Source organism: Rhizobium sp. AN73 (genome assembly GCF_030757975.1).
Classification (GTDB): domain Bacteria; phylum Pseudomonadota; class Alphaproteobacteria; order Rhizobiales; family Rhizobiaceae; genus Agrobacterium; species Agrobacterium arsenijevicii.
The window spans coordinates 2,532,501-2,590,171 of record NZ_JARWME010000002.1 but is presented as its reverse complement, the minus strand read 5'-3'; the positions used below and the strand labels follow the sequence as shown (position 1 = coordinate 2,590,171).

Genomic DNA, 57,671 nt, shown 5'->3' with positions numbered 1-57,671 from the left:
TTACCGGTACGCGGCGGAGCGACGATCAATCCACGCTGGCCCTTGCCGAGCGGCGCGACCAGATCGATTACCCGCGAAGACAGATCCTTCGTTGTCGGAAGTTCCAGCTCCATCTTGAACCGCTCATTCGGATAAAGCGGCGTCAGATTATCGAAGTGGACCTTGTGACGGATTTTTTCTGGATCATCGAAGTTGATCGTGTTGACCTTGAGAAGAGCGAAGTAACGTTCGCCTTCCTTGGGTCCACGGATCGGGCCTTCGACAGTATCGCCGGTCTTCAACGAGAAGCGGCGGATCTGCGACGGCGAAATATAGATATCGTCCGGACCGGGCAGATAATTTGCGTTTGCAGACCGCAGGAAACCGAAACCGTCCTGCAGGACTTCAACGACGCCTTCGCCGATAATTTCGATGTCCTGGCTCGCGAGAACCTTGAGGATTGCGAACATAAGCTCCTGCTTGCGCATGGTGCTCGCATTTTCAACTTCCAGGGATTCGGCAAAAGTCAGCAAGTCGGTAGGCGATTTGCTCTTAAGTTCCTGAAGCTTCATTTCAGCCATGAAGGAAAGACCGTTTGATAATGTAATGTCGGGGGAGGGCGTGTTCGCGAATCAGATGCTGTGGGAGAAGCCGCAGATGACTGAATAATTTACATGCCACGAGATGAGTGAGCCGAAAATAGCGATTGAATAGGGCTACTGCAAGAGGAAAGCACGAATTCCGCGAAATTTATCGTTACGCCCTCTTAACCGAAGGGTTTCACAACCACAAGTATGACTATGAGGATCATCAAGACCGTCGGAACCTCGTTCATCAACCGCCAGTGACGGGCAGGCCTGATATTTTCATCCCGCGCGAAACGTTTGGCACTGCGGGTGAAATAAACATGGGTGATGGTCAGAAGCACCACCAGCGCCATTTTCGCGTGCAACCAGCCACCGGAAAAACCGTAGACCGACCAGGCGAGATAGAGCCCCAATGCCCAGGTGATCATCATCGCCGGGTTCATGATGACCTTGATCAGCCGCTGTTCCATCACCTTGAAGGTTTCGGATTGCGGCGAACCGGCGGGCGCATCGGTGTGGTAGATAAACAGCCGCGGCAGATAAAAAATCGCGGCCATCCAGGAAATCACCGCGATGATATGAAGCGCCTTGATCCAGAGGTAAAGATCGCCCGGATCGGCATAAAACAGTAGGGCGATAAAGGCAGCAAAGACGCTGAGCACGATGCCTGCACGAAGCGCGGCCCTGTTTCCGGAACGGGCGGAGGTCTGTTTCTCCCCGCTCATACCCCAGCCCCGCGGCTACGCACCCGCTGCACCAGTCTCGTCACGTTTTCCGGATCGGCCTGCGGCGTGATGCCATGGCCGAGATTGAAGATCAGCGGTCCTTGCCCAAGAGCCTCCAGCACGGCGTCAATGCCATCCTGCAAAGCCTTGCCACCCGCCACCATCAGCATCGGGTCCAGATTGCCCTGCACCGGGCCTTCCTTCTGCAGATCTCTGGCGAAACCGAGCGGCACCGCCCAGTCGAGCCCGATGGCGTCTGCACCCGTCTTGCGGCGATAATCCTTGAGAAGATAACCGGCCCCCTTGGCGAAGGCGATGATCTTCGCAGCGGGGCGACGGGCGCGCACCGAGGCGATGATGCGGGCAACGGGTTTTACCGCATACTCCTCGAATTCCTTTTCGCCGAGCACACCGGCCCAGGAATCGAAAATCTGCACCGCATCAGCCCCGGCATCGATCTGCGCCACCAGGTAATCGGCGGAAATCTCAGCCAGCAAGGCAAGAAGCTTTTCCATGGCGGCCGGCTCACGGTAACCGAACAGCCGCGCTGGCGCCTGATCCGGCGTTCCGTGGCCTGCAATCATGTAGGTGGCAACAGTCCATGGCGCGCCGCAGAAACCGAGAAGCGTCGTCTCATCCGGCAACGTCCTGCGCAAACGGGACACGGTTTCGAAAACGGGTGAAAGATGCGCGATGACATTCGCCATATCCAGCCTTTCGATGCCATCCACATCGATCGGATCCATCGCCGGACCCTTTCCCTCGCTGAAGGAGACGTTGCGATCCAGCGCGTCGGGTATCACCAGAATATCGGAAAAGAGGATAGCTGCATCCAGACCAAACCGGCGAATAGGCTGAAGCGTCACTTCGGTTGCCAGTTCGGGATTATAACAGAGATCGAGGAAGCTGCCGGCGTTCTTTCGCGTTTCCCTGTACTCGGGAAGGTAACGCCCTGCCTGCCGCATCAGCCATATGGGCGGAGGTGTGACCGTTTGTCCGTTCAACACCTTTAAAACCTTACGTTCGCTCATGCTACCCAACTCGTAAAAAATAAAATCTAAGAGATTTAAAAGATTTTCTATTTCTTAGAGTCGGTGAGTAGCAAGGATTAAAATCTTTCCAGTCGATATGCCGCAGCCGGGTATAAGTATCACGGCTTGGGTATAACGAATCCCAGCCTGTCGCTGATAAACTGGAAAACGGAAATTTATATAATATTTTCAATATTTTATGGTTCTTCCATGAAAGCTTTTATCTGTGTACAGCTTGTGGATGGATTTGAACAAGTTCAAAGTTTCCAGACAATTCACAGGCATGCCGAACGGCAATGACGCCACTTGCAGATTGTGGAAAAAACCCACTTTATCCACGTCGCGGTTCGGCCTGCGGGACAATTCGAAAGTTTGTCCCGGTTTATCAACAGCGAGAGAAAAACAGCGTGGAGAACAAAAAAAGCTTCTTCCATTTGCACCTGATTTCGGACTCAACCGGAGAGACTCTCATGTCGGCCGGTCGTGCCGTCTCGGCCCAGTTCCACGCTTCAATGCCCGTGGAACATGTTTATCCGATGATCAGGAACCAGAAACAGCTCGCCCAGGTGGTGGACCTGATCGACAAGGAACCGGGCATCGTCCTTTATACCATCGTGGATCAACAACTGGCCGAGTTCCTGGACTTGCGCTGCCACGCGATCGGGGTACCCTGCGTTAACGTCCTCGAACCGATCATCGGCATTTTCCAGACCTATCTCGGTGCTCCCTCGAGACGCCGGGTCGGGGCGCAGCATGCGCTGAACGCGGATTATTTCGCGCGGATTGAAGCGCTCAATTTCGCGATGGACCATGATGACGGCCAAATGCCGGAAACCTATGATGAAGCAGATATCGTCATCATCGGGATCAGCCGAACGTCGAAAACACCGACCAGCATCTATCTCGCCAACAGGGGAATAAAGACCGCCAATATACCGGTCGTTCCCAACGTGCCTTTGCCGGAAAGCCTCTATGCGGCGACCCGGCCTTTGATCGTCGGTCTCGTCGCGACATCGGACCGCATATCGCAGGTGCGCGAAAACCGGGAACTCGGCACGACAGGCGGATTTGACAGCGGGCGCTACACGGATCGCGCCACCATCATGGAAGAGCTGAAATATGCGCGCGCGCTCTGTGCCCGCAATAATTGGCCGCTGATCGATGTCACACGCCGTTCCATCGAGGAAACGGCCGCCGCCATCCTTGCCCTTCGCCCGAGGACACGATAATCCGGATCGCACCATTCGGAGCAGACAGTCGATGAAACAAGAGTTGATCCTCGCCTCGTCCAGCGCATCCCGCCAGATGTTGATGCGCAATGCCGGGCTGATATTTTCGGCGATCCCGGCGGATATTGACGAGCGCGCGCTCGATGAGCAGCTGGAACAAAACGGCGCTGGCCCCGAAGAGGTCGCGCTTGAACTCGCCAAGGCCAAGGCCCTTGCAGTAAGCGCGCTCCATCCGGAGGCGCTGGTTCTTGGATGCGACCAGACCATGGCGCTCGGGGCGCGTGTTTACCACAAGCCGAAAACCATGGTCGAAGCTGAGGCACATCTGCTCTCATTATCCGGGAAGGTTCACCGCCTGAACAGCGCAGCCGTTCTTGCCTGCGGCGGTGAGGTGATATGGCAGACGGTTTCCAGCGCCGAACTTTCCGTGCGGAGTTTGAGCGCCGAATTCGTCTCCCGCCACCTGCAACGCGTGGGGGAGAAGGCCTTGAGCAGCGTTGGCGCCTATCAGCTTGAGGGAGAAGGAATCCAGCTATTTACCTCGATAGAGGGGGATTACTTCACCATTCTCGGCCTGCCGCTTCTGCCTCTTTTAACGAAACTACGCGACATGGATGTCATCGATGGCTGATTCACGTGAAACATTAACTATAAATGCCTTCGTTGTCGGTTACCCGATCAAGCATTCCCGGTCGCCGATCATTCATTCCTACTGGCTGAAGAAATTCGGCATCGCCGGTTCCTACAAGGCTGTTGAAGTTTCTCCTGATGACTTCCCCAATTTCATTGCGGCATTGAAGGAGCAGGGACCGGGTGTTGCGGTCGGTGGCAATGTCACCATTCCGCACAAGGAAGTGGCCTACAAGCTGGCGGATAGCCCCGACGAGCTGGCGGAGGAACTGGGTGCGGCCAACACCGTATGGATGGAAGAGGGCAAACTGCGGGCCACCAATACGGATGGTTATGGTTTTGTCTCCAATCTCGACGAGCGCCATCCCGGCTGGGATAAAACAGACCGGGCCGTGGTTTTCGGAGCGGGCGGTGCAAGCCGGGCGGTGGTTCAGTCCCTGCGCGACCGCGGCGTTGCTGAAATCCATGTCCTGAACCGCACGGTCGAACGTGCCCGCGAAATGGCCGACCGTTTTGGCGCGCGGGTTTTTTCCCATCCCCAGGGTGCGCTTCATGAAGTCATGCAGGGCGCCGGGCTGTTTGTGAACACGACATCGCTCGGTATGGACGGGAGTGAAGCGCCCGAGATCGATTTTTCGCCGCTGGCCGCAAATGCCATCGTGACCGATATCGTCTATGTGCCATTGAGAACCCCCATCCTGCAAATGGCGGAGACGCAGGGTATAGCCACTGTCGATGGGCTCGGCATGCTCCTTCATCAGGCCAAACCCGGCTTTAAAAAATGGTTCGGTGAAATGCCGGAAGTCGACGAAAACCTCCGTTCCCTCATCATTGAGGACATGGAGAAACATTGATGATCGTCATCGGTCTTACCGGCTCGATCGGAATGGGAAAAACGACGACGGCGAAACTGTTTGCCGAGGAAGGTGTTCCGGTTCTCGATTCAGATGCAGTCGTGCACGACCTTTATCGGGCGGAAGCCGTGCCGCTAATCGAAGCCACCTTTCCGGGCACCACCGTTTCCGACGCGGTGGATCGCCAGAAACTTGCCGATATGCTGCGGGAGAATCCGGCTAATTTCAGCGAGCTGGAAGCGATTGTCCATCCGCTGGTTCGCGAAAGGCAGGAAGCCTTTCTTGAAAAGGCAAAGAAGGAAGATCGAAAGTTCGCCCTTCTCGATATTCCCCTGCTGTTTGAAACCGGGGCGGAAGCACGGGTCGGTAAAATAGTCGTTGTCAGTTGCGCACCGGAAATACAGCGCCAGCGGGTTTTATCGCGGCCCGGCATGACGGAAGAGAAATTTGAAATGATCCTTACCCGGCAGATGCCCGATGCTGAAAAGCGCCGGCGCGCCGATTTTATCATTGACACCGGAAATGGTGTCGAAGCGGCGCGGGATCAGGTAAGAGAGATTTTGCAGAGATTGGGTGCCGGTTCGGGCCACGGAGAGAAAAATGCGTGAGATCATTTTCGATACGGAAACCACAGGCCTTGAATCGAAACTCGACCGCGTGATCGAAATCGGCGGGATTGAGCTGAACAACCATTTCCCCACCGGCCGCACGCTGCATATTTATATCAACCCCGAAGATCGCAAGGTTCACCCGGATGCGCTCGCGGTCCATGGCATTACCGACGACTTCCTGAAAGACAAGCCGAAATTCGCTGATGTCGTTGATCAGATCCGCGACTTTTTCGAGGGAGCCCGCTGGGTGGCGCATAATGCGACATTCGACATGGGCTTCATCAATGCGGAATTTGCCCGTCTCGGCATTGAACCGGTCTCCGCCGATCTGGTGACGGACACGCTTTCGCTTGCCCGCCGCAAGCACCCCATGGGTCCGAATTCTCTGGATGCGCTTTGCCGGCGTTACGGGATCGACAACTCCCACCGTGCCAAGCACGGCGCGCTTCTCGACTCCGAACTGCTCGCCGAAGTCTATATAGAAATGATCGGCGGGCGTCAGACAGCGCTCGGTTTCGGTTCTGCCACCAAACAGGAAACGGTCGTCATCGAAGACGATGTGCCGCTCGAGCCGCTGCAAAGGTTGCAGGCGTTGCCATCAAGACTGGATGCGGACACGGTCGCTGCCCATGGCAAGCTCGTACTCGGCATGGGCGACAAGGCGATCTGGAATCGTTACCAGAATTGAGTACGCCAAGGCGCCCAGGATGCGACGCAGAAAAATGACGAATGCTGTCAAATAAAAAACCCGGGCGATGAACCCGGGTTTTGTTTTGTCGAAACTCTCAAAGAGTGGCGTTTGGCGCCATTCAGTTCGGTACGGCCTGAACCTTGGCTCGCGCCTGTTCCTCGGCAACGCGCTGCGAAAACATCTGCGCGAAATCGATCGGGTCGATCATCAGCGGCGGGAAGCCGCCATTGCGGGTGACGTCGGCGATGATCTGGCGTGCGAAGGGGAACAGCAGGCGCGGGCATTCGATGAACAGCACCGGCAGCATATGTTCCTGCGGGAAACCGGCAATGCGGAACACGCCGCCATAAACCAGCTCGGCCGCGAACAGAACCTTGTCGCCATCCTTGGCTTCGGCGTTCAGCGTCAGCACAACGTCGAAATCCGAACCGGAGATCGGGTTTGCGTTGACATTGACATTGATGTTGATCGACGGCGCATTGTCACGAGCCTGGAGCGAACGAGGAGCACCCGGATTTTCAAACGAAAGATCCTTGATGTACTGGGTAAGAATGTTGAGGGAAGGACTTACTGCGCCCTGTGCACCATTTTCAGCGGTCATTACGTTTCCTCGCGGCGTGAATTCGTGGAAGGCGGTCTATCATTTCGACCGGAGCCTTACAACCCTTCGTGCTATGGCCTTCGTGAACCCTTCCGCCGGGCCGTCAGGGCTTGGGCAGGTCGCGATCACCCGGCTTGCTGGACCAGGGAGAATCCTTCGGCCCTTCGCGATGAAACTCTTCCTCGTCGAGGTCCACGACCTTGGAATTACCCGTCTTTCCCTGATCATTGCGGAACCCGGTAAAGTCACCGGGCTGGGGACCGGTCTGGCTGCTGGACTGGTGGCCAGGCTGGCGAAAAGAACCCGCCACGACGACACGTGGTCCTAAGACCTTCCAGAAAAAGCGCCTTACCGTTTTCGACAACAGCAAAAGGCCGAGGATATCGGTGATGAAGCCGGGAACGAAAAGCAGGATCCCGGCGACCACCCGCATGGCGCCGTTGACCAGCTCATCCGCCGGCTGGGCGCCGGTGCGCCCGGCGGCCTGAAGATTTCTGACCATGCCGATGCCGCCGAGCCGCAGGATCAGTAACCCCAGAAACGACGTGAACAGGACGAGCGCCAATGTCAGCCACAGACCAATCGTTTTGCCGACGATGATGAAACCGGCAATTTCCAGGATTGGCATCATCAGGATGACGATAGGGAGAAAGGAAAAACGCATCTTCTAGCCTTGCGTGTGTATCTCTGGCAGATTGCCGGTTCCCGAGAACACCGATGATTGAATCTGCACATTTGAATGATGATAAGATGCAGACTATATGATGTTCAGGTTTTTGAATTTAAATGGCGGTTTTGGTAAAAGATGGGCTTTAGCGACTTTATCACATTGTTTTTTCTCGTTGCGGCGGTGCTGATCTTTCTTCAGCTGCGCAGTGTTCTCGGCCGCCGAACCGGCAATGAGAAGCCGCCATTCGATCCCTACAGCCCGCGCGATGTCGCGAAAGGCCCCGTCACGGACGATAACAAGGTCGTGACCCTGCCGAAACGCGCCGAGGTGGAGGATGAAAACCGCTTTGCCGAGGCGGATGCTCTGGCACCCGTCGAAACCGCCTTGAATACATCCCTGCGCGAGCTGATGACCAAGGACCCGACGTTCCGCCCCAAGGAATTCCTGAACGGCGCCCGCATGGCCTATGAGATGATCGTCATGGGTTTTGCCGATGGCGACCGCAAGACACTCAAGAACCTTCTGTCGAAAGAGGTTTTCGACGGGTTCGACGCGGCGATTTCCGAGCGGGAAGGTCGCGGCGAGGTCGTGAAGTCCACTTTCATCGGAATTGAAAAAGCGGATATCACCCAGGCGGGCATTCGCGATTCCGAAGAGCAGATCACGATCAGAATTGTCAGCCAGCTGATTTCGGCCACCTATGACAAGGATGGCAAGCTGGTGGACGGCGATCCGGATACGGTTGCGGAAGTGGACGACATCTGGACCTTCTCGCGTGACGTCCGCTCGCGTGATCCGAACTGGAAGCTGATTGCCACCGAATCCGAGCAATGAATACGCCCTTTTCGTTCGAAGAAGTTTCTTTCAGTGATCTGCCGGGATGGCAGGACGACGATCCGCGCAAGCTGTTTCCGGCGATGCGGACGATCCTGTCGTATCTTCGGAACGCAAAACCCTACAGAACCGGCGCGCTGGGCCTTACCGCCGCCGAACTGGTTTGTCTTCTTGAGACGGTTGACGAGGGACAAGCGGATAGTCCGGAACAGGCCCGCCGGTTTTTCGAGACGAATTGTGTCCCTTTCAAAATTTCTCCACCCGGTGGGAAAAGCGGTTTTGTAACGGCTTTTTATGAACCGGAACTGGAGGTATCGTCCGTTCGCGACGATGTCTGGCGGTATCCGATCTACCGCCGCCCGCCGGAGCTGGTTGATATCAATGACGATAATCGCCCGGTCGGTTTTGATCCGTCCTATGCTTTTGGCAGAGAGGGCGAGGACGGCATTTCCTTTTTCCCCGATCGTCGTGCGATCGATGAAGGATATCTGGCGGGCAGGGGGCTTGAGATCGCCTGGGCGAAATCGAAGGTCGATCTGTTTTTCGTCCATGTTCAGGGCGCTGCCCGTCTTCTGTTTCCTGATGGAGAGGTGAAACGCATCACCTATGCCGCCAAGGCCGGGCATCCGTTTTCGCCAATCGGACGGCTGCTTCTGGATCGTGGGGAACTGGACCCGAAAACGGTCTCGATGCAGACGATCCGCAAATGGCTTGCCGACCATCCGGATGAGGTGGACGGGGTGTTGTGGCACAACCGCTCCTATATTTTTTTCCGGGAGGCGGATGTCGCTGATCTGGATATGGGACCGATTGCCGCCGCCAAGGTGCCCTTGGTCGCCGGGCGGTCGCTTGCGGTAGATCGGCTTATCCATACCTTCGGTTTTCCCTTTTTCATCCATGCGCCGTCATTGATCCATCTCGATGACGGAAAACCTTTCGCACGGCTGATGCTGGCGCTGGATACAGGGTCGGCCATCGTCGGCCCGGCACGCGGCGACATTTTCACCGGCTCCGGTTTCGAAGCGGGAGAACTTGCGGGCACGGTGCGCAATGATGCCGATTTTTATATACTGCTGCCGCACGCTGTTGCGGAAAGGTATCGGCGATGAAGGGCAGTCGAAAGCTTGGCAAGGAAGAACGCATTCTGTGGGGTAAAGTCGCAAGAACGGCGCGGCCAATCTCCGGCAGGCTGGAGGATTTGCTGGCTTTCGACGATATAGAGGAAACCCCGGCGGAACCTGTCGTTTCGCAAACGGGCAACGGTGGTGTTTTTCCGCGCATGCTCGTGGAGCCGGCGGAGGTGCCGCCCGTCACGCCGGACAAGAAGCCCAAAATTCACCAACCGATGGAAAAACCGGTCAAGCGCAAGTTGACGCGCGGCCGGCTGCCGCTGGAAGGTCGGATCGATCTGCACGGCATGTTCCAGAGCGAAGCCCATGCGGTCCTGCTCGATTTTCTGTTGCGGGCGCATGAACGGGGCCTTCGGCATGTGCTCGTCATCACCGGCAAGGGGCGATCCATCGGCAGCGATGGCGCGCTGAAAAGGGCGGTGCCCATGTGGTTCTCCAAACCGGAATACCGCCACCTGATTTCGTCCTATGAGGATGCATCGGCCAATCACGGCGGCGATGGTGCGCTCTATGTCCGGCTGGCACGCCGCAAGGGTGAAAAATTATGACGCCCTTTGCAGAGGCCGTGCGGCTGCTTCGCGAGCGCAAGGGCGTGACGCAGAGGCAGATGGCGGCGGCAATCGGCGTTTCCCCTGCGTATCTCTCGGCGCTTGAGCATGGGAAACGTGGCAAGCCGAGCTTCGATCTCCTCCAGCGCATCGCCGGATATTTTAACATCATCTGGGACGAAGCGGAGGAATTGTTCTTTCTTGCCGGTTCGTCTGACCCGAAAGTGGCGATCGACACGGTGGGTCTGCCGCCACAATATACCGCTTTCGCCAATAGGCTGGCGCGGGATATTCGCAAGCTGCCGCCGAGTGTGATAGAGGAACTGTCAGCGGTGCTGCAAAAAAGCCGTTCTTGCGATTGAAACCCCTCTATCCCCTGCTTTATGCAGCGTCCTGAGGCATGCGGCCTTTGGGATTGGGTGTAGAATTTCTATAGTCGTATGTCGGATTTGAGTGATTCGCGGGCTTCAGGCCTTCTCACTGAAAACTTGGCCAGGAAATTTTGGAAAGAGTACTTATGACCGAAACATCGTCAAGCGAAGTCGGCGCGAACACTGAATACGGAGCCGATTCGATCAAGGTCCTCAAGGGTCTTGATGCTGTGCGCAAACGGCCCGGCATGTATATCGGCGATACCGATGACGGCTCCGGCCTGCATCACATGGTCTACGAAGTGGTCGACAACGCCATCGACGAGGCGCTCGCGGGCCACGCCGATCTGGTGACGGTGACGCTGAACGCCGATGGATCTGTGACGGTGACAGATAACGGACGCGGTATTCCGACCGACATCCATTCTTCCGAAGGTGTGTCCGCCGCTGAAGTCATCATGACCCAGCTGCATGCGGGCGGTAAATTCGACCAGAACTCCTACAAGGTTTCCGGCGGTCTGCATGGTGTGGGCGTTTCGGTGGTGAATGCGCTCTCGGTCTGGCTGAAGCTCAGAATCCGCCGCAATGGCAAGCTGCACGAAATCGGCTTCACCCACGGCGTCGCCGATGCACCGCTTTCCGTCATTGGCGAATATGAAGGCCGCTCCGGCACGGAAGTCACCTTCCTGGCAAGCCCGGAAACCTTCACCATGACTGATTACGATTACGGCACGCTGGAGCACCGCCTGCGCGAACTGGCGTTTTTGAACTCCGGTGTCCGCATCCTGCTCACCGACAAGCGTCATTCGGACGTCAAGCAGCAGGAATTGCTGTATGATGGCGGACTTGAAGCCTTCGTCCGGTATCTGGATCGCGCCAAGAAGCCGCTGGTGGACAAGCCCGTCACCATTCACGGCGAAAAGGACGGCATGACGGTGGAAGTCGCCCTTTGGTGGAACGACAGCTACCATGAAAACATGCTGTGCTTCACCAACAACATTCCCCAGCGCGACGGCGGCACGCATATGGCCGGTTTCCGCGCAGCACTCACCCGTCAGGTCACTTCCTATGCCGAGTCATCCGGCATCATGAAAAGGGAAAAGGTGAGCTTGCAGGGCGAGGACTGCCGTGAAGGTCTGACAGCTATTCTTTCCGTCAAGGTTCCCGATCCCAAGTTCTCCTCGCAGACGAAGGACAAGCTCGTTTCGTCCGAAGTGCGCCCGGTCGTTGAAAGTCTCGTCAATGAGGCGTTGTCCACATGGCTCGAAGAACATCCGTCGGACGCGAAGATCCTTGTCGGCAAGGTGGTGGAAGCGGCTATCGCCCGCGAAGCCGCCCGCAAGGCGCGTGAACTGACGCGTCGTAAGGGCGCGCTCGATATTGCTTCTCTGCCCGGCAAGCTCGCCGACTGCTCCGAGCGCGATCCGGCTAAATCCGAACTCTTCCTCGTCGAGGGTGACTCCGCTGGCGGTTCGGCCAAGCAGGGCCGCTCGCGCGAAACGCAGGCCATCCTGCCGCTGCGCGGCAAGATCCTGAACGTTGAGCGCGCCCGGTTCGACAAGATGTTGTCCAGCCAGGAAATCGGTACGCTGATCACCGCGCTCGGCACGTCGATCGGCAAGGACGAGTTCAACGCCGATAAGCTGCGTTACCATAAGATCATCATCATGACGGATGCTGACGTCGACGGCGCCCACATCCGTACCCTGCTGTTGACCTTCTTCTTCCGCCAGATGCCGGAACTGATCGAGCGTGGCCATCTCTATATCGCCCAGCCGCCGCTTTATAAGGTGACGCGCGGCAAGTCCGTGCAATACCTCAAGGATGAGAAGGCGCTGGAGGAATATCTGATCTCCATGGGCATCGAGGACACGTCGCTGACGCTCGGCTCCGGGGAAGTGCGTGTCGGCGCCGATCTCCGCGAGGCCATTCTCGATGCGGTGCGCATGCGCACGCTGATCGACGGCCTGCATTCGCGCTACAGCCGCTCGATCGTGGAGCAGGCAGCCATTGCCGGCGCCCTTAACCCCGAGCTTTCAGCCAATGCCGCCCGTGCCCAGGAAACCGTTGCCGAAGTGGCAAGGCGTCTGGACATGATTGCGGAAGAAACCGAACGCGGCTGGTCCGGCACGGTGCTGGAAGATGGCGGCTTGCGCTTCGAGCGCATGGTGCGCGGCGTCAAGGAAATCTCGACGCTTGATATGGGTCTGCTCGGTTCGGCCGATGCCCGTCATATCGACCAGCTTGCAGCCCGCACGCGCGACATCTACGCGACGCCACCGGTTCTGCAACGCAAGGACGGTACTTTGGAACTGGCCGGTCCGCGTGCCCTTTTGGATGCGATTTTCGCCGCAGGCCGCAAGGGTCTTTCCATGCAGCGTTACAAGGGTCTTGGTGAAATGAATGCCGAGCAGCTGTGGGAAACGACGCTCGACGCCAACGTCCGTTCGCTGCTGCAGGTCAAGGTCAACGATGCGACGGATGCCGACGGTCTGTTCTCCCGCCTGATGGGCGATGAGGTGGAACCACGCCGCGACTTCATTCAGGAAAATGCCCTGAGCGTTGCGAACCTCGACATTTAATCCTGTGGAGCGTCTCGCGTAACGATTCACGTGAAACGAAACTTTAACAAAAGGCCCGGCGGTTGATTTCCGCCGGGCCTTTTTTCATCTGGGTGGTCGGATCAATCGGCCTTGCCGGTGAACCGCCCCTTGAAAGCCACGTCCGAAAGCGGCAGGCGCTTGCTCGGCACTTCCCGTTCCGCCAGATCGTCGGGAAGAGCAGTCCTGTCGGTCATTGTGCCGATGGCAACCGCCGCCTCCACCTTGTAACCTTCCGGAACGTCGAGCTTTTCGATGATCTGGTCTTTCAATATGCCGGCCATGCCGTGGGCGTGATAACCGAGCAGATGCGCCTGCATGGCAAGTGAAAACCACGCCGCGCCGGCATCGAAGGAATGGGTTGCGGAAGGTTTTTTCTCGCCTTCGCGCGAGATATTATAACTGCGGGAAATGACGAAGAGCAGGACGGAGGCATTTCTCGCCCAGCGCTGGTTTCCTTCGACCAGAAGTTCCACGAAAAGCGGCCAGTCTTCGCTATCCTTGTGCGCATAGACAAACCGCCATGGCTGCTGATTGGAAGCCGAGGGCGCCCAGTGTGCCGCATCGAGAATGGTCAGCAGATGGTCGTGTGGCATTGCGCGCCCGTCGAATGCGCGCGGAGACCAGCGATCGAGGAAGAGGGGATCGACTGGATATTCGGATTGCCGGGAATTGCTGTTCGTCACGGGCCATGTCCTTTTGATTGCCGGGAAGGAAAAGGTATTTTTCGAAAGTCGGAGCAGTCAAGGGGTGACAAGTATGAATGCATCGTTCATATATGCATCACCTTGTCAGACAACCGGGAGAGAGTTCCATGAAATTGATGCGCGTTGGCCAGCCCGGCCAGGAAAAGCCTGCGATCCTCGACGCGGAAGGAAAAGTCCGCGATTTGTCCGCCCATGTCAAAGACATCGGCGGTGAAGCTATTTCTCCGGAAGGCCTGAAGAAGATTGCTGCCATCGATCTCGGCACTCTTCCCGTGCTCAGCGATGAGCGCATTGGCGCCTGCGTTGCGGGAACCGGAAAATTCATCTGCATCGGCCTCAACTTCTCCGACCACGCTGCTGAAACCGGTGCGACTGTACCGCCGGAACCGGTCATTTTCATGAAGGCGACGTCTGCGATCGTCGGCCCGAACGACGACGTCGTCATTCCGCGTGGTTCTGAAAAGACCGATTGGGAAGTCGAGCTTGGCGTGGTTATCGGCAAGACGGCGAAATATGTTTCGGAAGCCGATGCTCTCGACTACGTTGCCGGTTATTGCGTTTCGCATGATGTTTCCGAACGCGCCTTCCAGACGGAGCGTGCCGGGCAGTGGACCAAGGGCAAGTCTTGCGACACATTCGGCCCGATCGGCCCCTGGCTGGTGACGAAGGAAGAAATCACTGAACCGCAGAACCTCGGCATGTGGCTGAAGGTCAACGGCCAGACGATGCAGGACGGCTCCAGCAAGACTATGGTTTACGGCGTAGCACATGTCGTTTCCTATCTCAGCCAGTTCATGTCGCTGCATCCCGGCGATGTCATTTCCACCGGCACCCCTCCCGGCGTCGGCATGGGCCAGAAGCCGCCGCGTTACCTGAAGACCGGTGATATCGTTGAACTCGGCATCGAGGGCCTCGGTTCCCAGAAGCAGACCTTCGTCGCTGACATCTGATTGCCAACAAGCGTTCAACTGAAATTGAGGCGCCGGCGGGAAACCGCCGGCGTCTTCGATTTTGTGCAGTTGCGAAAAGCTGCTATGGTCAAAAAAAGAGCTTGATCCGCGAGGGAGGCGTAATCAGTGTTCTACCACCTTTATGAAATGAACCATGCGGCAATGGCGCCGTTGCGCGCCGGTGCCGATATGATGCGCCAGGCCTGCAGCAATCCCCTGAACCCGCTTTCCAGCACCGCCTTCGGGCGTAGTCTCGATGCCGGCTTTGAGGTATTCGAACGCTTGACGCGCCGTTACGTCAAGCCGGAATTCGGCCTCGGCACCACGGTTGTCGATGGCGAGACTGTTGCCAACACCGAAGAAATCGTCTGGTCACGCCCGTTCTGCAATCTCGTTCATTTCAAAAAAGAGCTCGATGCGGCCCGCAAGCCCGATCCGAAGGTGCTGCTGGTAGCGCCCATGTCCGGCCACTATGCCACATTGCTGCGGGGGACCGTGGAGGCGCTGCTGCCATCGGCGGATATCTACATCACCGACTGGATCGATGCCCGCATGGTGCCGGTAAGCGAAGGGACCTTTGATCTCGACGACTACATCAGCTACGTCATCGATATGCTGCGCGAAATCGGGCCGGGCGCGCATGTGGTCGCCGTTTGTCAGCCATCGGTGCCGGTGCTGGCCGCCGTTTCCCTGATGGAAGCCGATGGAGACGGTTGTGCGCCAGCAACCATGACGCTGATGGGTGGTCCGATCGATACGCGCATCAATCCCACCGCCGTCAATGGTCTTGCCACGGCGAAGCCCATCGAATGGTTCCGCGACAATGTCGTCATGCAGGTGCCGTGGCCGCAGCCCGCTTTTGGCCGGAATGTCTATCCCGGCTTCCTGCAGTTATCCGGCTTCATGTCCATGAACCTCGACAAGCACATGACGGCGCATAAAGATTTCTACCTCAACCTCGTCAAGAACGATGGCGATTCCGCCGAAAAGCATCGCGATTTTTACGATGAATATCTGGCCGTGATGGATCTGACGGCGGAGTTCTATTTGCAGACGGTGGAAACCGTCTTCATCGAACACGCGCTTCCGAAGGGAAACATGCTGCACAGGGGCAGGGCGGTCGATCCTGCCGCCATTCGCAAGGTCGCGCTGTTCACCGTGGAAGGCGAGAATGACGATATTTCCGGCGTCGGCCAGACAAAGGCGGCCCACGATCTTTGCCGGAACATTCCGGAAGAAAAACGCGCTCACTACATGCAGCCGGATGTCGGCCATTACGGTGTCTTCAACGGGTCGCGTTTCCGTAAGGAAATCGTGCCGCGCATGGTGGAATTCATCCGCAAGCATGAGACCGTTTAGCACTGGAAGCCAGGCGATGCCACGTATTTGCGTGGCCAAGCCGGTGTCGAATCGGCTATGAACTGCTCATGTTTTCGTTCCTCAGAAAATCCGTGAAGTCACCGGCGCAAAAAAAGACCGCACCGAGCCAGCGTACCGTCGAGGTCGCCGGCCGGCATGTGCCGATTGCGGTGAAGGAAAATCCGCGCGCCACCCGCATCACCCTGCGCATCGAACCCGGTGGCCGGGCGCTGAAGCTGACGATCCCGATGGGACTTCACCACGGCCAGGTAGATGATTTTCTCGAAAGGCATCAAGGCTGGCTGGAAGGCAAGCTTTTAAAATTCGGCTCCGATGATGGCTTACGCCATGGCGCGACTATCGATATTCGCGGCGTATCCCATCGCATAGACCACACCGGCAGCCTGCGGGGCCTGACCCATATCTCCAAAGACGAGAACGGCACGGTGGTTCTGAAAGTCAGCGGCGCGCCCGAACACCTGCGCAGACGGGTGGCCACCTTTCTGAAGAAGGAAGCGAAGACTGATCTGGAAAGGCTGGTTGCGGTTCATGCCGGCGCTGCCGGAAAGCCCGTGCGGTCCATCAGCATGAAGGATACCCGCAGCCGCTGGGGTTCGTGTTCCCATGATGGAAATCTGAGTTTCTCGTGGCGCATCGTCATGGCGCCGGAGAAGGTTATTGACTACCTCGCAGCCCACGAGGTCGCGCATCTCAGGGAAATGAACCACGGCCCGAAATTCTGGGCCCTGTGCGAAAAGCTCTGCCCGCACACGCAGGAAGCCAAGGACTGGCTGAAACGCCATGGCTCCAAACTCCACGCCATCGATTTTGATTGAAAGTGGAAGCGTGGATCGCCATCTGGATTCACGTGAAACATTCCATGGAAAACGGGTGTGATTTGGCTCGACTCTTGTCGCATTTCGTGTCAGGTCGCGGATATGAAACCGGATATCAAGATTTGCGGATTGAAGACACCGGAAGCGCTGGAGCGTGCCGTCAGGCGCGGTGCCTCCCATGTCGGCTTTATTTTCTTTGAAAAAAGCCCGCGCAACATCGAGCCAGATATCGCTGGCAGGCTGGCGGAAGCCGCCCGTGGCGCCGCCAAGGTGGTTGCCGTTACCGTCAACGCCGATAATGACGATCTCGACGAGATCGTCGATCTGTTGAGACCGGACATTCTGCAATTGCATGGCAGCGAAAGCCCGGAACGGGTGCTGAACATCAAGGCGATCTACGGCCTCCCGGTGATGAAGGCTCTTTCCATTCGCGACGCCGCCGATCTTGCCAAAATCGATCCTTATATCGGTATAGCAGACCGTTTCCTGCTGGATGCCAAGGCGCCCGCCGGCTCGGAACTGCCTGGTGGCAACGGCGTCTCGTTCGACTGGACCATCCTGCGCTCTCTTGACGGAAGTATCGATTACATGCTTTCCGGAGGATTGAATAAGGACAATATTGCCGAGGCTCTGGCGGAGACCAGGGCAAGCGGCATAGATTTATCGTCCGGTGTCGAAAGCGCGCCGGGCGTCAAGGATCTCGCCATGATCGACGCATTTTTCGATGTGGTGAATGATTGGTCGAAAGGCCCAAAGGGAGCTTGAAGTGAACGACGCGCCAACACCCAATTCTTTCCGCGCTGGTCCCGATGAGGACGGCCGTTTCGGCATTTACGGAGGCCGCTTCGTTGCCGAAACGCTGATGCCGCTCATTCTGGATTTGCAGGCGGAGTGGGACAAGGCCAAGACCGATCCTCAATTCCAGGCAGAGCTGAAATATCTCGGTGCGCATTATACCGGCCGTCCGAGCCCGCTTTATTTTGCGGAGCGCCTGACGGCGGAACTCGGCGGCGCGAAGATCTATTTCAAGCGTGAAGAGCTGAACCACACCGGCTCGCACAAGATCAACAATTGCCTGGGCCAGATCCTGCTTGCCAAGCGCATGGGCAAGACCCGTATCATTGCCGAGACGGGTGCCGGTCAGCACGGCGTTGCCTCCGCAACCGTCGCCGCGCGCTTCGGCCTGCCTTGTGTCGTCTATATGGGCGCGACGGATGTTGCCCGTCAGGCGCCGAATGTTTTCCGCATGAAGCTTCTGGGCGCTGAGGTGAAGCCGGTTACGGCCGGCCACGGCACCTTGAAGGATGCGATGAACGAGGCCCTGCGCGACTGGGTCACCAATGTCGACGATACCTATTACCTGATCGGCACCGCTGCCGGCCCACATCCCTATCCGGAAATGGTTCGCGATTTCCAGGCCGTTATCGGCGAGGAAGCCAAGGCGCAGATGCTGGAGGCGGAAGGCCGTCTGCCGGATATGATCATTGCGGCTGTTGGCGGCGGCTCGAACGCTATCGGGATCTTCCATCCTTTCCTCGATGACAAAAGTGTTCGCATCGTTGGCGTCGAGGCCGGCGGCAAGGGTCTTTCGGGTGACGAGCATTGCGCTTCGATCACCGCAGGTTCGCCGGGCGTTCTGCACGGAAACCGCACCTACCTGCTTCAGGACGCGGATGGCCAGATCAAGGAAGGCCATTCCATTTCCGCAGGTCTCGACTATCCCGGTATCGGCCCTGAACATTCCTGGCTGAACGATATCGGTCGCGTGGAATATGTGCCGATCATGGACCATGAAGCGCTGGAAGCCTTCCAGATGCTGACCCGCCTAGAAGGTATCATTCCCGCTCTGGAGCCGAGCCATGCACTGGCGGAAGTCATCAAGCGCGCGCCGAAGATGGGCAAGGATGAAATCATCCTGATGAACCTCTCCGGTCGCGGTGACAAGGATGTCCACACCGTCAGCAAGTTCCTTGGAATGGATGTATAAGATCATGACTGCACGTATGGACAAGCGCTTCGCCGATCTGCGCGCTGAAAATCGCCCGGCTCTGATTACCTATTTCATGGGCGGCGACCCGGATTTCGAAACCTCGCTCGGCATCATGAAGGCTCTGCCGGAAGCGGGCGCCGATATCATCGAGCTTGGCATGCCCTTTTCCGACCCTATGGCAGATGGCCCCGCGATCCAGTTGGCCGGACAGCGTGCGCTGAAAGGCGGCCAGACGCTGAAAACCACGCTCGATCTCGCCCGCGAATTTCGCAAGGGTGATGACGCGACCCCGATCGTGATGATGGGATATTACAATCCGATCTATATCTACGGCGTCGACAAGTTTTTGGACGATGCGTTGGCAGCGGGTGTTGACGGCTTGATCGTGGTCGATCTTCCGCCGGAAATGGATGATGAGCTCTGCGTGCCCGCTTTGGCGCGCGGCGTCAATTTTATCCGTCTCGCCACGCCGACGACGGATGGCAAGCGCCTGCCTGCCGTTCTTAAAAATACCTCAGGTTTCGTTTATTACGTCTCGATGAACGGTATTACCGGTTCCGCGCTTCCCGATCCCTCGTTGATCTCGGGCGCAGTCGGTCGTATCAAGGCGCATACGGAACTGCCGGTTTGTGTCGGTTTTGGCGTCAAGACGGCCGATCATGCGAAAGCAATCGGTGCCGTTGCGGATGGTGTGGTGGTCGGTTCGGCCATCGTCAACCAGATCGCCGGCAGTCTGACGAAGGACGGACAGGCGACAGCCGATACCGTGCCGGCCGTCACGACGCTGGTAAAGGGACTTTCAACGGGCGTGCGTGCGTCGCGCCTTGCCGCTGCGGAATAAGCGCGCGGCCCAGTCAGGAGTAGTCAGTTGAACTGGATCACCAATTACGTACGGCCCCGGATCAATTCCATGCTTGGCCGCCGCCCGGAGGTTCCGGAGAACCTGTGGATCAAGTGCCCGGAAACGGGCGAGATGGTCTTCCACAAGGATCTGGAAGACAACAAGTGGGTCATTCCGGCTTCCGGTTACCACATGAAGATGCCGGCAAAGGCGCGCCTCGTCGATCTTTTCGATGGCGGCGTCTATGAGGCTCTGCCGCAGCCGAAGGTGGCGCAGGATCCGCTGAAGTTCCGCGATTCCAAGAAATACACCGATCGTCTGCGCGACAGCCGGACAAAGACCGAGCAGGAAGATACGATCCTTGCCGGCGTCGGCCTCCTGAAAGGCCTGAAGATCGTTGCCGTCGTGCATGAATTCCAGTTCATGGGCGGCTCTCTCGGCATTGCGGCTGGCGAAGCCATCGTCAAGGCATTCGAGCGTGCCATTTCCGAGCGTTGCCCACTGGTCATGTTCCCGGCCTCCGGTGGCGCACGCATGCAGGAAGGCATTTTGTCCCTGATGCAGCTGCCGCGCACCACGGTTGCGGTGAACATGCTGAAAGAGGCTGGCATGCCCTATATCGTGGTTCTGACGAACCCGACGACGGGTGGTGTGACCGCTTCCTACGCCATGCTGGGCGACGTCCATATCGCCGAGCCGGGTGCCGAGATTTGTTTTGCTGGCAAGCGCGTGATCGAACAGACCATTCGCGAAAAGCTGCCTGAAGGCTTCCAGACGTCGGAATACCTGTTCGAGCACGGCATGGTGGACATGGTGATCGACCGCCGCGAGATCCCCGATACGCTGGCAAGCCTTCTCAAGATCATAACGAAGGCTCCGGCAGAAGCAAACGCGGTCGTTCCGCTTGCGGCTTCGGCCTGACGGAAAAATATGTCGCCCGGAGGCGGGAAGCGCCTTCGGGATGATGTTATACGTTGCATGATTTCATCTCGGGTGCGGCGGACAAATGGCCAAGATAACGCCTGAAAGGCGAACAGAAGATATGACGAAGCCCGCAATCGGCGAGGCCGAACAGATCATCGAACAGCTGATGCAGCTTCACCCCAAGGGTTTTGATCTTTCACTCGACAGAATTTCCCGTCTTCTGGAAAAACTCGGCAGCCCTCAGAACAGACTGCCACCCGTCATTCACGTTGCAGGCACCAACGGCAAGGGGTCGGTCACGGCCTTCTGTCGTGCACTACTGGAGGCGGCAGGTCTTTCCGTCCACGTTCACACTTCTCCGCATCTTGTGAATTGGCATGAACGTTATCGCATCGGTGTTTCCGGCGACAAAGGCCGGCATGTCGAGGATGCCGTCTTTGCGGACGCGCTGCGCCGTATTGAAGCTGCCAACGGCGGCCAGATGATAACGGTTTTCGAAATCTTGACTGCAGCGATGTTTCTGCTGTTTGCGGAACAGTCGGCCGACGCCGCAATTGTTGAGGTGGGGCTTGGCGGGCGCTTCGATGCGACCAATGTAATCAACCACCCGGCCGTTTCCGTCATCATGCCGATATCGCTGGACCACCAGGCTTATCTCGGCGACCGGGTTGAACTGATCGCCGCCGAAAAGGCGGGCATCATGAAGAAGGGTTCACCCGTCGTCATTGGCCATCAGGAACATGATGCGGCGCTGGATACCCTTGTTGCCACTGCAGAGCGGCTCGGTTGCCCGGCATCTGTCTACGGACAGGATTTTTCCGCGCATGAAGAGTTTGGCCGCATGGTCTATCAGGACGAATTCGGCCTGACCGATGCGCCGCTGCCGCGGCTTCCCGGCCGCCACCAGCTCGCCAATGCCGCCGCCGCGATCCGCGCCGTCAAGGCCGCAGGTTTCGAAGTGACGGAACGGATGATCGAAAAGGCCATGACGTCAGTGGAGTGGCCCGGCCGTCTTCAGCGTATCCAGACCGGCAAGATCGCCGAAATGGCCCCGAAGGATGCGGAAATCTGGATCGACGGCGGCCACAACCCGGGTGCAGGCGAAGTTATCGCCGAAGCGATGGCGGGGTTCGAGGACAAGACGCCACGTCCGCTGTTCATCATTGCGGGCATGATCAATACCAAGGACCCGGTGGGCTATTTCAAGGCTTTTGCGGATATCGCCGAATATGTCTTCACCGTGCCGATCGGCGGTACGGATGCGGCGATCGACCCCGTCGTGCTTGCCCATGCAGCCTTTGATGCCGGTCTGGTGGCAGCACCTACATCTTCCCTTGCGGAAGCGCTGGACGAGTTGTCGCGCCGCTTCGATCCCGAAGGGCCGGCACCACGCATCCTGATTGGCGGTTCGCTTTATCTTGCCGGAAACGCACTTGCGTTGAACGGTATGGTTCCCCAATAAAAAAAGCCCGGCATCGCTGCCGGGCTTTTTTTATTCCATCGAAAATGGCTTAGGCGGCGCCGGAAATCCAGGCCGAAAGCGCTGTCTTGGGTGCAGCGCCAACCTTGATGTCAGCGACTTCGCCGCTTTTGAAGATGGCAAGAGTCGGGATCGAGCGAACGCCAAACTGGGCGGCCAGTTCCGGGTTTTCGTCGATGTTGAGCTTTGCGACCTTGACCTTGCCTGCAAGCTCGGACGAAATTTCTTCAAGGCTCGGCGCGATTATCTTGCACGGGCCACACCATTCGGCCCAGAAATCCACCACAACGGGTTCTACGGAATCGAGGACTTCGGACTGGAAGTTGGCGGCGTCGACTTTTACGGTAGCCATATCTGGCTCTCCTTTCAGTGAATCTTTTCCGCTATCGATGTGATGCGGGTGCGTCTGAATTTCAATGCCCCGGTATCTCACTTTGTCTTTATTGCGGCAAGGGCTTGCTTCATCGCATCATCGCCCACTGTCACAAAAGCAGCATTTTCCGTATAGATCAGCGCGCAGACAAATTCCTTGCCGGGATAAAGCGGTGCCAGGATTTCGCGATAGATGGCCAGCTGCGCGGTATGGGAGAAGGGTATCTCGCGGGCTTCGCGCGGGGGAACGCGGTTCGTCTTGTAATCGACCAGAATGACGCGGTCGCCATCCACCGCCAACCGGTCAATACGGCCGGAAACGGCATATTGCTGCCTGCCGATTGTCATCGTTCCCATGATGGAAACTTCCGCGCGGCTGTTGGGTGAAAATGCCGGCTGCACCGCCGGTTCGGACATGACCCGCAAAACCGCCCGGATCAGATGTTCGCGCTCGGCCGCCGGCCAGAAACGGGCCGCCCGTTCCGCATAGCGGCGGGCCGCCTCTTCCCGTTCGCTCTCTTCAAAATCTGGAAGGGCTTGCAGCATGCGGTGCACCAGTCGGCCGCGTTGCAGCGCCAGGGAGGATGCAGCGGCCTTTTCGCCGAACAGCGGCGAACGCACGGCCAGATCGTCCGCACCGTCATCGATAATGGTGCCCGCGCCGGAGGGGCTGAGCGGCCTTGGCAATGAGGGCAGGGCAGGCAGGGGGAAAGAAGTCCCCCCGGAAGCGTATATTCTTCGTGCTGCTGCGGTTCCGGCAGTCTTTGTGGAGCGGGGTTCGAGCGAGCCTCGGACTTGCGCCAGACAAGACCCTGCCATTCCTCGCCATCGGCCATGAAAAGCTGCGGCTGGGAATGCTGTTCATTGTCGGCAAGAGCTGCCTTGACGATGGCATGCCAGCAGTCGGGATTTTCCTTCTGGCCACGATAACCGCAAACGACCAGATGATCGGCGGCGCGCGTCATCGCCACATAAAGCAGCCGGCGATATTCGTCTTCCGCGGCCGTCTTCAGGCGGTCCTCATCGGCGCGAATGAGATGATTGGAAAAGCCGCTGCCGGGCAGCCAGATGGGGAAGGCGTCCCCGTCTGCTTCGATGAAGCGCAGTTTCGGCACATGGCTATGGTTGAAGGCTTTCGAGCCGCCATCAACGACAAAAACGACCGGCGCTTCCAGACCCTTGGAGGCGTGCACGGTCATGATGCGAACTTCGCCGCGATCCTTGTCCTGTTCACGCTTCACTTCAGGCGAATCGGTCTCCAGAACGGAAAGGAAGGCTTGCAGGCCGGGTAGGCCCGCCCTTTCATGATCCAGCGCAAAGGACAGGAATTCGTCCAGAACGTCGCTCGCCTCGTTGCCAAGCCGCCCGAGGAATTTTTTGCGCCCGTCATGCAGGGTCAGAACCGCCGCGAAGAAATCATGCACCGTCGCCGTTTTCGAAAGCGCGATGAAGTTTTCGAGCTTGTTGGTGACGGCGGAAAAGCGGCTGTTTTCGTCCTGCGAAAGCGTTCTTAACCTCTGCCACACGCTCTCCGTCTCGGATCGCGTGGACGCGACGTCAAAGACGTCGTCTTCGGCAAGATTGAAGAGCGGGCTTTTCAACAACGCAGCCAGTGAAAGATCATCCTCTGGCAGCACGACAAACCGGCCGAGCGCCAGAAGATCCTGCACGGCGATGTGGTCGGTCAGGCGAAGACGGTCGGCGCCGGCGACGGGAATGTTCTTGCGTCGTTTCAGCTCACGGGTCAGCGCGTTGACGAAGGCGTGGCGTTTCCGGACCAGCACCAGAATGTCGCCCGGCTCGATGGCCCGTTCCACACCCTTTTCAATGATGGTCTGGTTCCCGATCATCCCGGCGATGCGCGCGGCGATGCGGCGGGCGACGATCGTGGCTGGCGCACTTTCCCGCAGTGCGTCGAAAGGCGCCGTCCAGTCTTCCTCATCCTCGGCGGTTTCCGGCGCCACCATATCCCAGGCTTCTACGGTGCCGGGGTGGCCGGCGCGGTTGGAGCGGTGTTCCACCGGTTCGTTATCGGCGCTGAGGCCGCTCGCGTTTTTGGGGTCCGAGAACACCTGATCGACGGCAGCCAGAACATCTTCCGTAGAACGGAAGGATAGCGGCAGGCGGATACGGTGAAACGCCTGCTCCACCGAATCGACACGTCTTTTTGTCTCGTCACGCTCCTGCGAAAACCGTTCCGGCCGCGCGCCCTGAAACGAATAGATCGACTGTTTTTCATCGCCCACGGCAAAAAGCGTGCGCCGGCCCATGCGGGCGCTCTCGCCGCTGAAAAAGTCCGCTGCCAGCGACTGGATGATCGACCATTGCACCGGGCTGGTGTCCTGCGCCTCATCGACGAGAATATGGTCTATGCCCTGGTCGAGCTTGTAATGCACCCAGGCGCCCGCCGTATCGCGGTTGAGGAGATTGGCAGCGCGTTCGATCAGATCCTCGAAATCGAGTTGGCTTCGCTGCTTTTTCAGATCCTCGAAATCGCCGATCAGCCTTTCGGCAAGAACAAGGGCGCATTTCGTCGCCTCCAGCATCCGCACCAGACGATAACGGTTGCGGCAGGCAACGACATGGTCCCGCGCAAGTGTCAGCGTGTCGACAAGATCCGGTGCCGATTTCTGCATACCCTTGTTGATGACATAGGCATCCGATTTTTTCTCACCCTTGGCCGTCAGCAAGGCAGCCTCGATGAATTCCATGCGTCGCACGGGATCCGCCTGCCGTTTCGCTTCCCGCAGGGCATAGGCGACATCGATGACGCGGGTTCCGCCCACCTCATCGGCAAGCGTTAGATAAGTGTCGAGGGAAAGCCCCGAGAGACCTGGCAAAGGCCAGAAAGCCGCCGCGGCTGTTTCTTCGGTTTCGCCATTTTCTATCTGCATCGCCTGCCGCAAGCGGGCGTCGATACCACCAGCCAGTTTTGCCTCGAGCAAAAAGGTGCGAAGGGCGCTGCGATTGGAGATGATGGCAGTGAGGAGCGATTCCAACCCGCTTTCGTCCGCGAGATCAAGCACATAGGCAAGCGACTGCGCGAGTTCCGTGTCGCCCTCTATCGAAACTGCCGTTAAAAGCGAGCGGCGTGCCTCGGCCAGCAGGGTGGTTGCGGCGCGGTCATCGAGAACCGAGAAATGACCGGCAACATTAGCCTCCAGCGGGAACTGGTGCAGCAACGCCTCGCAGAAAGCGTGTATCGTCTGGATTTTCAGCCCGCCCGGCGTTTCCAGCGCCTTGGCAAACAGACGCCGTGCTTCGGCGAGCTTGATACGATCCGGCGCTTTTCCCTCAATGGCGGCGACGCGATCCCTGAGATCGGAATCCGGCAAAGTAGCCCATTCCGCCAGACGGTCGAAAACGCGGCTCGACATTTCAGAGGCTGCGGCCTTGGTATAGGTCAAACACAAAATTGCGGAGGGGCGGCATCCGGCCAGAAGCAGACGGATGACGCGCTGGGTCAGCACATGGGTCTTGCCGGAACCGGCATTGGCCGAAACCCAGGCGGAGCTTGCCGGATCGGAAGCGAGCCGCTGCCGGTCGCTGGTCCAGTCAACCCAGCTTTGAGGGGTATCGGTAGAGGGCCCGTGATCGATAGGGTCAATCATCATCGCCGTCTCCCGGTTCCGCCGTCGACCATTCAGAAACGCGGGCGAGGTGGTCATATTCCCCACCGTAGGATTGTTGCTCCTCTGGCACTAGCCGCGAGGCAAAGCCGTTCTCGCCTTCACGCAGCGAACGCACGAATTTGGCCAGCTGATCGATTGATTCGGTTGCTAGCTCAATTGCCGATTTGGGACCTTTTTTGCCACCCCGGTTGGAATGCTCGTTATTCACCTGATCGGCAAAAAAGCGCTCGCCCGGCCGCAGACGCACATAGATGAGATTGTCAGGCGTTTGCGAACCGGCCTCACGGAAGGCACCGCGCATCAGCGCTGCCGCTTCCAGCGCAAGCTGCGGGTCGAGCAGCGCGCGCGCCTGATTGACCGACGGCGCAAGCCCCGTCTTGTAATCGATGATGTCCGCCTGACCGCTAGTCTTGATGTCGATGCGGTCGGCAATGCCGGTCAGCCTTATGCCAGCCTCAGGTATTTCCTGTCCGGCGCGGGCTTCGAAAAAGCTGCGGCGGATGGATGGATGTCGGTCCTTCTCCCAGTCAATGAAGGCGCGTGCCACCGCCTCGAAACGCGGGCGCCAGATCACATCGACATGTGAGGGAAGATCTTCCGCGTCGAAACTTTCATCCAGAATACGCTGCATGGCTTCGAGCGAGGCCGGTGTGCCGGGAATATGGCCCTCACGGGAATAACGCTCGATAATCGCGTGGTAGAGCGTGCCACGGTCGGCGGCATTGGGATCGCGGTTGAAGCCATCGAGCGGGTTGAGCTTCAGGATGCGCCGCGCGTAGATCGAATAGGGATCGCGACGCAACCTGCCCACTTCGCTGAAGGAATAGCTCGTCGGCTGCAACTCGGCAGGTGGTTTCGGGGCAGGGCGCTTTGCCGCCTCCTGGTCGATGCTCGCATCCATCAGGCCAGCCCAATGGCGATAGGTCTCGCCACGCTTCTTCAGTTGGTCGGCGAAATCCTCGCCACCGAGTGCCAGCAACCGTTGCAGCCAGCGCGAGGCGACGGCGGGGGTGGAGCCTTGCCGGAGTGCGCGGCTGTAAAAGATTTGCCTTGTGCCGTTCGCCATCTCGAAATCATGCGCCAGCTGGCCGATGCGTCGTTCCGGCGGCTCCAGACCTATAGCTGTCTTCATGTTGCGAGACAGAAACGGATTGTTTGCCGTCTGGCCCGGCCAAAGCCCTTCGTTGAGGCCGCCGATCACGACAGTGTCGACGCTTTGTAATCGTGCTTCTAGCGCGCCGAAAATGAAAATGCGTGGATGGCGCATGGATCGCGGCTTGATCGATCTGCCGGCGACCAGTGCCGCGAAGATATCGGCCCATTGCGGGCCGTCCGCATCAAGGATTTCGCCGCTTTCCATCAATTCGCCAAACAGGCTGGAAAGCTTGTCGCCGGCCTCGCCGGACCAGAGCGCGACAAGATCGTTGTTTTCATCCGCGCAAATGGCTTCGATCACCCGGCCGGTCCGCTCCGCCCAATCGGAAAGCGGTAATTTATCCGTGAAAGACCGGCCGGACCGATCGCGGCGGATAAACGCGCTGCCAAGGGGAGATGTTGAAACGGCGATCCGGCGCGCCAGATCGCGCGCGGCCTCCACGCTCCCCTCCGGTAGTGCCAGCCGCCAGGCAGGCGGGTGCCTGTCATCGCGCTGCGCCGCCAGTTGCGCGTCCAGAACCGCTTCCAGATTGCCGACTTCGGTTTCGACGCGGCCTCCTCTGAGCGCGATCAACTCCAGCGCTTTCGCAGCTTTCGTGAAAGCCTCCAGCGAAAGCCCGAAACGGCTGAGCGGATGTTTCAGAAGGGAAATAACCGGCACCGGGTCTCCGGGCCTGAGGATTGCTTCCAGTGCCAGTTGTGTCAGCCCCGCCTGCGGCGTAGCGGAAAGCGGCGTGCCGGCCGAATCGTCAGCTTCGATGCCGAAGCGTTGCAGTTCCGTCGCCACGCGCCGCGCCAGCCCGCGATCCGGCGTGATTAGTGCTGCCTGAGACGGGCGGCCAGCGCCGGGCGCTTCAAGCGCCAGCCGCAGCGCCACCGCGATTGCTGTTGCCTCTTCCCGCTCGTTGGCGGCTTCTATCAGGGTTGCTGCTGCGAAAGCATCGTCGAAAAAGCCGGGTTGCTTCTCCTCACGCCAGCGGTTCCAGTCGCTTGTGGATTTGGCTGGCGCGAGTGCCGCCGAAAAAACCGCCGCGCGCTTTTCGAGATCGCCATCAATGGCGCCGATCTGCATAACATCGGCGCGCATGATGCCAAGCTTCTGCAAAAGCATGTAAAGCCCATATTGCGAATGGGTGCGGCTCGAAGGGTCGGTCGGGTCCTCGGCAATCGCCTCCCATTGCTCCTCCGGCATCGTAAGATCGAGACCCGGAAGCACAACGACGCCCTGGGGCAGGGAGGCGACGGAGGCAATGAGGTCTGCTGCTGCCGGAATGGAGCCCGTGGAGCCCGCAACGATGATCGGCCCCGTATCCGGCAGGTTGGCAAGCCGGTTCGCCTCCGCCCGCAGGATGCCGTTTCGATGCCGGCCTGCGGAGGTGCGGTTGAGTTCGGCAAGACGGGCAGGCCAGAAAACGCTGGCGATCTTCAGAAAATCCGCCGTCAGCTGCCACCATTGGGCATGATCGCCGGTATCGAGATGCGCGAGCGCCTCCCATTCCTTTTCTTCCGTATCCATCGCATCGATCACCTCGCCAAGCGCGCGCGCCAGCCATATGGCGTCGGCGGGGCTGGCGGGGGCGACGAGCGGTGAATCCGAATGGATCGCCCTGATGGCGTCCGGCAGGCTGTTGCGCCATGCCAGAATGAGGCGCGCCAGTTCGATCAGCCGGCCGGTGCCGGAGATCGGCGGCGCCAGATCCATGATCTCAGGATTTTCGATCTCGAAGAAACCGCTATCGTCATCCGTTTCGCCGAGCGGCCGGATCAGCGGCAGAATGGCGGATCGGCCCCCAAGAAGATCGACGAATTCGGAGCGCAGCACGCGGGCGGAACGCCGCGTCGGCACATAGATCGTCACCTTGGCCAGCGAAAGCGGATCGGCCGGGTCATATCTATAGCCGGCTGTCAGTGTCCCGTCACACAGCGTTTCCGCGAGCGTTTTGAGGAACGGTGTTCCCGCAGCGATCGTCAGGACGCGCTTTTCGTGATGGGTCACGGTCATGCAGAGCGCTTTTCCCTGTATTGCCGGATGATGCTTTCGGCGTCTTCTATCGCGTCGGGCGTGCCGACGGTGATCCAGTGGCCATCCAGTGAAAGCCCGAAAAGCCGGTCTTTTTCGATGGCGCGGTCGAAATAGATATTCAGGTTGAAGGCATCCACCGGGGCATCGTCAAGCAGACGCGAATCCATCGCGATGGCGCCGGCATAAACCACCGGGTTCGGATCACCGTCGCGATACCGCGCCAGTTTACCGTCGGCAGAGAGGTTGAAATCCCTCTTGCCATTATGGCCGGTGGTGCGGTCCATGTCGACACAGAGCAGCGCCATATCCATGCGCGTGGCATCAAAGAATTGCGCAAGTTTGCGCAGATTGCTGACGGCGTTCAACTGCTCACCGATCCAGAAAAGATCGGCATTCATGACGAAGACCGGGCCGGGCTCCAGAAGTTTCAGGCCCTTGGCAAGTCCGCCACCGGAATTCATCAGCTGCGACCGCTCGTCGGAAATCAGGATCTCGACGTCAGAACGATTTTCGAGATGGGCGGTCATCTGTTCGGCGTGGTGATGCACATTGACGACGATCTTCTCAGCCCCGGCTTCGACAAGGGAGTCGAGCGCGTAGTCGATCATCGGCTTGCCGGCGATCTTGACGAGCGGCTTCGGGATCGTATCCGTGATCGGGCGCATCCGCGTGCCGAGCCCCGCGGCCAGCACCATCGCGTTCTTGATCGTCATCGTGGTCAACCGTCTTTCAGTCGTTAAATTCCATGCCCATTCGGACGCACCAGTTTCTGAGCGGCGCGAGTTCGGGATGCGAAAGTGCTGCACCAAGATAGCGGAACGTCCTCGGCATATGTTGCATATAACTGGGTTTTCCATCCCGTTCCAACAGCCTTACCCAGATACCAGCAAGCTTGCAGTTGCGCTGCGCCGACATGATGGCGAAAGCCTTGAGGAAAGCGGTCTCATCAAACGAAGGCGTGTTTCTTCTGCCGTCGAGATAGTGCGAAAGCAGACGCGCTTGCAGTTCGGGGGAGATGGTAACCCGGGCATCCTGCACGATGGAAGCGAGATCATAGGCGGTCGGGCCGATCATCGCGTCCTGAAAATCGATCAGTCCGACCTGCCGGATACCGCTATTTTGCTGTTGCCAGATAATATTGGGCGAATGGAAATCGCGCAGCAGAAGCCCCGTTTCGCAATCGGCGAGCGCATCTATCAGACTGTCCCACAGGGCGTAATAGTCGCTCTTTTCGCTATCGGTGAGCGGCTTGCCGCGTTTGTGGGGCAGATACCATTCTACCAGCAACGAAACTTCGATCTTCATCGCCTGCCGGTCGAAGGGCGGAACCTCATAGGTACTGTCGTCGCCGACTGGCAGCAGATCGGGCAGCGGCGTCTGATGAAGGGCGGCAAGGCAGGCGACACTTTGCAGATAACGATCCTCTATCGGCGTTCCGTCAGATGCCAGCACTCCGTCCCGTCCGAGGTCCTCCAAAAGGAGAATGCCCTGATTGGTATCCGCTGCCAGTATCTCAGGCGCGCAAAAGCCGCTATTTCCTAAATAATTGCCGATTGCCACAAAGGAACGTGCATCCTGGGCAAGATGGGCGATTTCCGCATAGGTCTTGCCATCAGCAACGATCGCACCTCTCAAGGGCCGTCGCCAATCCATCAGGATAAGGTCCGGACCATCGGTGGAAATGGTCTCATAGGCGCGTGTGGAAGCATCGCCGCTCAGAAAATGACGGGCCGCATCGCCTCTGCCATTTTTTGCGAGGAACGCGCGAATGGCGAAAACACGCTCAAGCCGTGCTTTCTGTTTTGGCGGCGCCTTGATGACAGCCAGACGTCCTTCGCCGGAGTGGGTCAGCGTCAAGCTGATGGTCTGCTCGGGTGGCAGAACCTCGGCGGCCATATCCGGCCATTCGATCAGGCAGATACCGTCTTCCAGCATTTCGTCGATGCCCAGTTCGTCCAGTTCGGAGACGTCTGAAAGCCGGTAGAGATCAAGATGGGCGACGGGAATACGTGTGGGGTAGGTCTGGATGATCGTGAATGTGGGGCTTGGAACCTCCAGATCCGGTGCGTCCGCCATTGCGCGGATGAAGGCGCGGGCGAGGGTGGATTTGCCGGCGCCGAGATCACCGATAAGCGCGAGGCAATCGCCAGCCTTCAAAGCCAGCGCCAAATCTTCGCCTAACCGGATGGTGTCTTTTTCCCCATCAAGGGAAATGGTGATCGGCAGGATATTGTCACTCATTCTGCGGCGATGGAATGCGGGCGCGTGGCAGACGGAATGCGGCAGGTCACGATGGTGCCATTGCCGGGCCGGCTGTCGATGCTGACGGTGCCGTGATGCAGGCTGACGAAGCTTTCCACGATGGAAAGACCAAGCCCTGCACCGGTTCGCCGCCCGCCATTGCCGCGCGTCTCGAAGCGGTCGAACACGCTCTTCAGCATGTCCTCGGGAATGCCCGGTCCCTTGTCCGCTACCGAGAACAGGAAGTCGCCCTCGCTACGCTGGCAGGAAAGCTGAACGGAAGACCCCTCCGGTGCGAAATTGATCGCATTGGTCAGGAGCTTGATGAGGATCTGCTTCAGGCGCTGATGATCGGCTACCAGACTGCCGAGATGCGCGGGTGCGACGATCTCCAGCGAAATGCCGCTTTCCTGCAGCCGGTCGGCAATCTGCACCGAAACATCATCGAGCAATTCGTTGAGATCATTTTCCGAATAGTTCAGCTGCATGATGCCGGCATCGACGGTCGCGAGATCGAGAATATCGTTGACGATGGTCAGAAGAACCGAAGACGAGGTGGAAATATGGTCGAGATATTCCGCCTGCCGGTCCGTCAATTCTCCAATACCCGGGGTCTTAAGGAGATCGGTGAAACCGATGATATTGGTCAGCGGCGAGCGCAGTTCGTAGGAGACGTGCTGCACGAAATCGTTTTTCAGCTCGTCGGCTTTGAGCAGTGCGTCGTTCTTTTCCTTGAGCGCCCGCTCGGCCCGCACGCTGTCGGTCATGTTGACGAATGTCAGCATAGTCTGCGCATCGGGTAGCGGAATGATGGCGTAGTCGAGCACGAGGCCGGAGAGTAGTTCCAGCGTTCCCTGTCTTGACGGGCGTTCGTCGTCAAAGCTGGTGATGAACTGGCTGAAGGAGCGCCAGCCGTCCGGCTTGTCGTAGGATTGCGTGCAGGCGGCCTCAACGGCGCGGATGTGGGTGCCCGTTTCCGCCTGTTCCGCCGTAACGCCCCAAAGCGCCCGGAATGCCGGGTTGGACAGGCGAATACGTCCGTCTGCGCCGAACACGGCGACACCTTCGGCCAGATGATCGATTGTTTCACCCTGCACCTTCACCAGCGTGTCGTAGCGCATCTGCAGATCGACCTGTTCGGTCAGGTTTTCGAAGACCCATGTCGCGCCGCCCTGCGGGTGGGCGGTGGCGATGACCCGCAACGTCTGGCCATTGGGCAGATGCCAGAGATCGGTCTTGGTATCGAGCGAGCGGTAGACGGAAAGCGCCGTCTCTTTCCAGTTTTTCCAGTTCAGCTGCTCGGGCAGTTTGCCGGCGGTGCGCAGCCTGTCGAGAAGCTCGGAATTATCAGGACCGGATTCAAGGAAAACGAGGTCGAAACCCCAAAGTGTCGCAAAAGCCTGATTGTAGAATTGCAACCGCTGCCGGCCGTCGAAAATGGCGACGGGTGTTGCCAGATGATCCAGCGTTTCGGCATGGCTTTTCAGAACGCGCTTGAGTTCTTCGCGAATGGTTTCCGCTTCCGTGGCATCGATGGCGATGCCCGCAGAACCGCCCGCCGTCTTGATATCGACAACGTCGAAAAAGGTGCGGTTTCCGGAAACCACCGTCGAAATGCGATCATGGTAGGGCGAACTCGGCGTTGCGGCCGCGCGTATCTTCTGCCGGGTAACGGTGTTCAGAAGTTCGCGTTTCTCCTGAATGGTCTGTTCGGCATCGCGCGCATCTACAGCATGCGCATAAGCGTGGTTCACCCAGATGAGTTCGCCTTCGCCATCGCGCCGCCAGACGGGCTGCTCGATGGAATCCAGAAGTTCCTGAAACGTCGATACCGAGGCGATCAGGCGCTCACGCTCCATCTGCAATTCGGCCAGTTCGGCGCGCAGGTTGTTGAGGGCGACGAAACGGGCAAAGGCATTGCCACCGGAAACCCGGCCTTGAACTTCAATGACTTCGCCGCGTTGCGTCTCGATGGTCAGATCGAAACTCTGCGCATGACTGCGAAGTTTTTCGAGGGATTTTTCAAGCTGGCTCGCCGATGACGGTTTCAACCAGCGCCCGAACGCCAGAAAATCGTGATCCGCCTGCGGTGCACCCGTCTCCACGGGCAATTGTCCCAGAAATTCGGGGCGCTTGTCCACGCCGTCCCAGATGACGATGCGCCGGCTCTTATCGGAGATAAGCGCCTCGTATTTCGCGATCTTGTGGTGGGATTCTGCCAGCGCCTTGCGGTATTCACCGCTCTCCGCCTCGATATTGCCGCGCTGGCGGACCAGCCAGACGACGGAAAACAGCGTTGCCGAAAGCATGCCGACAAAAAGCGAATAAGTGATGGTCTCTCCGGACGAAAACAGTCGCGCACCGGTCTTTGCGACGAGACCGTCCTGCGCCAGCGCCACGCTTGCGGAGCCGGCGAGAACAGTGCCGGACATCAGGACGGGAAGCCTCGCAAAGCCTGTCCGGACCGCACTGATTGCCAGCCGGCAACGCGCCATGGCCGCGCTCAATGCCACGCCAGCATGCGTGTTTTCAACGCGTTGAACTGTCTGCTCGCGCAGATCCGAATTGTGAACCGTCATCCCCGGTCTGTCTCCGTCCTATGTGCCGCATCTTCGACAAGACATCCCATTTCGTCCCCGCCGCCCTTTGGCGTGTCCGAATCAAGTTCGATGACAATACCGCCTTCATAAATCTGCGGAAAGGGAGTGCGCAAAAAAGATGCCGCGCGCTTTGTCAAGCGCACGGCATCTACATATTGTGTAATTTCGGTGGATATTAACTATGAAATTAATATCTGTAGTGTTCTGCCTTGAACGGGCCCTGCTTCGAGATGCCGATATAATCAGCCTGAAGGTCGGAAAGTTCGGTCAGGCGCACGCCAAGCTTCTCGAGATGAAGGCGCGCAACCTTTTCGTCGAGGTGCTTCGGCAGCACGTAAACCTCGTTCTTGTATTCGCCCGGCTTCGTGAAGAGTTCGATCTGGCCAAGCACCTGGTTGGTGAAGGACGCCGACATGACGAAGGACGGGTGACCGGTGGCATTGCCGAGGTTCAGCAGGCGGCCTTCGGACAGAAGGATGATGCGGTTGCCCTTCGGGAACTCGATCATGTCGACCTGCGGCTTGATGTTCGTCCACTTGTGGTTACGCAGCGAAGCGACCTGAATTTCGTTGTCGAAATGGCCGATATTGCCGACGATGGCCATGTCCTTCATCTCGCGCATATGCTCGATGCGGATCACGTCCTTGTTGCCGGTGGTGGTGATGAAGATATCCGCGGAGGAAACAACGTCCTCCAGACGAACGACCTCGAAACCGTCCATGGCGGCCTGAAGCGCGCAGATCGGGTCGATTTCGGTGACCTTCACGCGGGCGCCGGCGCCCTGCAGCGAGGCGGCCGAACCCTTGCCGACATCGCCGTAACCGCAGACCACGGCAACCTTGCCGGCCATCATCACGTCGGTTGCGCGGCGAATGCCGTCTACCAGCGATTCCTTGCAGCCGTATTTGTTGTCGAACTTGGACTTGGTGACGCTGTCGTTGACGTTGATGGCCGGGAACGGCAGGAGGCCCTTCTTGGCGAGATCGTAAAGACGATGAACGCCGGTCGTCGTTTCTTCCGTCACGCCCTTCAGCGCATCACGCTGCTTGGTGAACCAGCCGGGGGAAGCCTTGAGGCGCTTGTTGATCTGCGCGAAAAGAATTTCCTCTTCTTCCGAACCGGGGTTGGAAAGAACGTCCTCGCCGGCTTCGGCGCGCGCGCCGAGCAGGATGTACATGGTGGCATCGCCGCCATCGTCGAGGATCATGTTGGAGAGGCCGCCATCGGTCCACTGGAAGATCTTGTCGGTATAGTCCCAATATTCCGTGAGGCTTTCACCCTTGACGGCGAAGACGGGAATGCCGGCCGCTGCAATGGCCGCTGCCGCGTGATCCTGCGTTGAGAAAATGTTGCAGGACGCCCAGCGGATGTCCGCGCCCAGTTCCTTCAGCGTCTCGATCAGAACGCCGGTCTGGATCGTCATGTGAAGAGAACCGGTGATGCGTGCGCCCTTCAGCGGCTTGCTCGCGCCGAACTCACTGCGGCAGGACATCAGGCCGGGCATTTCGGTTTCGGCGATATCCAGTTCCTTGCGGCCGAATGCAGCAAGGTTGATATCGGCGATGATGTAGTCCTTCTCAAGGCTCATGAGGTTCTCCAGATCAGAAATGCCACGCCTATTGGCCCGGCTTTTAAACGTAGCAGGGGTTTAGCAGGCCAAAAACAATCTGGCAATAACGATATAAAGAAGTCTTTATGTCTTTATATGGGGCGGGCTCAGGCTTCTTCGCCGAAGCGGTCTGCCACCAGCGCCTCGAGTGCGGCAAGCGCCTCTTCCGCCTGATTGCCGCTCGCCTCGACATAGACGCTGCATCCGGGGCTTGCCGCCAGCATCATGAGGCCCATGATTGAGGTACCGCCGACGGTCATGCCGTCCTTGGAAACCGTGATCGTCGCGTCGAAACCCTCGACCATCTGCACGAATTTCGCGGATGCCCGGGCGTGGAGACCGCGCTTGTTGATGATCGGCAATTCCCGGGAGTGAGGCGACATGGGCTGACTTCTTATTTGCCGCTTAAAACGCGGCTGGCGACGTTGATGTATTTGCGACCGGCGTCGGACGCGTCTTGGAGCGCCTTGTCCATGTTGTCTTCGCTGCGAACACCGGCGAGTTTTATCAACATGGGAAGATTGACCCCGGCGATGACTTCGACATTGCCGTTGTTCATGACGGAGATGGCGAGATTGGACGGTGTACCACCGAACATATCCGTCAGAATAATGACGCCATTTCCATCATTGACGCGTGTAACGGCGTCGATGATATCCTGCCGGCGCTGATCCATGTCGTCTTCGGGACCGATACAAACCGTCTCGATCAATTTCTGGGGACCGACGACATGCTCCAACGCATGGCGAAACTCCTCAGCCAGCTTGCCATGGGTGACAAGCACTAGTCCGATCATGAAATGCTCCCTTGCACACGCACTCTCATTGCCGACTATCGCAACGCGGCAATCCTGTCCATCGGTGGGATTTCATCTTGATGAGGAAAATGCAGATCGCAAGCCTAAAATCGCCTGAATCACGGTCACTTCCCATTCGTTTTAAAAAGATTCTGAGCAAGTGCAGCAAATTTTCCATAAGGCACGAGACTGGAAAGCGGAATACGCAGAAGCGGAAGATGCCCGTCGCAGGGTAGCAACAACACGTCGTCATCTTCCGGAAGTCTTGGATTTTCAGGTGAAAGAACTGTCGTAACGGCGAAATGTAGTGGAGCACTCGCAATGCTTTTGAGCGAAACTATGCCGCTGCCACGCAATTCCAGTAACCCGGCGATTGCTTCCGGCCGCTCGGCAATGATGTTTTCGCCGTCGCGATACACGAAAATCTGATCGTCCGCGATCAGCGCTGCCGGCAGTCCGCACCGTTCCGCCTCCGTCAGAAAGCTGAATGCAAGCTCGCTTTTGCCGCTTCCCGACGGTCCGGTGAAGAGGATGCCGGTGTTGTCAACGACGATGGCGGTCGCATGCAGGTTGAAGCGTTCAGCGTTCATGGGTTTCGGCCGCCGGCAGCGACAAGGTAAAGCGCGCGCCGGAAATCACGCCGTATTTATCGACGACATTTTCCGCCCTGAGGCTGCCGCCATGGGCTTCGGCAATCTGGCGGCTGATGGAAAGGCCAAGACCGGAGTTCTGGCCGAAACCTTCGCTCGCCGGACGGTCGGTGTAGAAACGTTCGAAAATCCGGTCGATATCCTCGGCCTGAATGCCGGGTCCGTTGTCTTCCACCTGTACGATGCAGCGATCCTTGTGACGGGAAAGGCGCACGGTGATACGGCCGCTTTTCTCCGAAACGAAAGAGCGCGCATTCTCGATCAGGTTGGTGACGATCTGCCCGATGCGAAGATCGTGACCGTTGACCACGAAGGAGGTTTTGGCCCCAGCCTTCCGGTCGGCCACATAGTCGATCGCCACGCTCTTCTTCTTGGTGCTGATCTGGCGGGATATATCCACCAGACCCTTCATCAGCACGTCGAGATCGAGCGGCGATGCATCGACACGCGCCAGTTCGGCATCGAGCCGCGACGCATCTGAAATATCGCTGATCAAGCGGTCGAGGCGGCGGACATCGTGGAAGATGATCTCGGTCAGGCGTTGTTTCGACTCTTCGGTCTTGGCGCGGGGCAGGGTTTCCACGGCGCTGCGCAGCGAAGTCAGCGGGTTCTTGAGTTCGTGGCTGACATCGGCGGCGAAACTTTCGATCGCGTCGATACGGTCGTAAAGCGCGGTGGTCATTTCGCGAAGCGCTATGGAGAGGTTGCCGATCTCGTCCTGACGTGCCGAAAAATCCGGTATCTCTTCACGGGTTCTCGCCCCGCGGCGCACGCGGATCGCGGCAGCCGATAGCCGCCGGAGCGGTGTGGCGATGGTGGAGGACAACAACAGGGACAGCACGATGTTGACCAGCGTGGCAATGCCGAACACGCGCATGATGGCAAGGCGCTCCGCATGCACGATCTTGTCGATATCACCGGCCTGCGTGGACAGGAGCAGAACACCAAGTACGGCCCGGAAGCGCTGCACCGGCACTGCGACCGAAACGATCAACTCGCCCTTTTCGGTGACACGCACGACCGCGCCGCGCACGCCGGTCAGCGCATTCATCACCTCCGGATAGATCGAGCCGTCACCGCCGGGCGCTTCCTTGTATTGCGGCAGGCTGCTCGGTTGCAGCATGCGGTTGAACATGCTGGTGAACCATTCACCCCAGGTCTGGGTTTCCGGTGCCACCGGCGGCAGATCGAAGCGCAGGACCTGGCCGCGCGAATAAAGATGGCGGGAATCGAGAAGCAGATTGGCATCGGCATCGAAAAGCCGCGCGCGGGTGCGTGTCGGCGAAATCAGCCGCCGCAACACCGGGGCCACCCGTTCCGGATTAATCGGGAAACTTAAGTCCTCGTCATTGGGGGCAGGCGTGATGCTTTGCCCCGCCTGCAACTCGAGGAGCTTTTCCGGGTTGATGGTGATGGAGTTGGTGTCGACCGAGGCAGACGCGGAAATGGCGCCGGCGATGATTTCGCCCTGCGTCAAAAGGCTTTCCACCCGCGCGTCGATCAGCCCCTCGCGGAACTGGTTGAGGTAGAGAATGCCGCCGACCAGAACCACGGTCGCTGCCACGTTGAAGAACAGAATGCGTCGCGTCAGGCTGGAAAACACCGCATTGCCGAAAATGCGTCGGACAATCGTCAGCGGATGGATACGATGGCGGCGTTCGCTGCCGCGATCTTCGGCATCGTCACTGTCCGAGACGGTTTCCGGCGTTTTCTTCAACAAGTCTATGTCCTCGCCACCACAATTCCGGTGGTCTCTCCCGATTGCGGCTCGTTCAAGCCGCTTCGCGGAAGCGATATCCTACGCCATAAAGCGTTTCAATCATATCGAAGTCGCCGTCGACCAGTTTGAACTTCTTGCGAAGGCGCTTGATGTGGCTGTCGATCGTGCGGTCGTCCACATAGACCTGTTCGTCATAGGCGGCATCCATCAGCGCGTCGCGGCTTTTTACCACGCCCGGCCTCTGTGCAAGCGAATGCAGAATGAGGAATTCGGTGACGGTGAGCGTTACCGGCTCGCCCTTCCATGTGCAGGTGTGGCGTTCCTGATCCATGGCGAGCTGGCCGCGTTCGAGCGTGCGTGCCTGTTGATCCGCAGTCGGCTTCAAAGTGCTGCTACCGGTTGCAGCGGAAGCCTCACGGCTGCTGGCGCGGCGCAGGATGGCCTTGACGCGCTCCACCAGAAGGCGCTGCGAGAAGGGTTTGGTGATGAAATCGTCGGCACCCATCTTCAGGCCGAACAATTCGTCGATTTCTTCGTCCTTGGAGGTCAGGAAGATAACGGGAATATCCGATTTCTGGCGAAGACGCCGCAAAAGCTCCATGCCGTCCATGCGGGGCATCTTGATGTCGAAAATGGCGAGCTGCGGTGGACGAGCGATCAGCCCGTCAAGCGCGGAGGCGCCGTCGGTATACGTTTCGACCCGGTAGCCTTCGGCTTCGAGCGCGATCGATACCGAAGTGAGAATATTCCGGTCATCGTCGACAAGCGCGATAGTCTGCATGTAGTTGGTCTCCATCGTCATTTTCTCGTAACTCCCGACATTCACCCAGCCAAGGTTGTGCGCCGCGAGCCACTCTCATGAGTATAAAGGTGGAACAAATTGTGGCAAAGGAAAACTCACAACCAAATCACGGGGCGTTGCGAGGCTGTTTCCGGGAAAACGCCGTCATTGGATTCTAATGCGTCTTCAACCGATTTAAAAAGAAATAAAATCTTTTAAATCGATTAATATATTGAAATCACTAAGTTATTTAAAGTTCCGCTCTTGCGTTTCTAAAAGCCGCCACGTATTTTCCGTGAAAATTTCAACGGCCTTATCGTCATTTACAAGGAACGCGTCATGAACGAGCTTGGGGTTCATAATCCTGCCAATGGAGTTGCGGAACTCGGACTGGGCGAGGCCTCCCGCGTCTTTTATAACCTCAACGAAAGCGAATTGTACGAAGAGGCGATCCGCAACGGCGAGGCTGAACTGACCATCGATGGTGCGCTGCGCGCCGTGACCGGCCAGCATACGGGCCGTTCGCCGAAGGACAAATTCGTCGTCCGCGATGCCTCCACCGAAGACACCATCTGGTGGGACAACAACAAGCCGCTGTCGCCGGAAAATTTCGAATTGCTGCGCCAGGACATGCTGGCCCATGCCGCCGGCAAGACGCTCTATGTTCAGGACCTGATCGGCGGCGCCGATGAGGAAAACGCTCTGCCGACACGCGTCGTCACCGAGCTTGCCTGGCATTCGCTGTTCATCCGTAACCTTCTTATCCGGCCGAAACAGGAGAAGCTGGCGGGCTTCAAACAGAAGCTCACCATCATCAACCTGCCGAGCTTCAAGGCCGATCCGGCCCGTCACGGCGTTCGTTCGGAAACCGTCATCGCCTGCGATCTTACGAACGGCCTCGTCCTCATTGGTGGTACGTCTTATGCCGGCGAAAACAAGAAGTCCGTCTTCACGGTCCTCAACTATCTCCTGCCGGCAAAGGGCGTCATGCCGATGCATTGCTCGGCGAATGTCGGTCCCGAAGGTGATTCGGCCGTGTTCTTCGGTCTGTCCGGCACGGGCAAGACCACGCTGTCGGCTGATCCGTCGCGCACGCTGATCGGCGATGACGAGCATGGCTGGGGCGAGCACGGCATCTTCAACTTCGAAGGCGGTTGCTACGCCAAGGCGATCAAGCTTTCGGCCGAAGCCGAACCGGAAATCTATGCCGCAACCCGCCGTTTCGGCACGGTTCTCGAAAACGTGGTGCTGGATGAAAACCGCGTTCCGGATTTCAACGACAACTCGCTGACGGAAAACACCCGCAGCGCCTATCCGCTGCACTTCATTCCGAATGCATCGGAAACCGGCATTGCCGGCCATCCGAAGACCATCATCATGCTGACCGCGGATGCCTTCGGCGTGCTGCCGCCGATCGCCCGGCTGACGCCGGAACAGGCCATGTACCACTTCCTCTCCGGTTACACCGCAAAGGTCGCCGGCACGGAAAAAGGTGTGACGGAGCCGGAAGCGACGTTCTCGACCTGCTTCGGCGCGCCCTTCATGCCGCGCCACCCGGCGGAATATGGCAACCTGCTGCGCGAGCTGATAGGCAAGCATGGCGTCGATTGCTGGCTGGTCAACACCGGCTGGACCGGCGGTGCTTACGGCATCGGCAAGCGTATGCCCATCAAGGCGACACGCGCGCTTCTGACGGCAGCCCTCACCGGCGAGCTGAAGGGTGCCGAATTCCGCACCGATGCGAATTTCGGTTTCGCCGTGCCCCTGTCGCTGGAAGGCGTCGATGCCGCAATCCTCGATCCGCGTTCGACCTGGGCCGATGGCGCGGCTTATGACGCGCAGGCGAAGAAACTGGTGTCGATGTTCGTCACGAACTTCACCAAGTTCGAGGATCACGTCGACAGCAAGGTTCGCGACGCTGCACCGGGCCTGCTGCTTGCTGCTGAATAAATAAAGCCTCATTCGTGAGGGGGAGGGAACCCGGCCTTGTGCCGGGTTTCTTTTTGCCCGCTTCTTTCATTTTGTCGGCTGTTTTCATTTTTTGCGATCTGTGGCATCACCGGCGCGGAGAAAGATCATGGCCAGCGACCCGCTTTACATCAATAACCGTATCACCGTCGCCGGCTGGGAGCTGACGGAGCAGTTCGTGCTGGCCGGTGGGCCGGGCGGCCAGAACGTCAACAAGGTCTCGACGGCGGTTCAGCTGTTTTTCGATATCGCCAATTCGCCCGCCCTGTCGGATCGGGTGAAGGCGAATGCCCTGCGCCTGGGTGGCCGGCGTGTTTCGAAAGAGGGCGTGCTGATGATCGAGGCGAGCCGGTTTCGCAGCCAGGAGCGCAATCGCGAAGATGCCCGCGAACGGCTGAAGGAACTGATCCTTGAAGCGGCAGCGCCGCCGCCGCCGGTTCGCAAGGCCACCAAACCGACCAAGGGTTCTGTCGAGCGCCGCCTCAAGGCGAAATCGGGCCGCTCGGACGTCAAGAAAATGCGCGGCAAGCCATCAGGCGATTAGGCTGCGACTGGTCGGCAAAATGTTTGGCACTTGTCATAGAGCTTCAGATATCGTCTGGTAAGCCTCTCTACAACCAAGGAGAGTGCTATGGGTTTGTTCAGTTTCATCAAGGAAGCGGGAAAAAGATCGGTATCGGCGGTGATGATGCCCCCGATGTTGAAGCGGTCAAAAAAGAACTCGCCTCCCATGATCTCGGCACGGACAAGGTTCAGGTCGAAGTTGTGGACGACAAGGTCGTTCTGAAGGGCGAAGTGGCCGATCAGTCGATTTTCGAAAAGGCGGTGATTGCGGTCGGCAATACGCTCGGCATTTCCAAGGTCGAAGCCGGCGAATTGACGGTGGCCGAAGCGCCGGCGAAGGAACCCGTTTTCTACACGGTCAAGAAGGGCGACAATCTCTGGAAGATTGCCGAAGCCCAATATGGCAAGGCAAATGGCGGCAAGAACAACATCATCTTCGAAGCCAACAAGCCGATGCTGACGCATCCCGATAAAATCTATCCCGGCCAGGTTCTGCGTATTCCTGAGCTTGCCTAATAACGGGTCTTAACCGCTGCATTGGGGATGCCGCCTTGTGCGGCATCGCTCACAATTTGCGAAGTGCCACCGTGTCGATCAGGTGGTTCTTTCCTTTGCGTAGGATAAGGTCGGCGCGCGGGCGCGTCGGCACGATGTTCTGGCGCAGGTTCTTCAGGTTGATGTTCTGCCAGAGGCCTTCGGCAATGCTGAGCGCCGCTTCTTCACTGATCGATGCATAACGGTTGAAGAATGAATTAGGGTCGCGGAAAGCGGTTTGCCGCAAATTCATGAACCGGTTCACATACCAGTTGTGAATGAAGTCCTCATCGGCATCGATATAGATCGAGAAATCGAAGAAGTCCGAAACGATCGGTACGATCTCGCCCGCCCGCCGGTAGGTCGCGCGATTGCAGCACGTTGATGCCTTCGAAAATCAGAATATCTGGCCGATCGATGACCGTAAATTCGTTTGGCAGCACGTCATAAGTCAGGTGCGAATAGCGTGGCGCCTTCACATTTGGCTGGCCCGCCTTGATCGCCGAGAGGAAACGCAGCAGGGCGCCGATATCGTAGCTTTCCGGAAAGCCCTTGCGCTCCATCAGGTTCTCGCGCCGCAAAACCTCGTTCGGGTAAAGAAACCCGTCGGTGGTGATGAGATCAACCTTTGGGCTGGAGGGCCAGCGGGCCAGAAGCTCCTTCAGGATACGCGCTGTCGTCGATTTTCCAACCGCCACCGAACCGGCAATGCCGATGACGAACGGCGTCTTGTTGACATCCCCCATGTTCAGGAAGCGGTTGCGCTGTTCGAAAAGCAGCTGCGATGCTTCGACATGTGATGAGAGCAAACGCGACAGCGAAAGATAGATGCGCCGCACTTCGTCCAGATCGATCGGGTCGTCCAGCGAACGCAGTCTTTTGACCTCGTCGGCGGAGAGGGTGAGTGGTGTGTCGGCGCGAAATTTCGCCCATTCTTCCGAACTGTAGAAGTGGTAGGGCGAATATTCATCCGGCCGGAAATGATCGAGCGTACTCGGCATGCCTCTCTCCCCGCTGCCTGCCTTTACATTCATGATGTCGGCCTCGCCGCCTTTTCCGCAAGGCCGGTCTGTCCGGTCCGGCGCTCCAGTTCGGTAAAAACGTCGTCAAGCGGAATGTCAGCGATCTTCAGCACCACCAGCAGATGATAAAGCAGATCGGCGGCCTCGTTTTTCAGCCCGTCGCGGTCTTTCGCGATGGCGGCGATGACGGCTTCGACCGCCTCTTCGCCCAGTTTTTTCGCGGCACGTTCCTGGCCTGCCGCAACAAGCTTGGCCGTCCAGGATTCGTCAGGAGAGGCGGCGGCGCGTGTCGCGACGATGCGTTCCAGATCGGAAAGGGAAAATGCGCTCATGGAAGGTTCCTGCAATCAGTCGAGACGCATGGCGATGCCATGCTCGGCCATATAGGTCTTGGCTTGCCCGATCGAATAAGTGCCGAAGTGGAAGATGGAAGCGGCAAGCACCGCCGTCGCGTGGCCATCACGCACACCTGCCACCAGATCGTCCAGCGTTCCGACACCGCCCGAGGCAATGACGGGCACGCGAACCTGATCGGCAATGCTGCGCGTCAGACCGATATCATATCCGCTCTTGGTGCCGTCACGGTCCATCGAGGTGACGAGCAATTCGCCGGCACCACGTTCGACCATTTTGATGGCGAATTCCACGGCATCGATGCCGGTCGGCTGGCGTCCGCCATGGGTGAATATTTCCCAGCGGCCGGCTTCTCCGTCCTTCGAAACCCTCTTGGCGTCGATGGAGACGACGATGCACTGGTTGCCGAATTTGTCGGCGGCCTGCGCGACGAAATCAGGATCGTTCACCGCTGCGGAATTGATGGAGACCTTGTCAGCACCGCAGAGAAGCAGCTTGCGGATGTCAGAGACGGCGCGAACCCCGCCGCCGACGGTCAGCGGCATGAAGCAATGGTCGGCGGTGCGCGATACGACCTCGAAGATGGTGTCGCGATTGTCGGACGAGGCGGTGATGTCGAGAAAGCAGAGTTCGTCCGCTCCCGCCGCATCGTAGGCCTTCGCCGCCTCAACGGGGTCGCCGGCGTCGATCAGGTCGACGAAGTTCACGCCCTTGACGACGCGCCCGTCTTTTACATCGAGGCATGGAATAACGCGGGCTTTGAGGGTCATGCGTTTACCTCCTTCTTCGAGGCCGCCTTGATCAGGGCCAGCGCCTCCTGCGGATCGATGCGCCCGTCATAAAGCGCGCGGCCCGAAATTGCGCCCTCGAGCTTTGCGGCATCCGGCTGCAACATGCGTTTGATGTCTTCGATGGAGGCAAGGCCGCCCGAGGCGATGACCGGGATGGATACGGCATCCGCCAGTTCCAGCGTCGAGGCCCAGTTGATGCCGGCCAGAATGCCGTCACGATCGATATCGGTGTAGATGATGGCGGCGACGCCGGCACCTTCGAAACGTTTGGCCAGTTCGATGACGCCGAGTTCGGAGGCTTCCGCCCAGCCTTCCACGGCAACCTTGCCGCCCTTGGCATCAATGCCGACAGCGACCTGCCCGGGGAAACGCTTGCAGGCTTCCAGAACCAGAACCGGATCTCGTACCGCCACCGTGCCGAGAATGACGCGCGCAAGTCCGCGGCTGAGCCACGCCTCGATATGGTCGAGAGTGCGGATGCCACCGCCAAGCTGCACCGGGTTTTTCGTGGCTTTCAGAATGGCATCGACCGCCTCGCCATTGACTGTCTGGCCGGCAAATGCGCCGTTGAGATCAACGACATGCAGCCACTCGAAGCCCTGATCTTCAAAGGCTTTCGCCTGCGCGCCGGGGTCGGTGTTGTAGACGGTGGCCTGCTCCATATCGCCGAGTTTCAGGCGAACGCACTGGCCGTCTTTAAGGTCGATTGCGGGAAAAAGAATCATGTCAGGGCTTCCAGCGCAGGAAATTGGAAATCAGGGCAAGGCCGAGCGTCTGGCTTTTTTCCGGGTGGAATTGCGCGCCCGCCATATTGTCGCGACCAACGAAAGCCGTCATCGCGCCACCATAATTGGTGGTGGCGATCACGTCCGCCGGATGTTTGGCCGCCAGATGATAGGAATGCACGAAATAGGCGTGCAGGCCATCTGCGCCGGTCTTGATGCCGTCGAACAGGGGGTGCTGATGGCGGATTTCCAGCGTGTTCCAGCCGATCTGTGGAATTTTAAGTGTGGGATCGGAAGGGGTCATCTCGATGACGTCGCCTTCGATCCAGCCAAGCCCGGTGCTGACAGTCTTTTCCAGCCCGCGCGAGGACATCAGCTGCATGCCGACACAGATGCCGAGGAAGGGATGGGCTTTTTTCTCGACGGCTTCAACGAGTGCTTCATGCATGCCGGGCACTGCTTCGAGGCCGGCACGGCAATCCGCATAAGCGCCGACACCGGGCAGGACGATACGGTCCGCGGATGCGACGTGATCCGGCTTGTCGGTCAAGTCGATGGTTGCATTGATGCCGGCTTCACGGGCGGCGCGCTCGAAAGCTTTGGTGGCCGAACGCAGGTTGCCAGAACCGTAGTCGATGATCGCGACACGCATGTCAGCGCCTTCCATTCAAGTCGAAGAGAAACGATCCGGAGGGATCGTTGGCGAAGTTTTTGTCACCGCGCTTTTGCGGCGAGGGGGTCCATATCGGTTGAGACAGCTGTTCCGTCGTTTCCGTATTTTCGGAGAGATCGGAGAAATATATCTCTTCGGCACTCGAAAGATCAGGGGCGGAGATGATGGATGTCATTCGCCAGCCCTTGCCGATCAGGTGCCGGACGAGAAAATCACGTCCCTCCAGTGCAGTGAGGAGGGCAATGGCGATGCTGCAGAGAATTGCTGCCGGTTCGAATCCGGGTAACGTTGATGCCCAGCCGGCCAGAACAAGGACTGCAAAGACGGCGACCGCCGCCAGCCAGAGCCGGTTTACGGCCAGCCATAGCCAGGGCGCAATCAGCGCCAGCCAGACAAAATGGTCTGCTATGAAACGGGTCGTCTTGTGGTCTCTGTCCGGCCCGTTGGGGGCCTCCAGAACGAGATAGCTTGTCATGGGCTTCCTGACAGCTTTGGCGGTCAGGCCAGCATGCCCTTGGTCGAGGGAACGCGGCCTGCCTGCCGGGGGTCGATCTCGGTTGCTGCGCGAAGAACGCGGGCAACGGCCTTGAAGCAAGTTTCGGCGATATGATGGTTGTTGGCGCCGTAATGGTTCAGGATATGCAGGGTGATACCGGCATTCTGAGCCAGCGCCTGAAAGAATTCACGCACAAGCTCGGTGTCGAATGTGCCGATCTTAGGCGCGGAAAAGTTCACATTCCAGACAAGAAACGGACGGCCGGAAATATCGACGGCAGCCTTGGTCATCGTTTCGTCCATGGCAAGATCGAGCGAGGCGTAACGGGCAATACCGCGCCGGTCGCCCAGCGCCTTGGCGATGGCCTGGCCGATGGCGATGCCGGTATCTTCCACGGTGTGGTGGTCATCGATATGCAGGTCACCCTTGACCTCGATGTCCATGTCGATCAGCGAATGGCGGCTGAGCTGGTCCAGCATATGATCGAAAAATCCCACGCCGGTGGAAATTGTCGATTTGCCGGTGCCGTCGATATCCACGCGCACCGAAACCGCGGTTTCGTTGGTCTTGCGGATAATCTCGCCTTTACGTTCTGCCATTTGTGGCCGCTCCGTGAAAATGTTGCCGTTCCTTATCAGCACGAGACATAAATATCCAGTTGTTCCATCGTCTTGCCTGACTTGCGGAAAACGATGCGTTGCCGGGAGGATTTGCAATCGTGAAAAGCAAACTTACATAGATGCCCAGAAGGGCCGGATGCCGGCCCGTTAACCAGGCGCCCGGCACGGGCAGACAGGTGTTTGATGACAACGATTATTACAGTCAGGAAGGGCGGCAAGGTCGTCATGGCTGGCGACGGTCAGGTAAGCCTTGGCCAGACCGTCATGAAGGGCAATGCCCGCAAGGTTCGCCGCATTGGTAAAGGCGAAGTGATTGCCGGTTTTGCCGGCGCGACGGCGGATGCTTTCACGCTGCTCGACCGTCTTGAAAAGAAGCTTGAGCAATATCCGGGTCAGCTCATGCGTGCGGCTGTGGAGCTTGCAAAGGACTGGCGCACGGACAAATATCTGCGCAATCTCGAAGCCATGATGCTGGTGGCTGACAAATCCACCACACTTGCCATCACCGGCAATGGTGACGTGCTGGAGCCGGAACACGGTGCAATCGCCATCGGCTCCGGCGGCAACTACGCCTTTGCGGCTGCTCGCGCCATGATGGACACGGACAAGTCGGCCGAAGAGGTGGCGCGCAAGTCGCTCGATATAGCCGCCGATATCTGCGTTTATACCAACCATAATCTCATCGTCGAAACGCTCGACGCCGAATAAGCAGCATTATTGTCTCACCAAAGGGTCTTGCGGACCGGGCCTTCATTGGCCGGTCGGAGCAGGAAAGCCGAGAGGATAGAATGACCACTTTTTCTCCCCGGGAAATTGTCTCGGAACTGGACCGCTACATCATCGGCCAGCATGATGCGAAACGTGCGGTCGCCATTGCGCTTCGTAACCGCTGGCGTCGCCAGCAGCTTGACGAGAGCCTGCGCGACGAAGTCATGCCCAAGAATATTCTGATGATCGGACCGACCGGTGTCGGCAAGACGGAGATTTCCCGCCGTCTTGCCAAGCTTGCCGGCGCGCCTTTCATCAAGGTCGAGGCGACCAAGTTCACCGAAGTCGGTTATGTCGGCCGCGATGTCGAGCAGATCATCCGCGATCTGGTCGAAATCGGCATCGGTCTCGTGCGTGAAAAGAAACGCGCCGAAGTTCAGGCCAAGGCGCATGCCAGCGCCGAGGAGCGGGTGCTCGACGCACTTGTCGGAACGACCTCCTCTCCGGCGACTCGCGAGAGCTTCCGCAAGAAGCTGCGTGACGGCGAGCTGGACGACAAGGAAATCGACATCGAGGTTGCCGACAGCGGTTCGGGCATGCCCGGTTTTGAAATTCCCGGCATGCCGGGTGCCAATATCGGCGTTCTCAACCTGTCGGAAATGTTCGGCAAGGCCATGGGCGGCCGCACCAAGAAGGTGCGCACCACCGTCTCGAAATCCTATACCGATCTCGTTCGCGACGAATCCGACAAACTGCTGGACAATGAAATGATCCAGCGCGAAGCGGTGAAGTCGGTGGAAAATGACGGCATCGTCTTCCTCGACGAGATCGACAAGATTGCTGCCCGCGATGGCGGCATGGGTGCCGGCGTTTCGCGCGAAGGCGTGCAGCGCGACCTGCTGCCGCTTGTCGAAGGCACGACGGTTTCGACGAAATATGGCCCGGTGAAAACCGACCACGTTCTGTTCATCGCATCCGGCGCGTTCCATGTGGCAAAGCCATCGGATCTTTTGCCGGAGCTTCAGGGCCGCCTGCCGATCCGCGTCGAGCTGAAACCGCTGACAAAGGAAGATTTCCGCCGCATCCTGACCGAGACGGAGGCAAGCCTTATCCGCCAGTACAAGGCGCTGATGGCAACGGAAGAACTCGACCTCGATTTCACCGATGATGCGATCGATGCTTTGGCCGATGTGGCCGTTCATCTGAACTCGTCGGTCGAGAATATCGGTGCGCGCCGCCTGCAGACGGTAATGGAGCGTGTGCTGGACGAGATTTCCTTCAACGCACCGGATCGAGGTGGCTCTGCCGTCAAGATCGACCAGGAATATGTCAAAAAACATGTCGGCGATCTTGCCGCCGATACGGATTTGTCCCGCTACATTCTCTGAATATTTCGGAGATCGACAACAGGAGAGTGCGGCCATATTTGCCGCACTCTTTTATTTTATGGCCTTGTCTCGCATTCAGCCCCCATTTTGTTTATGGGAGAGGCTGCATTCCGGTTGGAACCGCTTTATTGGAATGGTCCGGTTTTCCCTTGGTCCGAAGGCCGGCTTGAGAAAAGGCATTCGCTCGTGCGCAAAACTCTTCTGGCATTTGCCGCCGCTTTGACGTTCACCGTCGTCTCGTCTTCTTATGCTGAGGCCGCGACGGTTGTTCCGCCGGGCAATCGCAATGCTGAACAGCCGGGCGTTCCGGGCGCTTCCGCAAAAAGAACCAAGGCGTCCAACACGTCTTTCGAGCGCAAATACCAGAAGGTTATCGAGCTCCTGTCCTCCGACAAGGCGCTGATCGCCAAGATCAAGTCGACTGCCGGGCGCTACGGCATCGATCCGATCCATATGATCGGGGCGATCGTCGGCGAACATACCTATAATGTCGACGCCTATGACCGCCTGCAATCCTATTATGTCAAGGCGGCCTCCTATGCTGGCAGCAGCTTCCGTTTCGGCTACAAGGACGAAACCATTGCGCAGTTTCTGACGCATTCGCAATTTGCCAAATGCCAGTCGAAGAAGGATTCCTACAGTCTGTGGAACTGTCGGGAAGATGTCTGGGATGACAGCTTCCGTGGTAAGACGGTGGATGGTGTCGCTTATCCGAACAATCGTTTCAGCGCTGTATTTTTCCAGCCCTTTTACGCCGGGCAGACCTTCGGTCTCGGCCAGATCAATCCGCTGACGGCACTGATGTTGTCCGACATGGTGGCGAAAACCTCCGGTTACGAGAAGCTGGACGAAAACGACGCTACCGCAGTCTACACGGCAATCATGGACCCGGATCGCTCGCTGGCTTTCATGGCGGCCTCCATCCGCAAATCGATCGACGACTACAGGTCGATTGCCGACATGGATGTTTCCAAAAATCCGGGCGTGACCTCCACGCTTTATAATGTCGGTGGCTCAACGCAGCGTGCGGCCGCGCTCGCCCAGAAGAACCGTCAGCGTGCGGCAGGCGGTGAGCAGCCCCTGTTGCCGGAAGAAAACTATTACGGCTGGCTGGTGAACGAGCGCATCAAGGATCTACAGGCGCTTTTGTAGAAAAAGGCGATTATCGTCCGCATTCTTTCCAAAACGGAAATAATATTTGGTTGCCTCTCGCAATTGACGAGCGCCCGCCTCAGCGTCCAATCTGCATCCTCAAGATAAGAGGAGGCGCATGTGAGCCGCACGAATAAATTCGGTCTTTCCATCGATGACAGGCTTTATGCTTTTTTGACGGATGAGGTCTTGCCGGGCACGGGTCTCGATGCGGAAACCTTCTTTGAAGGCTTTTCGGCCATCGTCCACGAGCTTTCCCCTGTTAATCGTGAATTGCTCGCAAAACGCGATGCCTTGCAGGAAAAACTGGACGGCTGGTACCGCCAGAATGGCGCTCCGACGGATTTCGATGCCTATGAGGGCTTCCTGAAGGAAATCGGCTATCTGCTGCCGGAAGGTCCCGGCTTCAAGGTTGAAACTGATAACGTCGACTCTGAAATTGCCGCCGTTGCCGGACCGCAGCTCGTCGTGCCAGTCATGAATGCGCGTTATGCGCTGAACGCTGCGAATGCCCGCTGGGGTTCGCTTTACGATGCGCTTTACGGCACGGATGCCATTTCCGACGCGGACGGTGCGGAAAAGGGCAGGGACTATAATCCGAAGCGTGGCGACAAGGTCATTGCCTGGGCACGAAACTTCCTCGACGAATCGGCGCCACTCGAAACGGCAGGCTGGTCGGATGTGACCGGCTTCAAGATCGTCGACGGCGCGTTGCAGCTTGCAATCGGTGACGGTGCGAGCGGGCTGAAGGATGCCGCGCAATTCAAGGGCTTCACCGGCGAAGCGGAAAAGCCGGCAACGATCCTGCTTGGCAAGAACGGTCTGCACACCGAGATTGTCATCGATCCCTCGACGGAAATCGGCAAGGGTGACAAGGCGGGTATCGCGGACGTCATTCTCGAATCGGCGCTCACGACCATCATGGATTGTGAGGATTCGGTTGCCGCTGTTGATGCCGAGGACAAGGTGCTGGTTTACGGCAACTGGCTTGGCCTGATGCGCGGTGACCTGACGGAAGAGGTTGTAAAGGGTGGCAAGACCTTTACCCGCAGCCTGAATCCGGATCGTTATTACACCGCCCCCAATGGCGCAGCACTCACGTTGCCGGGTCGCTCCCTGATGCTGGTGCGCAATGTCGGCCATCTCATGACCAATCCGGCGATCCTCGACAAGAATGGCCGCGAGGTGCCGGAGGGCATCATGGATGCCGTCGTGACGGGGCTGATCGCACTTTACGATGTCGGCCCATCCGGGCGGCGTCAGAATTCCCGCGCCGGCTCCATGTATGTGGTCAAGCCGAAGATGCACGGGCCGGAGGAAGTGGCCTTCGCCAACGAGATTTTCACGCGGGTCGAAAAGCTTGTCGGCATGGCGCCGAACACCATGAAAATGGGCATCATGGACGAGGAGCGCCGCACCACGGTCAACCTCAAGGAAAGCATCCGCGCCGCGAAAGACCGGGTCGTCTTCATTAATACGGGCTTCCTCGACCGCACGGGCGATGAGATCCATACCTCGATGGAAGCAGGCCCGATGATCCGCAAGGGCGACATGAAGCAGGCGGCCTGGATTGCTGCCTACGAGAACTGGAACGTCGATATCGGGTTGGAATGCGGCCTTTCCGGTCATGCGCAGATCGGCAAGGGCATGTGGGCCATGCCGGATCTGATGGCGGCCATGCTGGAGCAGAAGATCGCGCACCCGAAGGCCGGCGCCAACACCGCCTGGGTGCCTTCGCCAACGGCGGCGACGTTGCATGCCACGCATTATCACAAGGTCGATGTTGCCGAGGTTCAGGAAGGTCTGAAAAGCCGCGGCCGCGCAAAGCTTTCCGATATTCTGTCCGTGCCGGTCGTGCCGCGTCCCAACTGGACGCCGGAGGAAATCCAGCGCGAACTCGACAACAATGCGCAGGGTATTCTCGGATACGTGGTGCGCTGGGTCGATCAGGGCGTCGGTTGCTCCAAGGTGCCTGACATCAACAATGTCGGGCTTATGGAAGACCGCGCTACGCTGCGCATCTCTGCACAGCATATGGCGAACTGGCTGCGCCATGGCGTGGTGACAGAGGAACAGATCATTGAGACCATGAAGCGCATGGCCGCCGTGGTCGATAGCCAAAATGCCGGCGATCCGGCCTATTTGCCGATGGCGTCCGACTTTGAAGGATCAATCGCTTTTCAGGCCGCCGTCGAGCTTGTGCTGAAGGGCCGGGAGCAGCCGAACGGTTATACCGAGCCGGTTCTTCACCGCCGTCGTCTGGAACTGAAAGCGAAGCAGGCGGCCTGAAGCCGCCCACCGCCAATCATCAAGAACAAAAAAAGCCGCCGGGGAATACCACGGCGGCTTTTTCTTTGTCTGGTATCTGATCTTACTGGATCACGACGACCTTGGTGCTGCGGCCGGGGCGAACGCGGCTGTAAAGGTCGATAACATCCTGGTTGATCATGCGGATGCAGCCGGAAGAGGCGGCGGTGCCGATCGATGCCCATTCAGGCGAACCATGGATGCGGAACAGAGTGTCCTGTCCCTTTTCATTGAAGAGATACATGGCGCGTGCGCCGAGCGGGTTGGAAAGGCCCGGGCCCATGCCTGCTTCGACATACTTGGCAACTTCCGGCTTGCGATCTGCCATTTCCTTCGGCGGATGCCACATCGGCCATTCCTGCTTCCAGGCGACATAGGCTTCACCGGCCCAGGCGAAACCTGCCTTGCCAACGCCGATGCCGTAACGGACCGCGCGGTTGCCGGACATGATATAATAGAGGAAACGTTCGCGCGTATTGACGATGATGGTGCCGGGCTTCTCGTTCGTCTGGAACTCGACGATCTGGCGACGGTACTTCTCATTCACACGATTGATCGGAATGGCCGGCAGAGCATAGCCAGCATCGGTCACGGGACCATAAACATCGTTGAAGATCTGGACGGTTTCGACCTTTGCCGGAACCGGGTTGGCGACCGGCACTGACGCCGCTACCTTGCCGGATGTCTGGCCAGACGATTGGGATGTAGTTTCGGCGCAGCCGGCCAAAGCCAGTGCTGCCGTCAGACCAAGTGCGGTCAATGAGGTACGGATGCGCATATCGTTCTCGCGGAAAATTCGCCAAATTGTGCGAAGGAGTAGTCTTAATTGGATAAATCGGTTATTTTCCATTAAGCCGCTCTTGGCAAGCCGTTGCACCGCCGCGAGACGGTTGTGCCTTTAAAATTGCCGGTTGATTGCCTTTTTGCAACAATAGGCCAAACGCCTCAGCAGCCTTTATCCATGACTATTCTTTCGCTTACCAACAATAATCCGTTAATCGACGGCCGCCAGTCGGACAAGGCGATGCTGGTGCGTCGCGGCGTTCAGGTGCTTTTGCACGAGATGCGCCATTCGGTATTGCCGGAACTGCCGCTTGCGAGTGGGCGAAGGGCAGATCTCATCAGCCTCTCGGCAAAGGGTGAAATCTGGATCATCGAAATCAAATCCTCCATCGAGGATTTCCGTGTCGATCGCAAATGGCCGGATTACCGCCTGCATTGCGACAGGCTGTTTTTCGCCACCCATCCGGAAGTACCAGTCGAAATCTTCCCGGAAGAATGCGGGCTTATTCTGTCGGATGGCTACGGCGCCCATATGCTTCGCGATGCGCCGGAGCATAAATTGCCACCGGGGACCCGCAAATCGGTGATGCTGGATTTTTCCAGAACGGCTGCAACCCGGCTTATGCTGGCGGAATGGACGACCGGGCGCAGCTTCGGGGAGTAATCCCCCTTACTTCGGCGCGCGCTTGGCGAGAATGCGCTGCAACGTTCTTCGGTGCATGTTGAGCCGGCGGGCGGTTTCCGAGACGTTGCGTTCGCACATTTCATAAACACGCTGAATATGCTCCCAACGCACCCGGTCTGCCGACATGGGGTTCTCAGGGACTTCGGTCTTTTCACCCTTGCGCTGCGTCAGCGCATTAAAGACGTCGTCCGCATCGGCGGGTTTGGCAAGATAGTCCAGTGCCCCGAGTTTCACGGCGGTAACGGCCGTTGCGATATTGCCGTAGCCGGTCAGAACGACGATCTGCGTATCGTCCCTGTTCTGTCGGATAGCTTCGATGACTTCCAGACCGTTGCCATCCGTAAGCCTCAAATCGACGACCGCATATTTGGGTGGCGCAGCCTTGGAGCGCGCAATGCCCTCGCTGACAGTCTCGGCGGTATCGACGACAAATCCGCGTGTTTCCATCGCCCGGGCAAGCCGGCGCAGAAATGGGCCGTCGTCATCGACGATCAGCAGCGATCTGTCGGGCCCGATCGGGTCGCCGTCGTCTGTCGGCACGCTGATGGATGGGGTCTGGTCTTCTGTCGTCATGTTTCCGGCCTTTCGGCAACTTAGTCGGCTTTTTTCTTCTTCTTATCGCCGCTTCAATGTGGATGGTAAAGTCAACGATCCCTTTTATCGTCCATAAGCGCACGAGGCCAGACGATTGTGACGCGTGCTCCGGTTCCACTCAAACCTCGATTTTCAAAGGTAACGGTGGCGCCAGATCGTTCCAGCAACGTCTTGGCGATGAAAAGCCCGAGCCCGAGCCCGCCCGCCCGCGTGTCGTTGTGACGTTCGGTCACATAGGGTTCGCCAATGCGGGCAAGCACGTCATGGGCATAACCCGGCCCGTCATCCTCAATGGTGACGGAGACATTCTGCGAATCGTAGTCGACGGTCACTGTCACTTTTTCCCGCGCATAGTCCACGCCGTTTTCGATGAGGTTGCCCAGCCCGTAAATAACGCCGGCATTCCGGACGCCGACCGGCTCGTCGACCCGGTTGTTCTTTTCGACGAGCTCGAGACGGATGCCGAATTCCCGGTGTGGCGCCACCACCTCCTCGATCAGCGACGAGAGTGGCAGGCGGCGCATATGTTCCTCATCATCGGTGGAAAGCGATGTAAGGCGGCGCAGAATATCGCGGCATCTTTCGCTCTGGCTGCGCAGCAGCGCTATGTCTTCGCCAAACCTTTCATCATTGCCGAGTTCCCGCTCCATTTCCTTGGCAACGACGCTGATTGTCGCCAGCGGCGTGCCCAGCTCGTGCGCGGCGGCGGCGGCGAGACCATCCAGCTGGGAAAGGTGTTTTTCCCGTTCCAGCACCAGTTCGGTTGCGGCAAGCGCGTCGGCCAGCTGGTTCGCCTCATGCGAAACGCGATAGGCATAAAAGGCTGCGAAAGAGGTCGTGGCGACGATCGCAACCCAAGTGCCGACATGCAGCAGAAGCTGGATCGGCAATACCTCGTCAGGATACCAGGGAACCGGAAACGGCGAAAAAGCGATCGCCGTCGAGCAGATGATCGCAAAGGCGAGGAGAATGAGCGAGTGCCGAAGCGGCTGCGAGGCAAAGGCGATGATGACCTGCACGCAAATCAGCGGCGCGAAAGGATTGGAAAGGCCACCGGTGATGTAGATGAGCGCCGTCAATTGCAGCAGGTCGAACGCAAGCAGCAACGTCGCTTCCCAGGGCTCCAGACGATAGGTGGAGGGAAAACGGGCGGTGAGAAACAGGTTGGCAAGCGCCAGTGCCGCGATCAAAAGACTGCAAGCCAGAAGCGGCAGGGGGAAATGCAGCGCCGATGCGACGAACAGGATCGTTGCGCTTTGTCCCGCAACGGCCAGCCAGCGCAGCCATACGATGGTTTGCAGCCTTATCCTGCGGCTGGCGCGGCCAAGCCTGGTGGTTTCGATCGGATGGCTAGCCACCTTCGTCTCCTTTGTGCTTTTCATCGTCGTCACGTCCCGCGTGGTTTTACGCGGCTGGTGGGCAATGCCGATGCCGGGTCCTCCGGCCATGGATGGCGCGGGTATCGCCCGCGCATATCCGCCCGCACGTCCTTCCACGATCCCGCCCAGAAACCGGGAAGATCGCGTGTCGTCTGTATCGGCCTGTGCGCCGGCGAGGTCAATTCCAGCAGCAGCGGTAACCGCCCCTGCGCGATTGCCGGGTGGGCCGTCAGCCCGAAAAGCTCCTGCACGCGAATTGAGAGTGTCGGTTCGCTGGCGTCGTAGCGGATGGGATGCCGTTGGCCCGTTGGCGCTTCGAAATGTGTCGGCGCCAACCTGCCGAGATCGCGCACAACCTCATGGGGCACCAGAGACAAAAGTCCCTCGGAAAGGCTGCCGGGCCGGATATCCTGCAGGCTACGCGCGCCATGCTGGAAGGGAACGAACCACTCATCCAGTCGTAAAAGCAATGCCTCATCGCTGACATCCGGCCAGGGTTCGCCGATGCTGGCGTTCAAAAAGCCGATCCTGTCGCGCAGTTGCAGGGTTTCTTTCGAGAGTGGAAGAATGGCGACGCCGAATTCCCGAACCCCATTGGCCAGCGCCAGCGCCGCCCGTTCGCCTTCGGGACGGGGCAGGGGCGTCTCGTCGAGAATGATCGCGCCGAGGCGTGTAACGCGGCGCGCACGCGCCTGACCGCTCGCCTTGTCGAAAAGCAGCTGGTCCTGCTGCTCGATAAGATGCGGCATCCGCTCTTCTATATCGGCTCTCTCAATGCTTGCCGCGGAAAGAATACGCGGTTGCGCTGCCCGCCCGGTAACATCGGCCACTACCAGCATCCTGCTCGCCGCCAACCGTTCGGTCTCGGCAAGTTCGGCGCCCCGGCCGTTCGCCATCACGTAGCGGCCGCGTGCGCCGCGTTGAAGGGCGATCCGGTCCGGATAGGCGTGCAGCAATAAAGGGCCGGCCTCGCTCGGCTGCTCGGTTACCGCCTGCGCCACGCCGATCGCATCGAGAAGTCTCGACGCCAGCTTGCGCGCCGCCTGCGCCCTTTCGTTTCTCTCGGAAAGAAAGCGTCGCAATCTTTCATCGAGATCGATGTCGTTTCCGCCCAGTCCCTGTTCCGTTAGCATGACAGCGAGCATTGCCGCCTTTTTTCCAGCACCCTCAC

The 57,671-nt window shown here is 58.4% G+C and carries 51 protein-coding genes and 4 pseudogenes (2 of these 55 cut by a window edge); 26 read left to right on the top strand and 29 right to left on the bottom strand.

Going from position 1 to position 57,671, the window contains the following annotated elements; genetic code table 11:
- The 3 genes from rho to hemE form a co-directional block, all read right to left on the bottom strand.
- A protein-coding gene (gene rho / locus RBH10_RS22665) for a transcription termination factor Rho (protein WP_082065852.1) crosses the window boundary here: on the bottom strand, positions 1–560 show its 5' end (the start). Its footprint begins 706 nt before the window's first position; only the first 560 of its 1,266 coding nucleotides appear in the window; it begins with the start codon at positions 558–560; its stop codon lies beyond the left edge, outside the window.
- Positions 561–745: 185 nt separating this feature from the next.
- Entirely contained in the window at positions 746–1,291 is a 546-nt protein-coding gene (hemJ, locus tag RBH10_RS22660; protein WP_281038351.1) for a protoporphyrinogen oxidase HemJ, read from the bottom strand.
- Entirely contained in the window at positions 1,288–2,322 is a 1,035-nt protein-coding gene (hemE, locus tag RBH10_RS22655) for a uroporphyrinogen decarboxylase (RefSeq protein ID WP_281038352.1), read from the bottom strand. Before hemE ends, hemJ begins: the two co-directional genes overlap by 4 nt.
- Before the next feature lie 407 nt (positions 2,323–2,729).
- On the opposite strand from hemE, the gene RBH10_RS22650 reads away from it, so the two are divergent.
- From RBH10_RS22650 to dnaQ, 5 genes are read left to right on the top strand one after another with little or no spacing between them, the layout of a single operon-like run.
- The gene (locus tag RBH10_RS22650) at positions 2,730–3,551 is read left to right on the top strand and encodes a pyruvate, water dikinase regulatory protein (RefSeq protein WP_045020463.1); all 822 of its coding nucleotides are present in this window, start codon (positions 2,730–2,732) and stop codon (positions 3,549–3,551) included.
- A 31-nt stretch (positions 3,552–3,582) separates the two neighbouring features.
- Complete coding sequence (locus RBH10_RS22645; RefSeq protein ID WP_281038353.1) at positions 3,583–4,182, top strand: Maf-like protein; 600 nt, start codon at positions 3,583–3,585, stop codon at positions 4,180–4,182.
- A complete protein-coding gene (locus RBH10_RS22640; RefSeq protein ID WP_281038354.1) occupies positions 4,175–5,035 on the top strand; it encodes a shikimate dehydrogenase in 861 nt (286 codons plus the stop codon). Before RBH10_RS22645 ends, RBH10_RS22640 begins: the two co-directional genes overlap by 8 nt.
- A complete protein-coding gene (coaE, locus tag RBH10_RS22635; RefSeq protein ID WP_281038355.1) occupies positions 5,035–5,643 on the top strand; it encodes a dephospho-CoA kinase in 609 nt (202 codons plus the stop codon). Before RBH10_RS22640 ends, coaE begins: the two co-directional genes overlap by 1 nt.
- Positions 5,636–6,334 (top strand): DNA polymerase III subunit epsilon, encoded by a 699-nt coding sequence (gene dnaQ, locus RBH10_RS22630; protein WP_281038356.1) that lies wholly within the window; start codon positions 5,636–5,638, stop codon positions 6,332–6,334. Before coaE ends, dnaQ begins: the two co-directional genes overlap by 8 nt.
- A gap of 121 nt (positions 6,335–6,455) precedes the next feature.
- On the opposite strand, the gene secB is transcribed toward dnaQ, so the two are convergent.
- On the bottom strand, positions 6,456–6,938 hold the full coding sequence (gene secB / locus RBH10_RS22625) for a protein-export chaperone SecB (RefSeq protein ID WP_003516359.1): 483 nt from the start codon (positions 6,936–6,938) through the stop codon (positions 6,456–6,458).
- Positions 6,939–7,041: 103 nt separating this feature from the next.
- Positions 7,042–7,602, bottom strand: coding sequence for an FxsA family protein (locus RBH10_RS22620; RefSeq protein WP_281038357.1), 561 nt, complete (start codon positions 7,600–7,602; stop codon positions 7,042–7,044).
- Positions 7,603–7,743: 141 nt separating this feature from the next.
- Between RBH10_RS22620 and RBH10_RS22615 the strand changes: the two genes are divergently transcribed.
- The 5 genes from RBH10_RS22615 to gyrB all read left to right on the top strand — a co-directional run bounded on the left by RBH10_RS22615 (position 7,744) and on the right by gyrB (position 13,073).
- The gene (locus RBH10_RS22615; RefSeq protein WP_281038358.1) at positions 7,744–8,442 is read left to right on the top strand and encodes a Tim44/TimA family putative adaptor protein; all 699 of its coding nucleotides are present in this window, start codon (positions 7,744–7,746) and stop codon (positions 8,440–8,442) included.
- A complete protein-coding gene (locus RBH10_RS22610) occupies positions 8,439–9,551 on the top strand; it encodes a murein transglycosylase A (RefSeq protein ID WP_281038359.1) in 1,113 nt (370 codons plus the stop codon). The genes RBH10_RS22615 and RBH10_RS22610 overlap by 4 nt, the downstream gene beginning before the upstream one ends.
- The gene (locus tag RBH10_RS22605; RefSeq protein WP_281038360.1) at positions 9,548–10,120 is read left to right on the top strand and encodes a Smr/MutS family protein; all 573 of its coding nucleotides are present in this window, start codon (positions 9,548–9,550) and stop codon (positions 10,118–10,120) included. The genes RBH10_RS22610 and RBH10_RS22605 overlap by 4 nt, the downstream gene beginning before the upstream one ends.
- Positions 10,117–10,482, top strand: a complete 366-nt coding sequence (locus RBH10_RS22600) for a helix-turn-helix domain-containing protein (protein WP_045020477.1) — start codon at positions 10,117–10,119, stop codon at positions 10,480–10,482. Before RBH10_RS22605 ends, RBH10_RS22600 begins: the two co-directional genes overlap by 4 nt.
- A gap of 155 nt (positions 10,483–10,637) precedes the next feature.
- A complete protein-coding gene (gene gyrB / locus RBH10_RS22595; protein ID WP_281038361.1) occupies positions 10,638–13,073 on the top strand; it encodes a DNA topoisomerase (ATP-hydrolyzing) subunit B in 2,436 nt (811 codons plus the stop codon).
- A 101-nt stretch (positions 13,074–13,174) separates the two neighbouring features.
- On the opposite strand, the gene RBH10_RS22590 is transcribed toward gyrB, so the two are convergent.
- A complete protein-coding gene (locus RBH10_RS22590) occupies positions 13,175–13,777 on the bottom strand; it encodes a nitroreductase family protein (protein WP_281038362.1) in 603 nt (200 codons plus the stop codon).
- Positions 13,778–13,905: 128 nt separating this feature from the next.
- Between RBH10_RS22590 and RBH10_RS22585 the strand changes: the two genes are divergently transcribed.
- From RBH10_RS22585 to RBH10_RS22550, 8 genes are all read left to right on the top strand, one after another.
- On the top strand, positions 13,906–14,748 hold the full coding sequence (locus RBH10_RS22585; protein WP_045020484.1) for a fumarylacetoacetate hydrolase family protein: 843 nt from the start codon (positions 13,906–13,908) through the stop codon (positions 14,746–14,748).
- Between the two features lie 126 nt (positions 14,749–14,874).
- Positions 14,875–16,107 (top strand): polyhydroxyalkanoate depolymerase, encoded by a 1,233-nt coding sequence (locus RBH10_RS22580; RefSeq protein ID WP_281038363.1) that lies wholly within the window; start codon positions 14,875–14,877, stop codon positions 16,105–16,107.
- A 68-nt stretch (positions 16,108–16,175) separates the two neighbouring features.
- The gene (locus RBH10_RS22575; RefSeq protein ID WP_281038364.1) at positions 16,176–16,943 is read left to right on the top strand and encodes a M48 family metallopeptidase; all 768 of its coding nucleotides are present in this window, start codon (positions 16,176–16,178) and stop codon (positions 16,941–16,943) included.
- A gap of 102 nt (positions 16,944–17,045) precedes the next feature.
- Complete coding sequence (locus RBH10_RS22570) at positions 17,046–17,708, top strand: phosphoribosylanthranilate isomerase (RefSeq protein ID WP_281038365.1); 663 nt, start codon at positions 17,046–17,048, stop codon at positions 17,706–17,708.
- Position 17,709: 1 nt separating this feature from the next.
- Positions 17,710–18,930 carry a tryptophan synthase subunit beta gene (gene trpB, locus RBH10_RS22565; RefSeq protein WP_281038366.1) on the top strand — a complete coding sequence of 407 codons (1,221 nt, stop codon included), beginning with the start codon at positions 17,710–17,712 and terminating at the stop codon, positions 18,928–18,930.
- Positions 18,931–18,934: 4 nt separating this feature from the next.
- On the top strand, positions 18,935–19,774 hold the full coding sequence (trpA, locus tag RBH10_RS22560) for a tryptophan synthase subunit alpha (RefSeq protein ID WP_281038367.1): 840 nt from the start codon (positions 18,935–18,937) through the stop codon (positions 19,772–19,774).
- 27 nt (positions 19,775–19,801) lie between these two features.
- A complete protein-coding gene (gene accD / locus RBH10_RS22555) occupies positions 19,802–20,695 on the top strand; it encodes an acetyl-CoA carboxylase, carboxyltransferase subunit beta (RefSeq protein ID WP_281038368.1) in 894 nt (297 codons plus the stop codon).
- Between the two features lie 85 nt (positions 20,696–20,780).
- On the top strand, positions 20,781–22,160 hold the full coding sequence (locus RBH10_RS22550) for a folylpolyglutamate synthase/dihydrofolate synthase family protein (RefSeq protein ID WP_281038369.1): 1,380 nt from the start codon (positions 20,781–20,783) through the stop codon (positions 22,158–22,160).
- A gap of 49 nt (positions 22,161–22,209) precedes the next feature.
- Here RBH10_RS22550 and trxA read toward each other — a convergent pair whose 3' ends face one another.
- The 12 genes and pseudogenes from trxA to chvI form a co-directional block, all read right to left on the bottom strand.
- Entirely contained in the window at positions 22,210–22,530 is a 321-nt protein-coding gene (gene trxA, locus RBH10_RS22545) for a thioredoxin (RefSeq protein ID WP_281038370.1), read from the bottom strand.
- Positions 22,531–22,607: 77 nt separating this feature from the next.
- Positions 22,608–26,164 (bottom strand): annotated as a pseudogene (addA, locus tag RBH10_RS22540) (double-strand break repair helicase AddA).
- The gene (addB, locus tag RBH10_RS22535) at positions 26,154–29,339 is read right to left on the bottom strand and encodes a double-strand break repair protein AddB (RefSeq protein ID WP_306180883.1); all 3,186 of its coding nucleotides are present in this window, start codon (positions 29,337–29,339) and stop codon (positions 26,154–26,156) included. Before addB ends, addA begins: the two are co-directional and overlap by 11 nt.
- Positions 29,336–30,073 (bottom strand): nucleotidyltransferase family protein, encoded by a 738-nt coding sequence (locus RBH10_RS22530; protein ID WP_281038373.1) that lies wholly within the window; start codon positions 30,071–30,073, stop codon positions 29,336–29,338. Before RBH10_RS22530 ends, addB begins: the two co-directional genes overlap by 4 nt.
- A gap of 16 nt (positions 30,074–30,089) precedes the next feature.
- Positions 30,090–31,601, bottom strand: coding sequence for a tRNA (adenosine(37)-N6)-threonylcarbamoyltransferase complex ATPase subunit type 1 TsaE (tsaE, locus tag RBH10_RS22525; RefSeq protein ID WP_281038374.1), 1,512 nt, complete (start codon positions 31,599–31,601; stop codon positions 30,090–30,092).
- Positions 31,598–34,180, bottom strand: a complete 2,583-nt coding sequence (locus tag RBH10_RS22520) for a PAS domain-containing sensor histidine kinase (protein WP_281038375.1) — start codon at positions 34,178–34,180, stop codon at positions 31,598–31,600. Before RBH10_RS22520 ends, tsaE begins: the two co-directional genes overlap by 4 nt.
- A gap of 208 nt (positions 34,181–34,388) precedes the next feature.
- Positions 34,389–35,789, bottom strand: coding sequence for an adenosylhomocysteinase (gene ahcY, locus RBH10_RS22515; protein WP_045020503.1), 1,401 nt, complete (start codon positions 35,787–35,789; stop codon positions 34,389–34,391).
- A 128-nt stretch (positions 35,790–35,917) separates the two neighbouring features.
- A complete protein-coding gene (locus RBH10_RS22510; protein ID WP_003516321.1) occupies positions 35,918–36,193 on the bottom strand; it encodes an HPr family phosphocarrier protein in 276 nt (91 codons plus the stop codon).
- A gap of 11 nt (positions 36,194–36,204) precedes the next feature.
- On the bottom strand, positions 36,205–36,606 hold the full coding sequence (locus RBH10_RS22505) for a PTS sugar transporter subunit IIA (protein ID WP_003516318.1): 402 nt from the start codon (positions 36,604–36,606) through the stop codon (positions 36,205–36,207).
- Positions 36,607–36,731: 125 nt separating this feature from the next.
- Complete coding sequence (locus RBH10_RS22500) at positions 36,732–37,196, bottom strand: HPr kinase/phosphorylase (protein ID WP_281038376.1); 465 nt, start codon at positions 37,194–37,196, stop codon at positions 36,732–36,734.
- Positions 37,186–38,976 (bottom strand): two-component system sensor histidine kinase ChvG, encoded by a 1,791-nt coding sequence (gene chvG, locus RBH10_RS22495; protein ID WP_281038377.1) that lies wholly within the window; start codon positions 38,974–38,976, stop codon positions 37,186–37,188. The genes RBH10_RS22500 and chvG overlap by 11 nt, the downstream gene beginning before the upstream one ends.
- 52 nt (positions 38,977–39,028) lie before the next feature.
- Positions 39,029–39,757, bottom strand: coding sequence for a two-component system response regulator ChvI (chvI, locus tag RBH10_RS22490; protein ID WP_045020579.1), 729 nt, complete (start codon positions 39,755–39,757; stop codon positions 39,029–39,031).
- A 339-nt stretch (positions 39,758–40,096) separates the two neighbouring features.
- Here chvI and RBH10_RS22485 point away from each other — a divergent pair, with 339 nt between their 5' ends.
- From RBH10_RS22485 to lysM, 3 genes and pseudogenes are all read left to right on the top strand, one after another.
- The gene (locus RBH10_RS22485) at positions 40,097–41,707 is read left to right on the top strand and encodes a phosphoenolpyruvate carboxykinase (RefSeq protein ID WP_281038378.1); all 1,611 of its coding nucleotides are present in this window, start codon (positions 40,097–40,099) and stop codon (positions 41,705–41,707) included.
- A gap of 127 nt (positions 41,708–41,834) precedes the next feature.
- Complete coding sequence (gene arfB, locus RBH10_RS22480) at positions 41,835–42,269, top strand: alternative ribosome rescue aminoacyl-tRNA hydrolase ArfB (RefSeq protein ID WP_281038379.1); 435 nt, start codon at positions 41,835–41,837, stop codon at positions 42,267–42,269.
- 87 nt (positions 42,270–42,356) lie between these two features.
- Positions 42,357–42,805 (top strand): annotated as a pseudogene (lysM, locus tag RBH10_RS22475) (peptidoglycan-binding protein LysM).
- A gap of 49 nt (positions 42,806–42,854) precedes the next feature.
- On the opposite strand, the pseudogene coaA reads toward lysM, so the two are convergent.
- The 7 genes and pseudogenes from coaA to hisB form a co-directional block, all read right to left on the bottom strand.
- A pseudogene (coaA, locus tag RBH10_RS22470) lies at positions 42,855–43,857 on the bottom strand (type I pantothenate kinase).
- Positions 43,854–44,177, bottom strand: a complete 324-nt coding sequence (locus tag RBH10_RS22465; RefSeq protein WP_281038381.1) for a phosphoribosyl-ATP diphosphatase — start codon at positions 44,175–44,177, stop codon at positions 43,854–43,856. Before RBH10_RS22465 ends, coaA begins: the two are co-directional and overlap by 4 nt.
- A 15-nt stretch (positions 44,178–44,192) precedes the next feature.
- The gene (gene hisF, locus RBH10_RS22460; protein ID WP_281038382.1) at positions 44,193–44,969 is read right to left on the bottom strand and encodes an imidazole glycerol phosphate synthase subunit HisF; all 777 of its coding nucleotides are present in this window, start codon (positions 44,967–44,969) and stop codon (positions 44,193–44,195) included.
- Positions 44,966–45,715, bottom strand: coding sequence for a 1-(5-phosphoribosyl)-5-[(5-phosphoribosylamino)methylideneamino]imidazole-4-carboxamide isomerase (hisA, locus tag RBH10_RS22455; protein WP_281038383.1), 750 nt, complete (start codon positions 45,713–45,715; stop codon positions 44,966–44,968). The genes hisF and hisA overlap by 4 nt, the downstream gene beginning before the upstream one ends.
- A 1-nt stretch (position 45,716) precedes the next feature.
- Entirely contained in the window at positions 45,717–46,367 is a 651-nt protein-coding gene (gene hisH, locus RBH10_RS22450; protein ID WP_045020522.1) for an imidazole glycerol phosphate synthase subunit HisH, read from the bottom strand.
- 1 nt (position 46,368) lies between these two features.
- Positions 46,369–46,863: a DUF2628 domain-containing protein gene (locus tag RBH10_RS22445; RefSeq protein WP_281038384.1), complete on the bottom strand. Its 495-nt coding sequence runs from the start codon at positions 46,861–46,863 to the stop codon at positions 46,369–46,371.
- A gap of 23 nt (positions 46,864–46,886) precedes the next feature.
- The gene (gene hisB / locus RBH10_RS22440) at positions 46,887–47,483 is read right to left on the bottom strand and encodes an imidazoleglycerol-phosphate dehydratase HisB (protein ID WP_045020525.1); all 597 of its coding nucleotides are present in this window, start codon (positions 47,481–47,483) and stop codon (positions 46,887–46,889) included.
- Positions 47,484–47,687: 204 nt separating this feature from the next.
- Between hisB and hslV the strand changes: the two genes are divergently transcribed.
- From hslV to RBH10_RS22420, 4 genes are all read left to right on the top strand, one after another.
- Positions 47,688–48,212, top strand: coding sequence for an ATP-dependent protease subunit HslV (gene hslV / locus RBH10_RS22435; protein WP_045020527.1), 525 nt, complete (start codon positions 47,688–47,690; stop codon positions 48,210–48,212).
- Positions 48,213–48,292: 80 nt separating this feature from the next.
- A complete protein-coding gene (gene hslU, locus RBH10_RS22430) occupies positions 48,293–49,600 on the top strand; it encodes an ATP-dependent protease ATPase subunit HslU (protein WP_045020529.1) in 1,308 nt (435 codons plus the stop codon).
- Between the two features lie 186 nt (positions 49,601–49,786).
- Positions 49,787–50,752, top strand: a complete 966-nt coding sequence (locus tag RBH10_RS22425; protein ID WP_045020581.1) for a DUF1402 family protein — start codon at positions 49,787–49,789, stop codon at positions 50,750–50,752.
- Between the two features lie 120 nt (positions 50,753–50,872).
- Positions 50,873–53,041, top strand: coding sequence for a malate synthase G (locus RBH10_RS22420; RefSeq protein ID WP_281038385.1), 2,169 nt, complete (start codon positions 50,873–50,875; stop codon positions 53,039–53,041).
- An 82-nt stretch (positions 53,042–53,123) separates the two neighbouring features.
- On the opposite strand, the gene RBH10_RS22415 is transcribed toward RBH10_RS22420, so the two are convergent.
- A complete protein-coding gene (locus RBH10_RS22415) occupies positions 53,124–53,837 on the bottom strand; it encodes a L,D-transpeptidase (protein ID WP_045020533.1) in 714 nt (237 codons plus the stop codon).
- 183 nt (positions 53,838–54,020) lie between these two features.
- On the opposite strand from RBH10_RS22415, the gene RBH10_RS22410 reads away from it, so the two are divergent.
- Complete coding sequence (locus RBH10_RS22410; RefSeq protein ID WP_281038386.1) at positions 54,021–54,506, top strand: MmcB family DNA repair protein; 486 nt, start codon at positions 54,021–54,023, stop codon at positions 54,504–54,506.
- Between the two features lie 6 nt (positions 54,507–54,512).
- On the opposite strand, the gene RBH10_RS22405 is transcribed toward RBH10_RS22410, so the two are convergent.
- The 3 genes and pseudogenes from RBH10_RS22405 to hrpB form a co-directional block, all read right to left on the bottom strand.
- A complete protein-coding gene (locus RBH10_RS22405) occupies positions 54,513–55,100 on the bottom strand; it encodes an ActR/PrrA/RegA family redox response regulator transcription factor (RefSeq protein WP_045020535.1) in 588 nt (195 codons plus the stop codon).
- A 71-nt stretch (positions 55,101–55,171) separates the two neighbouring features.
- Positions 55,172–56,479, bottom strand: coding sequence for an ActS/PrrB/RegB family redox-sensitive histidine kinase (locus tag RBH10_RS22400; RefSeq protein WP_281038387.1), 1,308 nt, complete (start codon positions 56,477–56,479; stop codon positions 55,172–55,174).
- 29 nt (positions 56,480–56,508) lie between these two features.
- Positions 56,509–57,671: pseudogene (hrpB, locus tag RBH10_RS22395) on the bottom strand (ATP-dependent helicase HrpB); it runs 1,325 nt beyond the window's last position.

What these genes read in the sequence shown, in the direction of transcription:
- hisA (WP_281038383.1), bottom strand. Translation starts at nt 45,715, where the DNA reads ATGATTCTTTTTCCCGCAATCGACCTTAAAGACGGCCAGTGCGTTCGC.
- ahcY (WP_045020503.1), bottom strand. Translation starts at nt 35,789, where the DNA reads ATGAGCCTTGAGAAGGACTACATCATCGCCGATATCAACCTTGCTGCA.
- RBH10_RS22615 (WP_281038358.1), top strand. Translation starts at nt 7,744, where the DNA reads ATGGGCTTTAGCGACTTTATCACATTGTTTTTTCTCGTTGCGGCGGTG.
- hemJ (WP_281038351.1), bottom strand. Translation starts at nt 1,291, where the DNA reads ATGAGCGGGGAGAAACAGACCTCCGCCCGTTCCGGAAACAGGGCCGCG.
- RBH10_RS22485 (WP_281038378.1), top strand. Translation starts at nt 40,097, where the DNA reads ATGAACGAGCTTGGGGTTCATAATCCTGCCAATGGAGTTGCGGAACTC.
- RBH10_RS22530 (WP_281038373.1), bottom strand. Translation starts at nt 30,073, where the DNA reads ATGACGATCAAGAACGCGATGGTGCTGGCCGCGGGGCTCGGCACGCGG.
- trxA (WP_281038370.1), bottom strand. Translation starts at nt 22,530, where the DNA reads ATGGCTACCGTAAAAGTCGACGCCGCCAACTTCCAGTCCGAAGTCCTC.
- RBH10_RS22505 (WP_003516318.1), bottom strand. Translation starts at nt 36,606, where the DNA reads ATGATCGGACTAGTGCTTGTCACCCATGGCAAGCTGGCTGAGGAGTTT.
- RBH10_RS22645 (WP_281038353.1), top strand. Translation starts at nt 3,583, where the DNA reads ATGAAACAAGAGTTGATCCTCGCCTCGTCCAGCGCATCCCGCCAGATG.
- RBH10_RS22410 (WP_281038386.1), top strand. Translation starts at nt 54,021, where the DNA reads ATGACTATTCTTTCGCTTACCAACAATAATCCGTTAATCGACGGCCGC.
- RBH10_RS22640 (WP_281038354.1), top strand. Translation starts at nt 4,175, where the DNA reads ATGGCTGATTCACGTGAAACATTAACTATAAATGCCTTCGTTGTCGGT.
- RBH10_RS22585 (WP_045020484.1), top strand. Translation starts at nt 13,906, where the DNA reads ATGAAATTGATGCGCGTTGGCCAGCCCGGCCAGGAAAAGCCTGCGATC.
- RBH10_RS22610 (WP_281038359.1), top strand. Translation starts at nt 8,439, where the DNA reads ATGAATACGCCCTTTTCGTTCGAAGAAGTTTCTTTCAGTGATCTGCCG.
- RBH10_RS22620 (WP_281038357.1), bottom strand. Translation starts at nt 7,602, where the DNA reads ATGCGTTTTTCCTTTCTCCCTATCGTCATCCTGATGATGCCAATCCTG.
- RBH10_RS22575 (WP_281038364.1), top strand. Translation starts at nt 16,176, where the DNA reads ATGTTTTCGTTCCTCAGAAAATCCGTGAAGTCACCGGCGCAAAAAAAG.
- RBH10_RS22405 (WP_045020535.1), bottom strand. Translation starts at nt 55,100, where the DNA reads ATGACGACAGAAGACCAGACCCCATCCATCAGCGTGCCGACAGACGAC.
- tsaE (WP_281038374.1), bottom strand. Translation starts at nt 31,601, where the DNA reads ATGAGTGACAATATCCTGCCGATCACCATTTCCCTTGATGGGGAAAAA.
- RBH10_RS22445 (WP_281038384.1), bottom strand. Translation starts at nt 46,863, where the DNA reads ATGACAAGCTATCTCGTTCTGGAGGCCCCCAACGGGCCGGACAGAGAC.
- trpA (WP_281038367.1), top strand. Translation starts at nt 18,935, where the DNA reads ATGACTGCACGTATGGACAAGCGCTTCGCCGATCTGCGCGCTGAAAAT.
- RBH10_RS22600 (WP_045020477.1), top strand. Translation starts at nt 10,117, where the DNA reads ATGACGCCCTTTGCAGAGGCCGTGCGGCTGCTTCGCGAGCGCAAGGGC.
- secB (WP_003516359.1), bottom strand. Translation starts at nt 6,938, where the DNA reads ATGACCGCTGAAAATGGTGCACAGGGCGCAGTAAGTCCTTCCCTCAAC.
- RBH10_RS22605 (WP_281038360.1), top strand. Translation starts at nt 9,548, where the DNA reads ATGAAGGGCAGTCGAAAGCTTGGCAAGGAAGAACGCATTCTGTGGGGT.
- RBH10_RS22500 (WP_281038376.1), bottom strand. Translation starts at nt 37,196, where the DNA reads ATGAACGCTGAACGCTTCAACCTGCATGCGACCGCCATCGTCGTTGAC.
- RBH10_RS22520 (WP_281038375.1), bottom strand. Translation starts at nt 34,180, where the DNA reads ATGACGGTTCACAATTCGGATCTGCGCGAGCAGACAGTTCAACGCGTT.
- RBH10_RS22550 (WP_281038369.1), top strand. Translation starts at nt 20,781, where the DNA reads ATGGCCAAGATAACGCCTGAAAGGCGAACAGAAGATATGACGAAGCCC.
- RBH10_RS22465 (WP_281038381.1), bottom strand. Translation starts at nt 44,177, where the DNA reads ATGAGCGCATTTTCCCTTTCCGATCTGGAACGCATCGTCGCGACACGC.
- RBH10_RS22415 (WP_045020533.1), bottom strand. Translation starts at nt 53,837, where the DNA reads ATGCGCATCCGTACCTCATTGACCGCACTTGGTCTGACGGCAGCACTG.
- dnaQ (WP_281038356.1), top strand. Translation starts at nt 5,636, where the DNA reads ATGCGTGAGATCATTTTCGATACGGAAACCACAGGCCTTGAATCGAAA.
- RBH10_RS22570 (WP_281038365.1), top strand. Translation starts at nt 17,046, where the DNA reads ATGAAACCGGATATCAAGATTTGCGGATTGAAGACACCGGAAGCGCTG.
- RBH10_RS22510 (WP_003516321.1), bottom strand. Translation starts at nt 36,193, where the DNA reads ATGTCGCCTCACTCCCGGGAATTGCCGATCATCAACAAGCGCGGTCTC.
- hisF (WP_281038382.1), bottom strand. Translation starts at nt 44,969, where the DNA reads ATGACCCTCAAAGCCCGCGTTATTCCATGCCTCGATGTAAAAGACGGG.
- coaE (WP_281038355.1), top strand. Translation starts at nt 5,035, where the DNA reads ATGATCGTCATCGGTCTTACCGGCTCGATCGGAATGGGAAAAACGACG.
- hisH (WP_045020522.1), bottom strand. Translation starts at nt 46,367, where the DNA reads ATGCGTGTCGCGATCATCGACTACGGTTCTGGCAACCTGCGTTCGGCC.
- hemE (WP_281038352.1), bottom strand. Translation starts at nt 2,322, where the DNA reads ATGAGCGAACGTAAGGTTTTAAAGGTGTTGAACGGACAAACGGTCACA.
- hslU (WP_045020529.1), top strand. Translation starts at nt 48,293, where the DNA reads ATGACCACTTTTTCTCCCCGGGAAATTGTCTCGGAACTGGACCGCTAC.
- hslV (WP_045020527.1), top strand. Translation starts at nt 47,688, where the DNA reads ATGACAACGATTATTACAGTCAGGAAGGGCGGCAAGGTCGTCATGGCT.
- arfB (WP_281038379.1), top strand. Translation starts at nt 41,835, where the DNA reads ATGGCCAGCGACCCGCTTTACATCAATAACCGTATCACCGTCGCCGGC.
- addB (WP_306180883.1), bottom strand. Translation starts at nt 29,339, where the DNA reads ATGACCGTGACCCATCACGAAAAGCGCGTCCTGACGATCGCTGCGGGA.
- gyrB (WP_281038361.1), top strand. Translation starts at nt 10,638, where the DNA reads ATGACCGAAACATCGTCAAGCGAAGTCGGCGCGAACACTGAATACGGA.
- chvI (WP_045020579.1), bottom strand. Translation starts at nt 39,757, where the DNA reads ATGCAGACTATCGCGCTTGTCGACGATGACCGGAATATTCTCACTTCG.
- hisB (WP_045020525.1), bottom strand. Translation starts at nt 47,483, where the DNA reads ATGGCAGAACGTAAAGGCGAGATTATCCGCAAGACCAACGAAACCGCG.